Here is a 57,149-nt window from a genome sequence, read left to right as displayed (position 1 = left end):
GGTCTTCTTCCGCCTTTTCCATCTGCTGTAGGAGCCCGTTGCCCGCTGCGTGTGCCGATTTCGTGGCGCGCAGTTCGACGTGCGCGAGTGCATCGAGACATGGGGCGCCGAGGGCGCGCGCGTGTGACGCGAAGGACGATGCGTCCCCGCTGACCTCGCACACGAATCGGCCCGACCCTTGCGGGCTCGCGGGCAAGAGCGCGACGGCGGCTGCCGCGCACGCGTCCGCCGGGTCGATCAGACGCACGCCGGGGCCCAGCGCGGCGGCGAACCATTTGCGCAAATGCGGGAAGTGGGTGCAACCGAGGATCACCGCGTCGCAACGCGCTTCGATGAACGGCCGGCATGCCGCGTTCACCGCGGCTTGCGCCCGCTCGCTGCCTGATTCGCCGGCCTCGACGATCGGCACCAATGCCGGTGCGGCGACGTTGGTCACGCGAGCGTCGCGCTTGCGCTCCACGATTGCGCGTTCGAAGCAGCCGCTGTCGATCGTGCCGCGTGTCGCGATCACGCCGATCGCGCCGCTCGCGCTGGCGCTCACCGAATCGCGGGCACCGGCGTCGATGACGCCGGCGAACGGCGCGCGCGATCGCGGCCAGCCGCATATATCAAACGCGGCGCAGGTGGTTCCCGAGGCGACGACGATGACCGCCGGTTCGTGCGCGGCGAAGTGCTCGACGATGCGCGCACCCAATCGGGCGACATCGTCGAGCGTGCGGTCGCCATACGGCACGTTGGCGGTGTCGGCGAAGTACACGACGTCGACGTCAGGCGCGAGCGCGCGCAGTGCGCCGAGCACGGTGAGGCCGCCCAGTCCTGAGTCGAGGATCGCGGCGCGGCGCGCGGAGCCGCTCACAGCGGCGCCTGCGGTCCGCCGGTGAACTCCATGATGCCGTTGGCGATGCCTTGTGCGACCTTGTCGAGGAACGACGGCCGCGCGAGGAATTCGGAGTCGTGCGAGTTGCTCAAAAACGCGGTCTCGATCAAGACGGCGGGCATGTCGGTGTGTTTGATGACATAAAAATCGTTGCGTTTGATGCCGTCATCGGTGATGCCGTCGGCGGCCACAACCGAGTTCTGGATGGTCTGCGCGAACACTTTGTCGGCGGGACGCCAGTAATACGTCGTCGTGCCGTTGAGGCTATGCGCGACCGACGAGTTGATGTGCACGCTCACGAACACGCGCGCGCCCGCCGCGTTGGCCACGTCGCAACGCGCCTGCAGCTCCTGCGCATCGTCGCCTTTCGGATCGCCGACCTCGTAGTCGGCGTCGCGCGTCATGACGACGCGCCAGCCGAGACGCTGCAGATCCTCGCGCAAGCGCAGCGAGATCTGCAACGTGAGATGGCTTTCGACCAGGCCATAGCTGTTGTTCGCGGCGCCTGGATCGTTGCCGCCGTGGCCCGGATCGATGACCACCAGGTCGCGTTCGGTGGGCGTGCGCGTCGGCGGCGGTGTCCCCGTGACGATCCACGCGACCACGCCGACGCCGGCCTTGGGCGCATCCGCCGCCGGAGGATCGCGTTCGATCTCGACGCCCATCTGATCGCTCGACTGCGCCACCGGGCCGACGTTGACGTCGACCGGTTGCGTCGGCTCGATCGCGATGCGCACGATGGGCTCGGGATCGAGCGCGAACTGCGTGACGTGGATCTGTTTCACGAACGGCAGCGCCGACGTCAGCGTCTGCGACGGGCCTACAAGCGTCACGCCTTTGATGTCCAGCCAGTAGCGATTGTCGGGATCGGCCAAACGGTGCCACTCGAAGCTCACGGGCCCGCCGGTCAAGGTCAAGGTCACGCGCGTACCGCCGCCGGGAATGTCGATCGCGCTCACGGCGGTGATGCGCGTCTCGACCGCGGTCGGCGTCGGCGAGGGCGAGCCGTTGTCGGTCGGTTCGACCTGCGGCGACGCGCCCGGCGTCGGCGACCCCGACGCGATTGGGATCGGCGTGGGCGTCGGCGTGGCGGTCGGGGTCGGCTTCGGCGTCGCCGCCGCAACCGGCGTCGCTGGAGCGGTCGAATTCATGATTTGTGGAGCGGTCGAATTTATTCGACCGTGCGGTGTCGGCGTCGCCATCGCGACCGGCCTAGCCGTCGCGACGGAGTTCACGCGGGGCGTCGCGCTCGGCGCCGGCGTCGGGGATGCGGTCGCGCCGGCGATCGGCAAAGGCGTCGGAATTTGACTCGCCGAGACATGCCCCACCGCGCGCGTGCCGTCATCGAGATGCAGCGCCGCCTCGTTCTTGGCGAGCACGGCGTCGACGGCGGGCGCGCCGTTCACCCGGTGCGCGGCGAACTTCACGCCGCGCTTGACGTCGATCGCGACGGTGGTCGTGGGAAAGCCGGGCGGACCGTTTTCGGTGACGCGGATGTCGAGCCCGTCGCGGCCCGACAGCGGCTGCGTGCCTTGCGCGTCGGTGCCGAAGCCCGGAAAGATGATGCTGAGGACTTGGGCTTTCGCGTCGTACGAGGTCCGGTACGCGGCCGGCGCCGATGTCGTCATCTCGACGACGGTGCGCTGCGCATCGCTATGGGCTTTGATGGCGAGCACCTGCGGCACGAACACATAGCCGCCGCGAAAACCGCGCACGCCCAGCTGCAGCGCCTTGGCCAGCGGCAACAACGGAAGATACAGATCGCTGTCGCGATAGAACGGCGCGAACGGCATGGCGGTCGCCGTGCCGTCGATCGCGAGCGCCGCGCTGCCCACGGTGAGCGTGATAAGCACGCCGTCGGCCCGCGTGACGACGGCGAAGCGCGTGCCCGGTTGCCACGTGATCTGCGCCTGCACCAGATCGAGCATCGTGCGCACGCCACGATCGCCGGCCGGAGCGACCGGATCGTTATACGCGATGCCGAGATGATCGAACGCGACCTCATGGCCCGCGACGTACACCTTGGCGTTCGTCGGCGTCACCGGCACGCCGGCGGCGTCCGCGCGCGCCATCAGCAGCCCGCTCAGCGCCGTCGCGGCGCAGAGCACCCCGGTGATCAAGCGGATCACTGCGCGAACGACTCCCTTGTCAGCGGCTCGTCGAGCTCCATGTGACCGCCGGGCAACGCCGCGCGTTTCTTTCCGCCGACCAATACTTGGACGCGTGCGATGCCGGGGACGTTCGTGAGGGTGTAGACCAGCGACTTGAACATCGCCGATTCGTCGTCGGCGCCGCCGCTATAGGCTTTGGCGAGCGCGCCCTCGATGTCGACGACCGCCGTGTCATCCTGGACCGTCACGTTGAGCGTCGTGCCGGCGGGGAACAGCACGACCGCGTCGCGCCCGGTGGCCGGCCCGGCCAGCAACTGGGTCGCGGCGTAGTCGGCGAGGCCTTCGCCGTGCAGATTTGGATCGACCGTGTAGTCGACCGGGGCAAGCGCTTCGGTGCCGGCGTCGACGAAATCGACGGTGAAATGGCCTTGCGGCTGCACGATCGGCGGCGGTTTTTTGGTGCAACCGCCTGCCAACACGAGCATCGCCGCCACGACGGCAGCGATGAGAGAGTTCGCGCGAGGCTGGGGACAGCTCATGTCTAGTGCCTATCCTACCGTATCGACGCTGGCAACGCAAGAACGGCTGTTCGGTCCTCGCGTGCGCTTGGCCGCTCGCCTCAGCCGTGCGCCAACAGCACGACGCCGGCCAGCGCACAGGCGACGCCGGCCCATTGCACCGCGTGAAGCCGCTCGTGCAGCACGATGCGCGCGAGCATCACGGTGCTCGCCGGATACAGCGAGGCGAGGACGGCGGCGATCGCCACCAACGTGTGGCGCAGCGCGAGGAGGTACAGCATGTTCGCGCTCATGTCGAGCGCGCCGCTGAGCACGGTCCATAGGGCTGTGCCCGGCGCGAGCAGCACCGCAGGGCGCATGCGCCACACGATGAGCCCCGTGCACAAGACGAACATCGTACGCGAGGCGACGAGCGGCCAGACGCCGCGCGAGCTGGCGGCGAGCAGAACGTAGACGAAGCCAAAACCCAAGCCGCTGAGCAGTGCGAGGAGCAAGCCGGCGCGGCTGGGCTCCGGATCACCGGCAACGTCTTCGTCACTGGACCTCGACACCAGCGCGACGGCTCCCAGCGCAAGGACGATGCCGAGAATCGCCAGGCCCGATGGGCGCTCCCCGCGCAACACGCCGTATGCGATCGGCACGACGGCGGCCACCACCGCGGTGATCGGCGCGACGACGCTCATGCGGGCGATCGCAAGGCCTCGATACAACGCGGCGATGCCGACGATGCCGACGATGCCTATGAGCGCGCCCAGCCCCAAGTCGCGCGGCGATGGCGCGCCGCCGCGGAGCAGCATCACTGCGGCGAGCGCTGTCACGAGACCCACCGCGCCCGAAACGAAGACGACCGGCCACACGACGTTGCGCTTGGCCGCCAGTCCCCCAAAAAAGTCAGCGGCGCCGTAGACGAACGCCGCCGCCAATGCAAGAATAATTCCCATATATGTAGTCCCGGGCTCTCGAGCCCGGGAAGCTGGTGGAGGCGACCGGAGTTGAACCGGTGTCCGAGAAGACCCCCACGAAGGCATCTACAAGCTTAGCTCGGGTTTTGATCTCGCGACCGCGTACTCTCCGAGCTCGATTGCCGCGGCCGCCAGCCCCGATTCATTGTCCGATCCCGTCGAGACACCCGGAATCGTAAGCCGTCTTGTGTGACGTCCGCGGGCCCGTGCCGGCGCCGTTGCCCCGCGGCCGTAGCTAGCCTAGATTAGGCTGCTAGTGCGTATTCGCTATTCGCGTTTATACGTTGTCCGATCGTTTAAGGAGAGCTCGGAACTCCGCTTGCTTCCTTCGCCAGGGCACAACCCGTCGAGACCGTGACGCCCCCGCGACCGGTATATCTTACCCCGAAAGGCCCGCCTAACGCAATCGGGCTAGTTGGTCGTCTGGCGCTGCGGCCGCTGATCCTCAGGCTCGCGGATGATGAGCGAGAGCACCCACGAGATGACCGTTACGACGATCGCGCCCCAGAACGCCGCCCAGAACCCCGGAACGGTGAATCCCGGGATCCAGCGCAAGCCGTAATAGAAGATCAGCGCGTTGATGAACAACGTGCCGATGCCAAGCGTCAGGACGATCAGCGGGCAGGTGAGCAGCATCAGGATCGGGCGGATGATGGCGTTGGCGATGCCAAGCACGACCGCGGCCTCGACCGCCGGCAGCCACCCGTCGCTGTGTATGCCCATGACGTGCCAGGGCCAATACGAGATGGCCAGCACCGCCAAAGCGTTGATGATGAACCGTACGAGTAAGTGCATGGGCCGCGGGTTCCCTCGAGGCCTCGCCACGCCCTGCCGCTAGTAGCCGATCGCCAGCCCGACCGGGGTGCTCAGCCCCGTGGTGATGGTGAAGACCGGAGCGCTCGACGACGAGAACGGCGCCTGGTAGATGGCGATGTTCGCGGCGTTCGATACGTAGAGAAAGCCGTTCGGGTCGAACGCCAGGTAGGCCGGCGCGCTGATGCCGTTGGAGATGACGAACGCCGGGCTGCTCGCGCTCGTGATGGTTCCCGTGAATACGGCGATCTGGTTTTTGGCGTTGTCGGCGACGTAGAGTGCCCCCGACCCGTCAAACGTCAGCGCGACCGGCTTGGTCAGCCCATTGGCCAGCGTGACGTACGGGGTGCTCGCCGCGGAGACCGGCAGCTTGTACGCGGTCACCGTGCCGCCGATCGAGTTGGCGACCCACATGTCGCCGAGACCGTCGGGCGATATGCCCTCCGGACCGTTCAGGCCGTTGCAGAACGACGCGACTGGCACGCTGGTATTGGCGAACGGAGCTGCGTATACCGTGACCACGCCGTTCCCGCAGGTGCCGCCGGTGAGATTCGTGACGTAAAGATTGCCCGAGCCGTCAAAAGTGATATCTTGCGGCTGCTGGATCCCGTTGACGAGCGTGAGGGTGGGGGTGCTGCTGTCGCCGACGAGTGGCACGTAGCCATTGACCGTGTTGTTCGACGAGTTGGCGATGAACAGATCGTCGGCGAAGTCGAACGCGAGGCCGCGCGTGCCGTTCGGGCCGTGCGCCGAGGGCACGGTCGAGTTCGGCGCGCTCGTGCTGGCGAGCGGATAGACGTAGGCGACGACGCTCGATGTCGCGCCGCCGGCCGCGAAATCGCCGACGAAGAGCCGCTGGTGGTATTGCGCCGGCGTCGGAGATGAGCCGTTGTTCGCGCACGCGGCAAGGATGGTCGCGGCGAGCGCGGCGCCGGCCGTTTTCCAGATGGTCATAGAGTCGGTCTCGCTTTCTTGCCCTTACGTGCGCTGGTTGAGCGCGTCGAGGATCGATTCGGCCAAAGCCGGGCTGATGCCCGGCACCGCCGCGAGCTCGGCCGCCGACGCTCGCTTGACTGCTGCCGCAGAGCCGAACGCCCGCACCAGCGCCCGCTTGCGCGCGGGGCCCACCCCCGGCACGCCGTCGAGCCCTGACACGACTTGCGCTTTGCCGCGCAGCTTGCGATGATACGCCACCGCGAACCGGTGCGCCTCATCGCGGATGCGCTGGACCAAGTGCAGCGCCGGCGAATTGCGCGGCAGCAGCACGGGCTCGTCCTCGCCGGGAAGGTACAGCTCCTCGAACTGCTTGGCCAGCGCAGCGACCGGCACGGCCACTAAGTCGAGCTCGGCGAGGACCCTGAGCGCAGCGTCGAGCTGCGCGCGGCCGCCGTCGATGAGCAGCAAGTTCGGGCGCTTGGCGAATTTCTTGTCCTTGCCGCCGACCTCGACGTCGGGCGAGATGTAGCGCAGCCGCCGGCGCAACATCTGCGCCATGTTCGCAGGGTCGTCGTTGACTTCGACGCCCTGGATCTTGAAACGCCGGTAGTCGGACTTGGACGGCTTGCCTTCTTCGAACACGACCATCGAGCCGACGACGTTGGTGCCCGAGACGTGTGAGATGTCATAGCATTCGATGCGGGTCGGGACCGCCGGCAGGGCGAGCGCTGCGGCGAGCTCCTCGAGCGCGACGCTGGAGCGCTCGCGCGCCACCGCGCTCGTGGTGAGAAATTCTTTGAGATGCTGTTCGGCGTTGCGCCGCACCGTCTCCATGAAATCGGCGCGCTGACCGCGGCGCGGCACGAGCACGCGCACGCGGTTGCCGCGCCGCAGCGAGAGCGCGTCGCACAGCGCGCGTCGGTCCGGCACCGCGGCCTCGAGCATCAATTCCTTGGGCACGTTGGGCGCCGTCGCGTAATATTGCGCCACGAAGCTCGCGAGGATCTCGTCAGGCGAGCGCCCTTCCGTGCCCTCGACGATGAAGTGCTCTTGGCCGACGAGCTTGCCGGCGCGCACGAAGAACACTTCCATGCACGACACGCCTTGGCCGTGGGCGCCGGCCACCAGGTCCATGTCGATCTTGCTGCGCCAGACCACCTCTTGTCGCGCCATGACGCGCTTGATCTCGGCGATCCGGTCGCGCAAACGGGCCGCGAACTCATACGAAAAGTGCTCGGCGGCGTCGTGCATCTGCTGCTCGAGCCGCTCGACCAGCAGCGCCTGGCGGCCTTCCAGGAACAGCACCACGTCCGCCACGATCGCGGCGTACTCGTCGCGCGTCTGCAAACCGGCGCACGGCGCCATGCAGCGTTTGATGTGGTACTGCAGGCATGGGCGGTGCGGCTTGATGCCGATGTCGTCGAGCCGGCAGGTGCGCAACGGGAACACGCGGCGGATGAGATTGATCGAATCGCGCAGGACGGCGGCGTTGGTGTACGGCCCGTAGTAGCGGCTGCCGTCGTCGACGAGCTTGCGCGTGAAGATGACGCGCGGATACGACTCGCCCAGCGTCACTTTGAGATACGGATACTTCTTGTCGTCTTTGAGCCTGACGTTGAACGGCGGCTTGTACTGCTTGATGAGCGTCGCCTCGAGCAGCAGCGCCTCGGCCTCGCTCTTGACGATGATCGTGCGCACGCCGGCCACGCGCTCGACCATCGCATCGGTGCGCGCGTGGTGGGCGCGCCCGGGCTGGAAATACGAACGCACGCGCGTGCGCAGATCGATCGCCTTGCCGACGTAGAGCACCTCGCCGTCGGGGTCGAGCATTTGGTAGACGCCAGGCTCGGCGGGCAGCCGTTCGAGCTGCTCTTGCAATGAGATCACTGGGATGAGGTGGGTCTTACGCGGCGCTCGAGCCGCCGGCCTTTTCCATGCGCGCGCGCACGACGAGCCAGATGGCGATGCCGATGGCGAGCGCCGCCAGCAGCACGATGCTGATGGGCTTGATCTGCTCGATGATGAGGTCCCAATGCTTGCCCAGATGATAGCCCGCCTCGGCGAAGAGCGTGCAGAACGCCGCCGAGCCCATCGCGGTGTAGCCCAAGAACACGCCGAAATTCATGCGCGTCACGCCGGCAGGGTACGAGCCGAAGGCGCGGATGCCGGGCAGCAGCTTGCAGATCAGCACCGCGCGGCTGCCGAAGCGCGCGAACCACGCATCGGCCGCCGCCAACTCGCGCTGCGCGATGAAGAAGAAACGCCCGAAGCGCGTCAGCAGCGGCCGCCCGCCGTAGTAGCCGATCCAGTAGGCGACCACTGCGCCGAGCGTATCGCCGCCCGTGCCCACCAGCACGACCGCCAAGAAGTTGAACGTATGCGCGAAGGCGAGGTAGCCGCCGAAGCCCATCATGAGCTCGCTCGGCAACGGCACGCCGACCGCCTGGCCGAACATGCCCGCGAACAAGCCGGTGTAGCCGAGCCGGGTGATGAGGTCTAGGACGAACTGCGAAACTGCTTCGAGGACGTGCATGCCTGCCTAGTGTCGCGCCGGCGATGGCGACGTCCAGGCCGTCAGCACGCGCGCCGCCACGCCACCGCCGTCCGCGACGATGGCGCGCAGCACGTCCACTGGTTCGATGCGCGCGTCGGCGCCGAGCGCGCTTGTCAGGTCGTCGAACAACCGTCTGACCCGTGGCGTGATGATGATCCCTTCCCACGGGTGCTCGCACGGCGGATCCATCGCCGAGCGCAGCGCGCGTTTGATCTCCCATGGCTGCGCGCCGATCGATTCGAAATACGCGCTGACGTCGGCCGGCGGCGCGATCGCCATCGCGAGCAAGAGGTGTTCCGTGCCTAAGTAGTAGTGGCTCGCGTTGCGGCACTCTTGTTCTGCCAGGTGGACGACGCCCTGTGCCGCGGGGCTGAATCGGGTGAACACCGCGTTTGATGGATCTCCGGAATGCCAAAGCCTATCGGGGCGACAGGACTTGAACCTGCGAACCTCTCGGTCCCGAACCGAGCGCTCTACCAAGCTGAGCTACGCCCCGGACTGTGGCCGCTCTCCGTTCGTCCGGCCGCTCGGCCGCTCCTTGGAGGTTTTGACGCGTTCGCCGGAGGGCGCGCGCGAACGCGACCAGAAACGACCGCGCCTACATGAATTACTTGATCGTCGGGTGCGGCCGTGTCGGCTCTACCTTGGCGAAACGGCTCGCGCGCGCGGGTCATGATGTCACCGTCGTCGACGAGAACTCGGCCGCGTTCAAACGCCTGGGCCGCGACTTCCCCGGCAAGATGGTCTTGGGGACCGGCATCGATGTCGACGTGCTGTGCCGCGCCGGCATCGAGCGCGCGGACGGCATGGCGACGTGCACGCAGGGCGACAACCGCAACATCATGGCGGCGCTCATCGCCAAGCATCATTTCAAGGTCAAGACCGTGGTCGCGCGCATCTACGACCCGATGCGCGCGGCGATGTATCGCGATTTCGGCGTGCTCACCGTGTGTCCGACCACCGTCGGCGCGCACCAGATGGCCACCGCGCTGCTGCAAGAGACGTACCGCAAGCTCCCCTACGAACGCCACGACGTCGAAGTCGTCGAGTTCCTCGTCACCGACGAGCTGGCGGGACTCTCGGTCGACGACCTCACCCTGGCGGGCAAGACGCGCGCCTGCGTCGTGGTGCGCAACGGAGCGAGCCTCATCCCATCGGGCGATCTGCGCCTGCGCGGCGGCGATCGAGTGGTCGCCATCGTCGCGCCCGAAGCCGAGCCCGAGTTCCGCAAGCTGATCGCCCCCGCGCTGGCGGCGCGTTAGCCGATGTTCATCATCGTCGTCGGCGGCGGCAAACTCGGGACCTATCTCGCGCGTGCGCTGCTCGAGGCCAAGCACGAGGTCGTCGTGATCGAAAAAGTGGATCGCAAAGCGCAGGCGCTCGCGCAGACGATCAACGCGGAGATCGCCCAGATCGGCGACGGTTGCGACCCGCTCGTCCTCGAGGAGGCCGGCGCCGAGCGCGCCGACGTCGTCATCGCGGACACGGGAGACGACGAGGACAACCTGGTCATCTGCCTGATCACCAAGAAAAGGTTCACCAAGCCGCGCACGATCGCTCGCGTCAACAATCCGAAGAACAAGCAGATCTTCGAAGAGCTCGGCATCGATTCAGTCGTCAGCGGCACCGAGATCGTCATGAAGATGGTAGCGCAAGAGGTCGACCGGGCTAGCCGAAGCCCCGCGTGAAGTTTCCCAGACCCACCGCCGGGAACGTCGCGCGCATCCATGCGAACCATCCGCGCATGCCGATCGGCGTGCGCGTCGGCCGGCCCAGCGCTTCGAAGTAGACGGCTGGATCCACGTTGAGGGTGCGCGTCTGCACCATCTCGACCGGATGCGCGCGCAGCAGCGCGCCGAACGCGTCGATCTCGTCCGGGTCGTCCGTCACGCCCGGGTGGGTGAGCAGGTTCAGCGAAAGGCCGAGACCGCGCCGGCTCGCCAGCTCGATGCTCTCGATCACCTCGTCGAAGCCGTAGCCGCGCGGGCGATAATATGCGGCGTACGCGCTCGGGCGAGCGGCGTTGAGGCTGATGCGCACGGATTGCAGGCCCGCGTCGATGAGCGTCTCGAGCGCGCGCGGCAGGCTCGCGTTCGTATTCATATGGATGGTGCCCGCCTTGGTGCGCGCGCGGATGTTGCGTATGGCCGCCGCGATGCGCGGCGCGGCCAGCAGCGGCTCGCCTTCGCAGCCTTGACCGAACGAGACGATCCTCGCGCTGCCGGCGTCGAGATGCGCGACGGCGAGCTCCGTCATATCGCGCAGCGCCGGCAATGCGCGCACGCGTTCTTGCGCGCTCGCGATCCCGGCGTCTGGCTCTTGCTCGGAGATGCAGCCGATGCAGCGCGCGTTGCACGCCGGGGACACCGGAATGGCGGCTTCGCCGAGCCGCAGGAAGGCGTTCTGCGCCGTGTAGCAGCCGTATTCGAGCGCGCATCGTTCGAGCTGGCGCAGCAACGGGCTGTCGGGCATCTCCTCGCGGCGCGCGGCGATCGCGCGGGCAAGCTTGTCGCGCGCATGCGCTGCGGGCGACCAGCTCTGCAGGTGGTCCGTGCGCATCGCGCCCGCATGGAGTGCGCCGCCGTGCCACGCGACCGCCGCGTAGCCGTAGAGCGGCAGCGGCGGAGCTTGCGCGCGGGGCACGTAGGCGGGAAGCAGCGTGCGCGTGTAGCCGAGCGGCAGCGCCGCTGCCACCGCGCAGACGCTCTCGCCCTCGAACGCATCGAACTCGACGGGCCGGCCGTCGCGATAGCCGACCACGTTGCGTGCAGGCAACGTCAGCAGCAGCGAGCCCTCGGGCAGCGGGATGAAGTCGCCGGCGCCCGCGGGCTGCACGCGCCCGTCGTCCGCGGCCGCCTGCACTCCGGGCAGATCGAGCACGCTGCCGTCTGCGCGCGCGAACACGGCGGTCGGCGAACTCACCGCTTTGCTGTCAGATTCTTTCGTCCGATGGCGCGCACGCGGCCGTCATCGGTGACCTCGACCGTGGTGTCGAAGACGAGCTCCGCCGGCCCCGACAGGTAGGCGGGCGAGCCGGCTCCATCCCAAGCCACGGTGACATCGCCGCCTTTGCTGCGCACGCTGACCGGCGAACGCGCGCGCTGCGAAGCGATCGCGACGGCGGCGACGGCGCAGGCGCCGGTGCCGCACGCGTGCGTCTCGCCGACGCCTCGTTCGTACACGCGCATGTGGATACGCCCGCCGGCGATCAGCGCGACCTCGACGTTGATCTCGCCCGCTATCGCATCGAGGCTGGCGATCGCGGTCGCCAGATCGTCCAGCGCGATGCCGGCAAGCGGCTCGTCGACGAAGATCACGGCATGCGGATTGCCCATCGAGACGGGCGCGTAGCGCAGCGTGCGGCCGGCGACGTCGATGCCGATCTCCAGCGGCTCGTGCAATCTGGGCACGCCCATCTCCACGCGGATGGTGCCGCCGGCGTCCGGCTCGATGCGCACGATGCCGGTCGCGGTTTGGACCTCCAGCGCGCGGTGGGCGCTGGTCTCGCGCTCGAGGTAACGCCACACGCAGCGGATGCCGTTGCCGCACATCTCGGCTTCGCTGCCGTCAGCGTTGAAGATCCGCATGGAAAGGTCCGCGCCCGTCACCGTGGGCGGTTGCAGCACGAGCAGCCCGTCGGCGCCGAGGCCGAAACGCCGGTCGCACAGCGCGCGCGCGAGCTCGGGATAGTGCGGCGAGCGGCTTTCGCGCGCGTCGAACAAGAGGAAATCATTGCCAGTCCCCTGGCACTTCGTGAGGGCGATGATCGGCATGAGCGAGCGGCTAGTGCTTAGCTGCTGATGGGATGCGCGGCGCCGTCCGAGTTGTGCGCGGGAGCATCCGGGCCTGGTTGCGGCCGTTGCGCATTCGAATTGCCGATGGCATGCGCCGCAAGATCCGAGCCGGAGAACTGCACGGGCGCCTGCGGCGAGACCGTCGACACCGCGTGTTTGTACACCAAGTGCGGCTTGTTATCGTACTCGAGGATGATCGTGAAGTTGTCGAAGCCGCGCACGTGGCCGCGCAGCTGAAAGCCGTTGCGCAGGTAGATGGTGACCGGAGCGTTCTCGCGCTTGACTGCCAGCAAGTATGCATCTTGCAGGGGCACGTTGGTCTTCACCGTGCGTTTGTTCAGTCCGCCGCCGCCAAACCCCTTGCCAGCTCCGCCAGCTCATACGCGGTGCGCGAGTCGAGCGCGTCGAGCCGGCGCGCGTCGGCGATGCGGCGGAACCAGGTCTGCTGGCGTTTCGCGTAGGAGCGCGTGCGCACGATCGCGGCGGCGAGCGCTTCGGCGCGCGTCGCGGCGCCGTCCGCATAGGCCAGCGCCTCGGCGTAGCCGATGCCGCTGAGCGCCGGCGCGTCGCCGTACGCGCGGCGGACGGCCAGCGCCTCTTCGACGAGGCCGTGCGCGAACATCGCGCGCACGCGCTCCGCGATGCGAGCCTCCAGCTCGCGGCGCGGCATCTCGAGGACCGCGATCGTCAGCGCAACCGCGGTGTCCGGGCCGCTCGCGAGCGGCGACTCGGAGGGCGCATTGCGGTCGAGCCGGCGCTGCGGCGACTCGCGCGCGGCGAGAGCGCCTTCGAGCGCGCGCAAGGTGCGATAGCGATCGCCCGGCGCGATGCGCGCCGCGGCCGCCGGCGCGATCGCTTCGAGCCAGTCGCGCAAGGCGGGCGCGGGATGTACGGCTGCCTCGCGGCGCAGCCGCTCGCGCAGTTCGTCGTTCGCGAATGGCCGGTCGAGGGGCATGCTGCCGGCGAGCGCCTCGACGTACAGACCGGTGCCGCCGACGACGATCGGCAGTTTGCCGCGCTCCGCGATCTGTGCGATGATCGCTCGTGCGTCTGCGACGAAGCGCGCGGCGCTGTAGCGCTCGTCGGGTGCGGCCGTGCCATAGCCGTGGTGCGGCGCGCGCGCCAGTTGCTCGTCGCTCGGCCAGCCGGTGCCGGTGCGCATGCCCGCGTACACTTGGCGCGAGTCGGCGTTGACGACCTCGCCGCCCACGAGCTCGGCAAGACGAGCGGCGAACTCGGACTTCCCCGATGCGGTCGGTCCGCATATCGCCAGCGCTCGCACGCGGCCCGCGCGCATCAGGTCCGGCCGAACGCCTTTGCAAGCGATGCTGCGTCGATGCGCAGCATCGTCGGCCGGCCGTGTGGGCATGTATGTGGGTCGTCGCAGCGCCGCAGGCGCTCGTAGAGCGCGGCCTGCTCCTGCAGCGACAGCGGTTCGTGAGCCCGCACGACCGAATGGCAGGCGATGGTGGCGAGCACGCGATTGCGGTGCGCGGCGCCTTCGCGCGCGGCATCGTCGGCGCTCAAGTCCTCGAGCATGCCCGCGAGATCGAAGCGCCGCTTTTCGTAACCGGCCGGCAGGGCGCAGATCCGGAACGCGCCTTCGCCGAACGGCTCGACCACGACGCCCGCCTGCGCCAGCGCGTCGATGTTCTCGTACAGCACCGCCGCTTGGCCCGCGGTCAATTCGACGACGCTTGGGAAGAGCAACGGCGCTGCGGCTTCGTCGTCCCCCTGGCGCGCGAGAATGGCTTCGTAGGCGACGCGTTCGTGAGCGGCGTGCTGATCCATGAAGAGCAGGCCGTCGCCATCGCCCACGACGATGAAGGTCTGGTCGATCTGGCCGTAGACGCGCACGCCGTTCGATGCCGGCGCTTCCTCCGCTGTCGCAGCGCGTTCTTTGAACGCGCTTTCTCTCAACGCGCTTTCTGTGAGCGCGCTCTCGCTGAAGAGGTGCGACGCGTGCACGGCTTCTTGCGCCTGCACGCTGGGTGACGTAGGCGCGAAGGCCACCGCGGGCGCGCTGCGCACCGGGTCGCTGCGCCGAAGCGTCCGAGCGACCGCCGTGCGCACGGCGTCGAACGCTTCGTTGCCGCGCGCGAACCGGACCTCGATCTTGGTCGGATGGACGTTGACGTCGACGTCTTCGGGCGGCAGCTCGAGCGCGAGCATGCCGAACGGGTAGCGTCCGGTCATGCCGAACGAGCCCGATCCCGCGAGCCACGCCGCGCCCAGTTGCGGTGCGCGCACGAGGCGGCCGTTCACGAAGAACACCTGCCCGTCGCGATTGGGCCGGTCGTGTCCGGACCGGCTGATGTACCCGCTCACGACGATGCGCGCGGGCGCGCCGTCGTCCGCGAGCGGCTCGAGCGCTCCGCGCGCGTGCGAGCCGAACACCATCTCGAGCCGCGCGACGCCGTCGCGCACCGATGGCAACGTCCACACGTCTTTGCCGTCGTGGCGCAGCGCGAACGCGACCTCCGGCCAGCCCAGCGCGATGCGGCTGAGGAACGTGCTGATGCGCGCGAATTCGGCACGCGGGCTTTTCACGAATTCCCGCCGCACGGGCGTCAGGGCGAACAGGTCGTGCACCACCACTTTGGTGCCGGGCGGCGCGGCGCACACCGACGGCTCGCCTACGCTGACCCCGCGCGCCTCGATGCGCGCGCCCATCTCCGCGCCGGGCTGGCGCGAGGTCAGCTCGACCGCTCCGGCGGCGGCGATGCTCGCCAGACCTTCGCCGCGAAAGCCGAGCGTGTTGATGGCGAACAAGTCGCGCGCGCTTGCCAGTTTGCTGGTGGCGTGGCGCGCGAACGCGAGGGCGAGCTCGTCGCGAGCGATGCCGGAGCCGTTGTCGGTCACCGAGATCGAGGTGCGCCCGCCGTCCGTCACCTCGACCACGACCGAAGACGCGCCCGCGTCGAGGCTGTTCTCGACGAGCTCTTTCACCACGGAGACGGGGCGCTCGATCACCTCGCCGGCGGCGATCTGAGCGATCGTCGCTGGGTCGAGCTGGCGGATGGATCCGGGCATGTGCGCGAGCGCTTCGCCCGCGCGCCGGTGATTACATCCGGACGGGGAGCGTCTCGCGGGTCGCGAGTTTGACGTTGTTGCGGCCGGACTGTTTTGCCGCGTACAACGCGGAGTCAGCGGATTTGACCAATTGCTGCTTGGTCGAAACGTCCTGCGGATAGCCGGCGACGCCGATCGACACGGTGATCTTGGCGGTCGTCGTCTCGAGCGAGAATTCGTTCATCTCGATCGCCTGGCGCAGCCGGCCCGCGACCATCGCGGCTTCGGCCTTGATCGTCTCGGGCATGAGCACGACGAACTCGTCGCCGCCGTAACGGCAGCAGATGTCGATCTTGCGCGCGTGCATCCGGATGACTTCGCCGAGCTGGCGCAACAGCTCGTCGCCTTGCGGATGGCCATACGTGTCGTTGACGTGCTTGAAGAAATCGACGTCGAGGATCAGCAGCGCGAGCGATTGCTTGGTCAGCTGCGCCTTGCGGAATTCATTCTCGAGGCGCTCTTGATATGCGCGGTTGGTGAGCAAGCCCGTCATCGAGTCGGTCTCGGCCAGCTCGAGCGTCTTGCTGTGCAGCCGTGCGTTTTGGATGCCGACCGACGCCAAGCGGACGAGTCTGTCGACAAGGCGCTGCTGTTCGAACGTGAACGCGCTCGGTTTGGCGGCGACCAGCATCACCGCGCCGATGGTGACGCGGTCGGTGACGATCGGCACGACCAGGCAGCCGTGCGCGGCTTTGGGGCGCGGCAGCGACGACTCGCGATAGTCTTTTTGGATATCGGCGACGATGAGCGGGCGCTGCTCGGCGGCCGCAAAGCCGACCACGCCTTCGCCGAAGCGCAGCTTGCTGCCGCGGTAGAAATCGGCGTATGCGCCTTCGACCGCTTCTTCCACCAGCACTTCGTCTTGCGCTTCTTCATCCGTGCGCGTGATGTAGATGACGACGTTGCTCCACGGCACCGACTCGCGGAATTCGCGCAGCATGATGACGAGCTGCGTCAAAGCCTCGTTCAAGGTGACCTTCGTGCCGAGGTCCGATCCGGCGTCGAGCACGCGCATGATCGCGCGCGTCTGCTGCTCTGCGCGCCGCCGGCCGAGCAGTCCGTGCGCAGCGGCGATGAACGCGATCAGCGGCAGCACGACCGCGTAGCCGATGATGAGCAGCATGTCCGCCGGGCGGCCGGCCGCGTCGACCGGGTGGCCGAAATAGATCGCGAAGGTCAGGCAGCCCGCCGACAGCAGGATGAACGAGATCGCCGCGACGTCGGAAAGGGTCGCCGCGTCAAGACCGATGATGAGCGCGAGCGAGCTGACGCCCGAGAACCAGCCGACGGCCGCAGTGGCGGTGACGTCGAGCAAGATGATGAGCGCCGACGCGATCTCGGGCAGTTCGTCTTTCTTGTCTTGCGGCTTCTTCGAAAGGCGCGGCATGGCGGCCAGCGCGGTGGCGACGAGCGCGTAGCCGAACAAGGCCGCGATCAGCCACAGCGGCGCGGGCGCGCTGATCGGCGCGAGCAGCACCTGTGCGACCGCCAGCCACCGGGCTGCGGCCACGATCATCGGGAACGAGACGGTTCGAAGAATCTCTACCTCTCAAATGTAGCGGTCGAATTCATTCGACCGAACCGTCGAATTTATTCGACGGGATCGACGTCGAGCGCAAGCTGGGCGTCGGGCTGCCCGGGGTCGCCTCGCCGCCGTAGCGGCGCCGGTGCCGGTCCGGGCCTCCGTTCAATATCATCGGCAATTTCGCGGGCGCGTTGCACCACTTCAGGCGGCAAACCGGCCATTTTCGCCACCGCGATGCCGTACGAACGGCTGCTCGACCCGTGCAGCAGGCGATGCGAGAAGACCGGGCCGCCCGGCTCCTCGGCCACCGCGACGTGCATATTCTCGACCGCGGGAAAGCGGCCCGAGAGGCGGACCAGCTCGTGGAAGTGGGTCGCGAACAGCACCATCGGCATCGCGCGGTCGAGGCTGAGCAGATACTCGCTGACCGCCTGCGCGATCGCCAAACCGTCGGTGGTGCCAGTGCCGCGCCCGACTTCGTCGATGAGCAGCAGGCTCGCAGGCGTGCAGCCGCGCAGCACGAGCGCCATCTCCGCCATCTCGACGTAGAAGGTCGACCGCCCGGCGGCGATGTCGTCGCCGGCGCCGATGCGCGTGAAGAGCCGCTCGATGATGCCCATGCGCGCGGACGCGGCGGGCACGAACGATCCCATCTGCGCCATGATCGCGAGCAGCGCGGTCTGCCGCAGATAGGTGGACTTGCCGCCCATGTTCGGCCCGGTGATGAGCAAGAAGCGCCGCTGCGCGTCAAGCCGCGCGTCGTTTGGCACGAAGTCGACGCCGCCATATGCTTCGACGATGGGATGGCGCGCTGACTCGACGTCAAGCTCGCTGCCGGCGAGCATCTGCGGGCGCACGTAGCGGCGCTCGCCCGCCACTTGCGCGAGCGACGCCAGCACGTCGATCTGCGCCACCGTCTCGGCCGTCGCGAGCAGCGTTTCGCGCGCGACGTCGACGGCGGCCAAGAGCTCTTCGAAGAGCTCCTTTTCGAGCGCGATCTGGCGCGAGCGCGCGGAGAGGATCTCCGCTTCAAGCGTGCGCAGGTCGGCGTCGGTGAAACGCTCCGCGTTGACCAGGGTCTGACGGCGCACGAAATCCGCGGGCACCGCGGCGGCGTTGGCGCGCGTGACCTCGTAGTAGTAGCCGAACGCCTGCGTGTACTTGATCTTGAGCGACTTGATCGCGGTGCGCGCGCGCGTGCGTTCTTCGAGCGCCAGCAGATGGTCGCGGCTGCGGGTGCGCAGCTCGACGAGGTCGTGCAGCTCGGGGCGGTACTCCGGCCGCAGCGCGCCGCCATCCGCGATCAGCGCGGGAAGATCGTCGACGAGCGCCTCATCGAGCAGGCGGGCGATCTCATCGCCGGCGCCCGCGAGCGCGGCGTGCATCGCTTGCAGCTGCGCATCCTTGGCCTGGACGAGGACGTCGTGCAGCGCCCGGATGGCATGCAGCGAGGCGCGCAACGCGCCAAGATCGCGCGGACCGGCGCGGCGCGAGCGGACCTTCTGCACGATGCGCTCGACGTCGCCGATGCGTGCCAGGCATTCTTGCAGCGACTCGCGCCACGAGGGCGCGTCCACCAGCGCTTCGACGCGCTCGTGCCGCCAAGCGATCCGCGCGACGTCGAGCAGCGGAGCGCACAGCCATTGCGCCAGCATGCGGCTGCCCATCGGCGTCTTGGTCCGCGCGAGCACGTTCAGCAGCGAGGCGCGCGAATTCTCGCCTGCCCCGCTCAACAGGTCCAGGTGCCTGCGCGTCGCAGGATCGATGAGCATCGAACTGCGCGCAAGGCGCGCCCGCGCGCGCGCCACGACGGCGGCGCCGTCGAGGCGCACATGATCGAGGTAGGAGCGCAGCAGCTCGAGGGCGGCGCGCGCCGCGGGGCGCTCGTCGCGCGCGAACGATGCGAGCGTCTCCGTTGGGGCTTCCTTTTGCTCTATCCCGTCAGCGATCGAGTCCGATGCAGAGCCGGATGGATCAACGGCGATGCGGCAGCCGTCGCCGACGAACGCGCGCACGCGCGCGGCGTCCTCGTCGCTCTCGACGATGATCTCGGCAGGCGTCGCGCGGTCGAGCTCGGCCGCGAGATCGTCGTCGCCGTCGGCGACGGCGACGGTCGCCGCGCCGGTCGAAACGTCTGCGCTGGCGACGGCGGTGTGGCCGGCAGCGGTCGCGACCGCTGCGAGATAGTTGTTGCGCTCGGAGGCGAGCAGATGGTCTTCCAGCACGGTACCCGGGGTGATGACGCGGATGATCTCCCGGCGGACAAGCCTGTTCGGCGCAGGCGGCTCCATCTGCTCGGCGATGGCGACCACGCGCTGTTGGCGGATGAGGCGCGCGAGGTAATGATCGAGGTTGTGGTGCGGCACGCCGGCCATCGCCACGCGTTTTCCCTTGCCCGCTTCTTTGGAGGTGAGCACGATGCGAACCGATGCCGCCAAGTCCTCCGCGTCATCGCCGTAGGCCTCGTAGAAATCGCCGACGCGCGAAAGCAACAGCGCCTCGGGATACTGCGCCTTGAGCTCGAGATACTGGGCGATGAGCGGCGAGGTGATCGTGCCGTCGGCCGGCACGACCGGCGCACGGCCGGCGTCACGCTCGTTGCGATCCTCGTGCGGCGCTTTCCGGGATATGGAGCGGTCGAGTTTACTCGACCGCACTGAGAGTTGCGGCCGGCGCGGCCACGCTGCCCGCTAGGCCCCACGAGAAGGCCTGTTCGATGACGACGTCGGTGACCGGAGCGAACGCCGTGCGCTCGTCGCGCGGATAGATCACGGTCGTGTTATGCCCGGTCTTGCCCGCCATCTTGGACGCGTCTTTCTTCGACGGTCCCTGCGCGAGCACGCTCACCGTTTCGCCCAGGAACGATTCGTTGAAGCGCCGCGTGACGTCGTTCTGCGCCGCGTTGACCGCCTGCAGACGCCGGATCTTCTCCTCCGGCGGGACCTGCGGCTCCATCGTCGCCGCCGGCGTGCCGGTGCGCGGCGAGAACGCGAAGATGAACGCGTATTCGAAGGTCCCGCGCTGCACCAGATCGAGCGTCGCGAGGAAATCTTCTTCGCTCTCGGTCGGATAGCCGACGATGAGGTCGGTGGTCAAAGCCCAGCGCGACAGGCGCTCGCGGAAATAGGCGATCTTGTCGAGGTACTCCTCGATCGTGTACAGCCGCGCCATCGCCTTGAGCACGCCATTGCTGCCGCTCTGCACCGGCAGATGCAAACGCGGCTGCACGTGGGGCAGCTGGGCGAGCGCGTCGACGACGCGCGGGCCGAAATCTCTCGGATGCGAGGTCAGGAACGTCAGGCGCTCGAGCCCTTCGATGGCGCCGATGCGCAGCAGCAGCTCGGCGAAATCGAGTTTCTCCGGCTCCCAATAGTATGAATTGACGTTTTGCCCGAGCAGCGTGATCTCTTCGGCGCCGCAGCGGATCTCGCGGCGCACCTGCGATTCGATCTCGGCCGGATCGATGCTCTCGAGCGGCCCGCGCGTGTACGGCACGATGCAGTACGTGCAGAACTTCTCGCAGCCGCGCGTGATGTTGACGAGCGCGCGCAGATGCGAGAACCCAGGTCTGTCGTCTTGACCCGGATCGTCTTCTGCCGAGGGCATCGCGAAGTCGGTCTGCGGCGGCGGCGCGTCGGTAGGCACGCCCCACGAGCCGAGCAGCGCCTTGAACTTCTTATAGTCGCGCGGGCCGAGCAGCGCGTCGACGTGCGGCGCCTTCTTACGCATGATCTCGCGGTCTTTTTCGGCCAGGCAGCCGGCCACCAGCAGCTTCATCGCCGGGCGGCGTTCCTTGATCGGTTTGAGCGCACCGAGGCGGCCGTACACGCGGGTCTCCGCCTTCTCGCGGATGGCGCACGTGTTGACGATGACGATGTCCGCCTCGTCCGGCTGGTCGGTGAACGTGCATCCCATGGACCACGCCTGATGCGCGAGGCCGTTGGAATCGGCGATGTTCATCTGACAGCCGAACGTCTGGAGATAGACCGAAGGCATGGGCGACGGTTCGCGCCCGCGCTGGACCTCGCCTGTGATGGACGCGTGCTAGCCCTTGGCGCGCTGCATCATGCTCTTTGGTCGGTCGAACGCCGAACAGTCTCCACGATACACGCCGGGGAGGCTTTGCGCGAACGCGCCGCTCGCGACGAGACCGTTATCGCGATCGACGAACACGAGTCCATGATTGTCGTAGCGGCAAGTGTCTGAGAGGTCGATCACCGCGAGCCCGCCGTGCGGTCCTGCCAGCACCTGTGTCACGATTCCGGACGGCGTATCGCCTCGGCTCGATATTTGAGCCGCAACTTGGGCATACGGAAGGGCCATCGCGATCGCCGCTTGCTCCGGCCGCTGTTCGCCGTCGATCTGGAAGGTGAATCGGTCGCCAGACCGGCTGATCGCCAGCGAATGCGGGCCCTCGCCGATCGCGAAATCGCGGTAGTCGAGCGAGCGGCCTGGCCCCTTATAGCCGATGTACGCGCGGAGCCGCCGGTCGACCTCGGGCCGGCGCATGAGGCCGATCTCCACGTACTTTTGGGTATCCTTTTCATCGACGATGTAGACGGAGTCGGCGAACCAGTGACGATTTTTGGGAACATCTGGCAGCGTGAGCCGAGCCACGACCACGTCGCCGCTCGTTCCTGAAAGAGGCACGGCGATATCCGGACCAAGCGCGTACCGCCCGCTCTCGGCCACCGACGCTGACTGCCGTATCGCGCTTGCGAATCGCGTGCTAAGCACGTAAAAACCGAAGACGATGAGGCCCACCAGGGCGACGAGCGCCAGCAGCAGCACAACGACGAGGATGCGATCCTTCCTTTGGTCCGCCTCGTCCACCGCGTGCTATTTCCCGCTCATGTGCTGCAGCAGCGATTGCGGCAGATATAACTTGCCCGAGATCATCGCCGGCGCGATCGACAGCAGTCCCTCTTTGCCGTTCAGCGTGTAGGTGCGCGACCCCAGCGCGCAGCGCAGGTCCGCGCCGCCGTACTTGATCTCCACCTGGCTGCCGTTGACGGCGACGTCTTGCGCAGGGATATAAGAAGAAACCGGCTCGAGGATGTCGCCTGCGGGCCCGCCGGGCTCGCCCGCGGTGATGGACACCGTCGTCGTGGTGTCCGGGTAGATATTGACGTCGCGCGTCGAGCGCTCGTCCGGCTTGCCGATGATGGTGACGATGTGGTAGCCAGCCGTAAGCTTCGCGCCGGTCATCGGGATCACGCCGATCCTCTTGCCGTCCACGAGCACGGTGGCGCCGGCCGGTGAGCCGCGCACGTCGAGCGCGCCGTAATCGCGCGACGCGCTCGCCGCGCTGGTGTGCGCCAGCGTGAGGCTGACCTGCACCACTTGGCCTACGCTCACCTCGACGGTCGCGCTTTGCGCTTCCCAGCCCGTACGCGTGGCGACGATCGTGTGCTTGCCGGTGGAGAGCAGGTCGACGAACGCGGGCGTCCGGCCGACGTACGCGCCGTCCACCCAGATGTCCGCGCCGAGCGGCAGCGTAGTCACGAATGCACCGCCGTGCGGCGGTAGTTGCGTGGCGGCGACCGCGACCGCGAGTACGAGTGCGAGCATCAGCGCTGCGTGGTCTCCTTGTGCCGGGAGATGCGACCTTCGCGGCGAATGCCCCTATGCCGTGTCATCCGCTCCGCTCGTCGCTCTCGTCGGACGTCCGAACGTGGGCAAGTCTTCGCTGTTCAACCGACTCGCCGGCACGCGCCAAGCGATCGTCGATCCAACCCCCGGCGTGACGCGCGACCGCTTGTATGCTCCTGTCGAATGGGCCGGGCGCACGCTCACCGTCGTCGACACCGGCGGCATCGAAACCGGCGCGCTCAAGGACGTCGCCGCGCAGACGCGCGCGCAGGCGGAGCTGGCGATCCGCGAAGCCGACGTGGTGGTGTTCGTCGTGGATTCGCAGACCGGCGTGATGCCGGGCGACATCGACGTCGCCGAGCTGCTGCGACCGCAGCGCGCCAAGGTGCTGCTCGTCGCCAACAAAGTGGAATCGCCTACCACTGCGGCCTCGATCTACGAGTTCACTTCGCTGGGCTTTGACGTGCCGATGGCCGTCTCGGCGATCCACGGTCTGCAAAGCGGCGACCTGCTCGACGCGATCGTCGCCAAGCTGCCGCCCGAAGCCGAGCCGGCAGGCGACGAGGACGAGAACACGATCCGCCTCGCCATCGTCGGCCAGCCGAACGTCGGCAAGTCGTCTTTGGTCAACGCCCTGCTGGGCAAAGAGCGCGCGATCGTCTCGCCCGAGCCCGGCACGACGCGCGACGCGACCGACACGGCGATCGAATCCGGCGGACGGTCGTACGTCATCATCGACACCGCCGGCGTGCGCAAGACGGTCAAGACCGGGCCGGCCATCGACTATTATTCAAGCCTGCGCGCGGTCGCCGCGATCGGCAAGAGCGACGTCGCCTTGCTGGTGATCGACGCGACCGTGGGCGTCACCTCGCAGGATCGGCGCATCGCCGGACTGGCGATCGAGGAAGGCAAAGCGTTCGTCCTGTTGGTCAACAAGTGGGACCTCGTCGATCCGGCGACCATCGACCGCAAAGAGACGGAGGCCGCGTTGCGCGCCGAATTCTCGTTTGCGCAGTACGCGCCGATCCTCTACGCATCGGCCCTGACCAAGAAGAACGTCCACAAGATCTGGGCGACCGTGGCGGCGGCGTTCGACGAGCGCCGCAAGCGCGTGCCGACCGCCAAGCTCAACCAAGTCGTGCGCGACGTGTTCCGCGTCCATCCGCCGCCGGGCTTCCGCGGGCGCGTGCTCAAGTGCCACTACGTCACCCAGGCAGGCACCTCGCCGCCGGAATTCGTCTTCTTCGTCAACGACCCGGAGCTGGTGCACTTCTCGTACGAGCGCCATCTCGAGAACTCGTTGCGCGCCGCGTTCGGCTTCGTCGGCACGCCGATGCGCCTGGTCTTCCGGCCGCGCGTCAAGCAAGACATGAAGAAGAGCGATGAGATCATCATCGCAGGAGCCGCCGAGGGCGAACGGCCGTGAACGTCTCGCTGCCCGAAGCGCTGCTGATCGTCGCGGCGTACCTCATCGGATCGATTCCGTTCGGCGTGCTCGTCGGCAGAGGGCTCTACGGCGTCGACCTGCGCACCGTGGGCAGCGGCAACATCGGCGCGGCCAATGCGCTGCGCGCGATGGGTTTTTGGGGCGGCGTGCTGACGCTGGGCGGCGACGTCCTCAAAGGCATCGTGCCGAGCGCGATCGCGGTCTACGTGCTGCACTCCTCACCGTTGGTCATCGCCACGGTCGGGCTTGCGACTATCGTCGGACACAACTGGTCGGTCTTCTTGCACTTCGAAGGCGGAAAAGGCGTGGCCACCGGATTAGGGGTGCTGATCGTGCTGTCGTTCTACGCCGCGCTCGTGTGGGCGGTGGTGTTCCTCGCGACCGCGATCATCAGCCGGTACGCGTCGCTGTCTTCGATGCTGGCGACCGCCTCCGCGCCGATCGCGCTCTACGCACTGCACGCGCCCTGGCCATATATCGCGTACGCGGTCATCGTGCTCGTGCTCGTGCTGTGGCGGCACCGGACCAACATCGAGCGTCTGCGGGCCGGCACCGAACCGCGCATCGGGCAGAAGACAAGTCAAGGAGCCACATGATCTCGACCAATGATTTTCGGACCGGCGTCTCCGTCATCGTCGACGGACAGATCTGGACCGTCGTCGATTTCCAGCACGTCAAACCCGGCAAGGGCTCGGCGTTCGTGCGCACGCGCTTGAAGAATCTGCTGCGCGGCAACGTCTTGGAGAAGACGTTTCGCGCCGGCGAGATGCTGCAGCGTGCCATCATCGACACGCGCGAGATGCAGTACCTGTATAACAGCGGCGACGAATACCATTTCATGGATCAGACCAACTACGAGCAGATCCACCTCGGCCGCGACATCCTGGGCGACGGCACCGAATTCCTCAAAGAGGGCATGACCATCGAAGTGCAGTTCCACGACGGCAAAGTGATCAGCGCGTCGCTGCCCAACCACGTTGAGCTCAAGGTCGTCCAAACCGATCCAGGTTTCCGCGGTGACACGGCGACCAATCTCACCAAGCCGGCGACGCTCGAGACCGGCGCGGTCGTGCAGGTGCCGATCTTCATCAATCCCGACGACACGATCCGCATCGACACGCGCGACCGCAAGTACATCAGCCGCGTCTGACCCGCCACCGGCGGCACAGCGCCCCTTTCTCGGCATGCGAACGGCGCTTGAGCGCGAGCTCGTAGCGCAGCGCGGCGCCTTTGTCCGAAAAGCGTTTGGTGAACGCGAGCGTCACGGGTCGGCGCCCGCGCAGCGCCTTCGATCCTTTGCCGGCGTTATGCGCGCCGATGCGCGCGACCGGATCGAGCGCGTAGCCGCAGTAGAACGAACCGTCGCGCGTGCGCGCGAGATAGACGTAGTGCCAGCGGCGCCTTATCGCGCGCAGGACGCATCACCCCGGGCCTGCAAGGGTCGGCCGATGAGCACGCTCGTGCGTTTTGCATGCCGGACGGGTTTTCATGCCCTGGTTTGAAGCGGCCGGCTTCATCGTCTTCGGCTTTTTCGTCGGCACCTATGGCAGCATGGTCGGCGTCGGAGGCGGCTTTCTGATCGTTCCGCTGCTGCTGTTCCTGGGCGCGCCTGCGCGCGTCGCAGCAGGCACGTCGCTGGCCGTCGTGCTTGCCAATTCCACGTCGTCAACGCTGTCGTATCTGCGCCAGAAACGCGTCGACGTCAAGAGCGGACTGATCTTTTCCGCTGCCGGCGTCCCGGGCGCGCTCTTGGGCGCGTATGCCGACCAGCATGTGCCGCATCGCGTGTTCACGCTGCTCTTCGGCCTGCTGCTCGTCGCGGTCGCCGTGCGCGCCTTCCTCGCGCGCGACCCGCCGCCGCCCATGCAGTCTCAGTCCGAAACGGCGCCGGCCGAGGGGCAGCTCAGCCGCGATTTCGTCGACGCGCAAGGCGTTCGCCACAGCTATCGTTTCAATGTCTGGGGCGCGATCGGCGTGTCTGCAGCCACGGGTTTCCTGGCGAGCATGTTCGGCATCGGCGGAGGCGTTGTCCAGGTCCCCGCGATGGTGTACCTGTTCGGCTTTCCCACGCACATCGCAGTGGCGACCTCCCAACTCGTCATCGCTATCACCTCAGCGGTGGGCACCGCATCGCACGCGTATTACGGCGACATCATGCTTGCGCCGGCGGTATTCTTGGCGATCGGCGCGATCGCAGGCGCGCAGGTCGGTGCGCACTTGGCATCGCGCTTACAGCCCGGCCCCCTTATGCGCTGGTTCTCGCTCGCGGTCGCCGCGGCGGCGCTCTATCTGATCTACAGCTCCGCGTTCAAGCACTAACCGGCGCCCGTCCAACGCTTGAACAGCTCGTTCGGCACGCCCAAGGCGTCGAGCGCCTTGCCGACCGCGTGGTTGATGATGTCGTCCACCGACTTCGGCTTCTGATAGAAGCCCGTGATGGGCGGTGTCAGCACCGCGCCCAACTCGGCCAAGCGCGTCATGATCCGCAGATGTCCCAGATGCAGCGGCGTTTCACGCACCGACAGGACGAGCCGGCGCCGCTCCTTCAAGCAGACATCAGCGGCGCGCACGAGCAGGTTGTCGTTCATCGAGTACGCGATCGCCGCGGCGCTTTTCATCGAGCATGGGATCACGAGCATGCCGTCGGTCCGAAACGAGCCGCTCGAGACCGCTGCGGCCAAGTTGGTCTCGTCGTGCACGTGATCGGCGAAGCGCTCGACGTCGGCCGGCGCGAAATCCGTCTCCAACGCCAAGGTGCGCTTGGCCTGTGCGGTCATGATGAGATGGGTCGTTGTGCCGGGGATCGCGTGCAGCGCTTCGAGCGCGCGCACGCCGAGGATGCTGCCGCTCGCGCCGGTGATGCCGACGATGTAGGTGGGCATCGGCTACGTGAGGACGATCTCGCGCACGCGCATCTCGACGCGCGAGTCGAAGCGCCGCGGCGAGCACCGCGCGCACGACACGCGCACGCCGGGGCGGCGCTTGCGGGTGAGCGCGAGCCGGCAGCGCGGGCATTCCAAGACGTAGCGCCGGCGGCTGCTCCGGCGCGCGACCGGCAGATTGTGATAGATGCTGTCGAGGCCGACCTCGCTCATCTTGGCCTTGAACTCGCGCCCGTGGCCGCTGGGGAGTCCCGTGTGGAACAGCCACGCGTGCACCATCTCATGAAGCAGCGTGTCGCGCACGTGGGCGGGATGGCGCGACAGCAGCGGAATCGACAGCTCGATCAAAGCCGGGCGATAGCTGATGCGGCCGGTGACCGTGGTCAGACGCGCGTTGTATTTGATGCGGTGCGCGCGGAGCACGCCGTTGAAATGCTCGAGGTTGAGCCGCGCGAAGAGCAACTGCAGGTCTGCGATCGACGGCAGGCTGACCGGCGCGATGCGCTCGGCAGAAGCAAATGACACTACGGGGGATGCACCTTCGCGCTCGCGCGGGGGCTCCCTTCGGCGCGCGTGCGGCGGTCGAATGAATTCGACCGCTACATGCGAACCGGTGGGGCATGAAGCTGTACGTCTCGGCAGACATGGAAGGCATCGCGGGTATCACGTCGGTCGAGCAGACCAATCCGGTCGGCCAGCCCGAATACGCGCGCTCGTGCGAGCTGATGACCGGCGAGGTCAACGCGGCGTGCGAAGCGGCGCTGGCCTCGGGCGTCAAAGAGATCCTCGTCAACGACTCTCATTGGAACATGCGCAACATCATCCACGAGCAGCTGCCGCCATCGGTGCGCTTGATCCGCGGGAGCCCCAAGCCGCTGTCGATGAACGAAGGGCTCGATCCGTCATTCGGCGCCGCGGCGTTCATCGGCTATCACGCGGGTGCAGGCACGCACGATGCGGTGCTCGACCACACCTACACCGGGGAAACGGTCTACGAAGTGCACATCAACGGCCAGGCCTGCAGCGAAGCGCGCATCAATGCCGCGGTCGCGGGCTCCTTCGGCGTGCCCGTCATCTTGCTGTCAGGCGATCAGTCGGCGTGCGAGGATGCGCGCAGCTTCTTGCCCTGGGTACAGACCGTCGAGGTCAAGCGCGCGATCGGGCGGTACGCGGCCGATTCGCTCTCCCCGCACGAAGCCCGCGCCGCCATTGCAGCCGGCATGAAGCGCGCGCTCGCCGAGGCCCCGAAACGGGGCGCCCAACCGTACCGCTTCGACAGCCCAGTGACGCTGGATATACGCTTCACGTCGACCGCCAAGGCCGATATGGCGGCGCTGCTGCCCGGATCTGAGCGCATCGGCGGGCGGTATATCCGCTATGCGCACGACGATTTTCTCACGGTTTTCCGGGCTTTTCGGGTGCTCATGACCCTGGGTGGGTCCGTGGATTAGAGGGGCTGCAAAAAACTTCTCGAGCGGGCTGTAACAAAACGGGGGGCCACCCGGTCTTGTGAATAGCCGGGTGACGCTCGTGCGGTCCCCCAAGGATAAGGCGCACCCGGCACCATGAACCGATAGAGGCGCGGACCACAGTTTGGATCCGCGCCTATTTGCGTCACGAAGTCGGGGCGCCGACCTCTTCGCCCGGCTTGTCGGGCGCGGCGGATTCGGGGCGCTCCTCACCCGTCGTCGGCGCCTCCTCGGCTACGACCTCCGGGGCCGCAGCTGCCGCGGGCTCGACGGCTTCAGACGCGGCCACGGGCGCGGGTGCGGTTGCGGGCGCGGATGCGGCCTCTGATGCCGGCTCCCAATCGTAGTCAGATGGATTGAGGCCCTCAGGGCGCAGGCTGTTGGCGTGCAGCCAGTCGAGCGCGAGGTGATAGTGCCGCTTGGTGCGATAGCCTAGCCAGCGCCGGCGCAACGTGTCGTCTTCGTCGACCGCCTCGCGGAAGCGCCGAAACGCGCCCTTGCCCGAGATCGCGGTGCGCAGCCGCCCGGCGACGGCGATGTCCTCCACCAGGCTGATGAAGTCGGACATGATGCCGTAGCGCACCTCGGTCGTCACCGGCGAGATCTTCTTCATCTCCGGATCGGCGTCGGCTTGCGCGATACGCACATTTTCTTGATCGCCGAGATTGTGCATGAAGTGCTCGACCGCGTGCGTGTTGAGCTTGTAGTACGCCACGCTGTCGACGTCGCCGCCGGTCAGCGCCGTTCCCAGCTCGTCGAGCAGCTGACTGCGCTTGATCGGTCCGGGCCGCACGACTCGTGCCGGCGCCCGCGCAGCGACGCTGACCGCCGCTTCGATGCCCAGCGCCTTGCGGATGTCCGCCGGATCGACCGACGGAAGGCCGAGATGGCCGAGGCGGACGTGGTGGCCGGCGAGCTCGATCAGCAGGTCATCGAGTTTGCGCCGCGTTTGCGGGTCGCCGATCGCATCGACCGGGGAGACGCCGTCGAGGTCCGGCAGGGGGCGCCGGATCCATTCGGCCGTGATGTGCGTGTTGTCCGTCGTGTCCTTCATAGCTGTCCTGTCTTTCCCGCCCTTGGGAAGTCATGTCTTGGCGCTGACCGGGCGTCCGAGACTTTCGGCGATGGTCAGCACGTCGTCCTCGGTCAGGCCTAGGCCGTTGATGCCCGCATAGTATTGATTGATGATGTCGTGCGTGCGCCCAGTCAGTGCGCGTTCCTCACGCACGCGTTTGACCTCTTCGAGCACCCGTTTGGCCAGCGCCGCGTCCACGGTGACTCCCGCCTTGGCGAGCTTGGCCTCGTTCTTCTTGAGCGCAGCCTCGATGACCGACATCCCGCTGTGCTTGCCGTAGATGAAATGCATGTGGCCGCCCACCAGCTCCGCCGGCACCGCTTCGTACATGCGCCGGTCGATCAGCATGGCGTGCGTGTGGATGCCCGATTCGTGCGCGAACACGTTGGCGCCGATGATCGGCTCGTGCGCCTGGATAGGATACCCGGAGACCGATTCCATGAAACGCGCCAGCTCCCACAGCTTGTTGTACTTGAAACCGGGGATGTCGACGCCGTAGAGGACCTTGAGCGCGGTGACGACTTGGTGCAGCGGCACGTTGCCCGCGCGCTCGCCGTAGCCGTTGGCCGTGACCGTGAAGGCCTTGAAGCCGCACGCCAGCGAGGTGATGCAATTGATGGTGGCCAGACCGTAGTCGTTGTGGAAGTGGTTGAGCAGCGTGACGTCTTTGGGCATGGCTTCGACGATGCGCGTGCTGTGCCAGCGCGTCGCCTCGGGCGTCAGGCAGCCGACCGTGTCGGGCCATGACGGCCGCGTGGCGCCCGCGGCCAAGCCAGCTTTGAACAGCTCGATGAAGTAGTCGACGTCGCCGCGGCTGCCGTCTTCGCCGCCGAACTCCACGCGTTCGACGCCGTGGTCGCGCGCGTAGCGGATCGCATCGCACTGCATGCGGATGTTCGCCTGCCGGAAGAACGACAGCGGTAAGTCGAGCCACTCCGATTCGGACTTGCCTTCGCGCGCGAGCAGCGCTTTGCCGATCTTGTATTTCATGTGCAGATCGCTGCCCGAGGTGAAGACGAAGAACGTGACCGCGCTGGGCGCGACCTGGATCTCGTGCAGCGCGGTCAGCGTCGCGTCGATGTCCTTGCTCGTCGAGCGGCACATGACGACGACGTCGAGATCCTCGCGGATCTCGCCTTTGCGCTTGCCGTTCATGATCAGCTGCAGCGAGCGGCGCTCATCATCGGAGACGGCGGGGAAACCGACGTCCATGATGTGCACGCCGATGTCGGACAGGCGCCGGCAGATCTCATACTTGGTCTCCGGCGTATAGGCGATGCCGCACATCTGCTCGCCGTCGCGCAACGACGTGTCGTAGATGCGCAAGTCCGATGCCGGCGGAAATGTGATGTTCTTGGTATACTCGCGCGGGTCGCGGATGAGCTGCTCGATCGGCTCGCGGAATTCCATGGGACCCTAGGGTTCGACGATAATCTCGCCACGCATTCCGGCTGAATAATGAAAGAAACAGCCGTAGAGGAAGGTGCCGGGCGACGCGGCGACGAGCGGCGCCGAGCTGGCGCCGGGCGCGATGACGCCGCTGCTCCACGGCTCTGCGCCGATCGTGCCGAAGGGTTTGAGCACGGCCTCGGTCCAGCGCGGTTCGCCGAAACGCGCCGCACCGGGCAGGCCGGTCGCGGTGTGCTGCGCCTGCTGATCGGCGTTGACGAAGACGATCGCATCGCCGACGTGCACGTGAACGATTGCCGGCGCGACACCCACGGAATCACCGGCGGCCAGATGCGTGATCTTGGCGTTGCGCTCGAGGCCCAACGTCACCGTGATCGGAGCGTTTGTCGCCTGCGCGTTGCGCGGCTCGACGCCTAACGCAAGCGTCGCCGCAAACGCGGCGGCCAAGCAACCCAGCCCGATTCGTCCCACGATACTAGACAGTTGTGTCCTCCCTAACCGGGCACGTATCGCCCCTATCACAGTTTTCGGCTTTCCCAAGAGAGAACGTAGCCCTTTGGCGCATGGTTCCGGGTAACAGGTGGCATGCCCGAAAGGTCCTACTGGATGTGAGCAAAGTGCGCCGCTCTTCATTGTCTTTGGTGCGCGGGCCGTTCGCGCGGTCCCGGGCGACTTTCTGGTCGCTCGAGACGGCGCCCGATGCCGCACCTCGCGCAGTCGCGGCCCTTGCGACCACAGCCCTCATCTGGGCGACGCTTTCCGCGTGGCATGCGCCGGCGACGCTCGCCGTGTTGGTCGTGTGCGCGGTCTTCATGGAGCTGTTCACCGGCGACATCATGCGCGCCGGCGGGCGCGTCATCGGCCCGTCGTTGGCGATCGTCGTCGCCGCGTTCGCGCTCTATGGCACGCCGGCCGCCGTGCTGGTCGGATTCGCGCGCGGCGGCGCGCGCTTGCTTTCCTCGCGCGCGCTGACCGGGTCTGACAGCGCCTTTATCCTCGCTGGATCGGTGTTCGGACCGCTTGTCGGCGGCGTGTTCGCCACTACGGCGGCCGCGTTCGGCATGCCGCTGCTCGGCGTCGGCGCGCTCTACGCGTTGTCCGCATACGCCGCGGAGGTGCTCGCGCCGGCAGCGCTGATGCGCAGCTCGGGGCCACCCTCGCTCGCGCTTGCGGGCGACGGCATCGCCGGTTGGGCGCTGACGGCGTTTTGCGCGTTGACCGGGCTCGGATACTTGTTGGCCGGCGACATCGCGGCGCGGCATTGGAGCGCGCTCGTCTATTTCATCGTGCCGCTGGTCGTCATCCGCCTCTCGTACTCGGCGCTGCGCGCCCGCTCCGAGCGTTACCTCGCGGCGCTCGAGCACGAGAACATCGAGTTCTTCGACAAGATCGGCAAGCTCGATCGCATCAACGGCGATCTCATCGAAGCGCTGGCGTTCGCGGTCGACTACCGCGACGGCGTCGACAGCGGCCGTTCGCGCCGCGCCGCGCAGATGGCGGCCGCGATGGGTCAAGCGCTTGGACTGCCGCCGGTCGAGCTCGAGATGCTGCGCCGCGGCGCGCTGCTGCATGACGTCGGCATGCTCGCCATGCCCGGCCAGCGCACGCCGCGCCACATCGAGGTCGGTGCGCGGCTGGTCGCGCGCTGGCGCGACTATCGCCAGATCGCCGAGATCGTCGAGCAGCACTGCGAATTGTTGGACGGCAGCGGCTATCCGCGCGGCTTGCACGGCAACGACATCTGCATCCCTGCGCGCATCGTCGGGGTCGCGACCAAGTACGTCGAGCTGACGACGCAGCGCCCGCAGGGAGCCGGCATGTCGCATGAGGAGGCGGTCGCCGAGATCCTCTCCCTGACGCCGCACAAGTACGATCCGATGGCGGTCGAGGCGCTTGAAGCGGCCATTGCGCCGGCGACGGCCGACGTGCTGCCGCTAATCCGCCGCTAGGCCTTGTCGCGCCAGCGGTAGGCTCAAGGTCACGGTCGTGCCCTTGCCGGACTCGCTCCACAATTCGGCGCTGCCGCCCATGCGTTCCATCGCCGTCTTGACGATCGCCAGGCCCAGACCCGACCCGGTGACGTCGCCGCGCATCTCGCCGCGGAAAAAGCGCTCGAACGCGTGGGCCTGCTCGTCCGCCGGCATGCCGGGACCGTCGTCGCTCACTTCGATGACCGCGCGCCCGTCGTCACGCCGGGCACTGACCTCGACGTGGGCGCCGGGGGCATGTTTGGCAGCGTTCTCGATCAGATTGCGCACCGCGTCGCGCAGCTCTGCCGGATGGGCGCGCACCTGCAACGGACCGGGAGCGTCGAGGGAGAGCGCGCCTGCGGGCACGAGCGGACGCGAGCTCTCGGCGGCGTCGCGCGCGACGCGCGCCGCATCCACCAGTTCGAGCTCGGCATGCGGTTGATTGTCAAGGCGCGCGAGCGCGAGCAGTTTGTCGATGAGATGACGCATGCGTTCGGTCTCGACGGCGATCGTTTCTAAGATGTCGTTGGCGACGCGCGGCTCGGTCACCGCGCCGCGCCGCAGCACGGAGACGTAGCCGGAGATCACCGTCAGCGGCGTGCGCAGCTCGTGCCCTGCGTCGGCGGAGAACTGGCGCATGCTTTCCTCGGTCTTGCGGCGCTGCTCGAACGCCGCGCCGACCCGTTCGGCGGCCGAGTTGTACGCGTTGGCGAGCGCGGTGACTTCGCCGGGCGCGCCGCGCACCAGCGTACGGCGCGAGAAATCGCCGCGCGCGAGACTGTCCAGCGCGTTGGTGACGTCGACGATGGGCGCGAGCGCCTGGCTCGCGAGCACGCGGCCGGCCACCCAGCCGATGATGAGCGCGATGGCGAGCACGATGGCCAAGGTGAGCCAGTATGGGCCGAGGTTGAACAGCAGAAAATCGAAGGCAGGTTGGATCGTGATGTAGCCGCCCGGATAGGGCACGAAGCGCAGCGGTCCGCGGTCGGCCGGCATGACGCCGCGCTTGACGCCGACGTATTCCGACCCGATGGTGGACTGCTGGATATCGCCGGCCAAGAAGCGCCCTTCGTTGTCGAACACCGCGCCGTGCAGGCCGAGGCTCTCCAGATCGTTGGCGACGGCGGGCGCCAGCAGACGCAGCGCGCTCTCGTTCGAGCCGAGCGCGGTGCCAAGCACGCGCACGTTGGCGGCGGGCGCCATGAGCATGGCATGGGTCTCTTGATCGAGCATGCGAACGAGGATCAGGGACGACGCCACCACGACAAACGCGAGCAGCGCGACCAGGACGATCGCGTACCAGGCGGTGAGGCGGTTGGCGAGGGAGTTCACGGGAGGTCGTCTTCGCGCAATGCGTAGCCGACTCCGCGAACCGTATGGATGATGCGCTTGCTCTCGCCGCCGTCGACCTTGGCGCGCAGGTATGAGATGTACGTCTCGACGATGCCGACCTCGCCTTCGAAGTCGTGGCCCCACACCTGCTCGAGCAGCTGTTCTTTGGTGAGCACGCGCCGCGGCACGCGGATCAAGGCGACGAGCAAGTCGAACTCGCGCGGCGTCAGCCCGATGCGCCGTCCACCGCGCAGCACTTCGCGCGTCTCGACGTTGACCGTCAGATCGTCGTAGCGCAGTTCGGCGCCGGCGGCCAGCTTGGGCCGGCGCAGCGCCGCGCCCAGGCGTGCGAGCAGCTCTTCGAACGCGAACGGCTTGGCGAGGTAGTCGTCTGCTCCTCGGTCGAGCGCGACGACCTTGTCCGGGATATCGCCCTTGGCGGTCAGCATGATGATCGGCGCTTCCGTCTTCTTGCGCAGCATCGGCAGCAGCGTGAAGCCGTCGATCTTGGGCAGCATGACGTCGAGGATGATGATGTCAGGCTCCCACTGGCCGACGAGATCGAGCGCCTGCGCGCCGTCGGCGGCCGAGCGCACGGTGTACCCCTCGCGGGCAAGCCCAAGCTCGAGCATCTCGCGCACGTGGCGTTCGTCGTCGACGATGGCGACCTTCGGAGTTGTTTTCATGGCCTTTGTAGACTATCGGTTCTGGCTGGGAAAGTGCTGTGCGCTGCGGCATGGCGCCCCTTTCACCCGCCCAGGTAGGCCGCCGCCACCGCCGCATCGCCCGCGATGTCTGGCGAGGCTCCTTGCTTGACGACGTTGCCGCGTTCCAGGACATAGGCGTAGTCGCTGATCGCCAGCGCCTGGCGCGCGTTCTGCTCGACCAGCAAGATCGACAGGCCCTCTGCGCGCAGCTGCTTGATGATCGCGAAGATCTGCGCGACGAGCAACGGCGCGAGTCCCATCGACGGCTCGTCGAGCAGCAACAGCTTCGGGCGTGCCATCAGCCCGCGCGCGATCGCGAGCATCTGCTGTTCGCCGCCCGACAGCGATCCTGCGGCCACATCCGCGCGTTCGCGCAGGACGGGGAAGCGTTGGAACATCGACTCGACATCAGCCGCGATCTGGGCACGGTCACGCCGCGTGAACGCGCCGACCTGAAGATTCTCGCGCACGCTCATCTGCGCGAGGATGAGACGGCCTTCCGGAACCTGCACGAGCCCGGCGGCGACGATGTCGTGGGGCTCAAGCCCGCTGATGCGCCGGCCGGAAAGTTCGATCGTGCCGGCGCTCGCGCGCACGATACCCGAAATGGCCAACAGCGTCGTCGTCTTGCCCGCGCCGTTCGCGCCGATGATCGTGGCGACGCGTCCCTGTTCCAGTCGCAGGCTGATGCCGTGCACCGCCTCGACGCCGCCGTATCCTGCGCGCAGGTCGCGCACGTCCAGCAGCGCTGCTCCGTTCGTGCCGCTTGCCGCGCCTCCCGCGCCGCTCATGCGCCGCTCTCCACGCCCAAGTATGCCTCGACGACGCGCGGGTCGTTGCGCACCTGCGCCGGCGTGCCTTCTGCGATCTTCTCGCCGAAGTCGAGGACCGCGATGCGATCGCATGCCGACATGACGAGCGCCATGTCGTGCTCGACGAGCAGCACGCTCATGCCCCGCTGGCGCACGAGGCGGAGGATCTCTTCCCGCAAGCGCTCCGTTTCCACCGGATTGAGTCCGGCCGCCGGCTCGTCCAGCAGCAGCACGCTCGGCTGCGCCGCGATCGCGCGCGCCAACTCGACGCGGCGCTGCTCGCCGTGCGCGAGGTTGCGCGCCTCGACATCTGCGCGATCGCCCAGTCCAAGCTCCTCAAGCAATTCGCGCGCGCGTCGCCGCAGCGCGCGCGCACGCGCGAGCGTGGGCGGCCATCCGAGCAGTTGGCCGAACAGCGAATCGTCCGCTTTGAGATGCATGCCGGCGACGACGTTGTCGAGCGCGGTCATGTGCGCGAACAAGCGCGATGTCTGATATGTGCGCGCGATCCCAAGCGCAGCGATCTCGTATGGCTTGGCGCGATCGATGCGGCGCTCCCCAAACGTGATCGTGCCGCTCGTCGGCGCGGTCAGGCCCGTCATGAGGTTCAGCACGGTCGTCTTGCCTGCGCCATTGGGACCGATGAGGCCGAACAGCGCACGCTCGGGCAGCTGCAGCGTCAGGTCCTTGACCGCGCGCACGCCGCCGTATGCCTTGGTCACGCCGTGCAGCGCGATCATCGGCGCGCCCGCCCGCGGAACACCGACCATAACCCTTGCGGCAAGAAGATGATGACGAGCAGCAGGATCACCCCATTGACGACGTCGCGATAGTTCCCCAAGAAGCGCAGCGCCTCGGGCAGGATCGTGAGCAGGCCCGCGCCGAGAATGGGGCCGCCGACCGAGCCCATGCCGCCGACGACCGCATAGGCGAGCATGTCGACTGCTTTGGAAAAACCGTAGTCGCTTGGGCTGATGAAAAAGGATGAGAAAGCTGCGAGCGCGCCTGCGTAGCCGGCGATGAAGGCGCCGATCGCGAACGCGAGCAGTTTGTAGGCAGACGGGTTGATGCCAAGCCCGGACGCCGCCACCTCGTCCTGCGCGATCGCGGCGAAGGCGCGGCCCGCGCGCGAGCGCGTGAGGCGCCAGAGCGCGAACGTGATCAGCGCGAGCGAGCCGTAGATGATCGGCGTGTTCGCCAAGGGCGGGATGCCGGCGATGCCCTCAGCGCCGCCCGTGATGCTCAGGTTGACCGCGAAGATGCGCACGATCTCGCCGAAGCCGATGGTCGCGATCGCCAAGAAGACGCCGCGCAGCCGCAAGACCGGCCAGCCCAAGATCAGTCCGGCGATCGCGGCCAGACACGACCCGGCGAGCACAGCTCCGAAGAACGGCCAGTGGCCGCGCATGACCAGCAGCACCGACGTGTACGCGGCGATCGCCATGAACCCCATGTTGCCGAGCGAAAGCTGGCCGCAGGCCAGCGTGACCCAGACCGAGAGCGCCAGCAGCGAATTGATGCCGATCTGATTGATGAGAGCCGAGTGCGCGGCGTAGAACGCCGGTAGCGCGTGCACGTGGCTAGGCCGCGCGCAGGCTGCGCTTGCCGAGCAGGCCGGTCGGACGGATGATCAGGACCAGGAACAGTATCGCGAAGACGATCGCGTCGCGATAGCCCGAGCTCAAGTACGCGACCGACAGATCTTCCGATAGTCCGATGAGCAGCCCGCCGAGCATCGAACCCGGGATCGAGCCCATGCCGCCGAGGATGATCACCGCGAGTCCCTTGAGCTCGACCGTCGAGCCCATCACCGAACTCACCGTGTTGAAGTTGAGCGCGAACAGGATGCCGGCCACTGCGCCGAGCGCGGACGCGATGAAAAACGTCTGTGCGTAGACCGCTTCGAGGTCGATGCCGACCAGCTGCGCCGCGCGCGGGTTCTCCGCGACCGCGCGGATCGCGCTGCCCAGACGCGTGTAACGCAGCAGCGCCTGCAGCCCGATCATCAGCGCGAGGCTGGCGACGAAGATCGTGAGCTGCATGATCGTGAAGGTCGCCGGTCCGAGCGTGACCGTCGGCGTGCGCACGACGTCGAATGGGAAGTGTCGCACGTCCGGTCCGAAATAACCGTTCGCCATGGCGACGTAGATCATGCCGACCGCGATGCTTGAGATGAGCGGCGCGAGCGGGCCGGCCTGGCGGCGGCGCAGCGGCCAGAACGCGACGCGGTCGAGCACCACGCCGGCCACGCCGCCGGCGAGCGCACCGCCGAGCACAGCGGCGAGCACGGGCACGCCCTTGAGCACGAGCACCAGCGCAGTGAACGCGCCGATCATGAAGATCGACGCATGCGCGAGATTGAGGATGTCGAGCACGCCGAAGATCAGCGTGTAGCCGAGCGCGAAGAGCGCGTAGACCGCGCCGATGAACAATCCGTTGACGAGCTGCTGGACTAACATGGGGATGAGGCGGGCGGACGGCGTGAGAGGGGTTCTGAGAAGACGAGGCCTCTGAGGCGGCGAGAGCCGCCGAAGGAGCCGCGGAGATTCAAATCTTCCGAATCCGCGAGCGCGCCGAGGCGCCAGAACCCCTTCACGCCGTCCAGCCGGTTAGAAGCCCACGAAGCGGCCGTTATGCACCATCAGCACGACGCCATCACCTGACGCGTCACGGTTGCCCGTGAACGAAAACGCGCCGAGCACGGTGTTGACCGGCTTCATCGACTTCATCGCGTCGCATACGTCTTTGGGTGAGAACGACTTGGCGGCCGTCAGCACGTTCTCCATGATCTGCGCGGCCGCGAACGCCTGGGCGGCGAACTGATCGGGATCCTTGAGGAAGCGCACGCGATATGCTTGGACGAAATCGAGGTTGCCGGGCGTCTGCGCGCCGATCGCCCATGCGGCTCCCACCACGACTCCTTCAGCGGCGCCGCCCGACAAGCTGTAGACTTGCGGCGAGTTCAAACCGTTGCCGCCGACGATGTGCGCCTTGATGCCCAGTGTGTGCGCATCGGAGACGATATGACCCGCTTCGACCGCCAGCGCGCCGACGAACAAAAGATCCGGATTCGCGCCTTTGATATTGGTGAGCTGCGCCTGAAAATCGACGTCGCCTTTGGAGAACGTCTGCGTCGAGACGATCTGGACGTGCTGCGCGTCCAGCGCGGCTTTGGCGACCTCGTAATCGGTCTTGGTGAACGCGTCGTCGTTGCCGTAGATGATGGCAGCCGTCTTGACGTGGTAGCGCTCGATGACGGCCTTGAGCGCGTGCGGCACGACCGCCGCTTCGGTCAGGGAGTCGCGAAAGACGCAAGGTCCCATCGCGGTGACGCCATTGGCGGTGTTGGAGATGCCGAGCACCGGCATGCCGGCGGCGACGGCGATCGGGTCGGCCGCAAACGCTTCGCTCGACAAGGTGGGGCCGATGATCGCGGCCACCTTGCCACCCGTCGTGAACGATTGGAACAGATTGACGGCTTGGCCCTTTTGCGAGGCCGCGTCTTCGATGTCGAACGTCAGGTGCACGCGGCCGTTCTTGTTGACGTAGTCCTGGCCGAGCATCAGCCCGTTCTTCTGCCCGTCTCCGTACGAGCCGGCTGAGCCGCTGATGTCGAAGACGGCACCGACGCCGGCATCGCCGCTTGCCGCCCGCGCGGGGCATGCGCTGAGCACGAGCAGCGCCGCGGCGGAAAATGCGAAAAACGCCCGAGTAGAGCTATGCATCGTCAGTCAGCCTTTCGTGCGACGCGCAAAGGGTTGGCGGATAGTACGCGCCGGCGGAGGAAGCGACCTCCCGGGGTAGCCCGCCCACCCACCGAGCTAGGAGGCGTAGATGGCCGGCGTCGCAGACGTGCCTGAGTTTTTCAACGCGGCGCTGCATTTCGTCGATCGCAACGTCGAGCTTGGTCGCGCCGGCAAGATCGCGGTCGAGTGCGGCGATCGCGCATTGACATACGGCGACGTGCTCGCGGGCGTCAACCGGACCGCGAATCTGTTCATCTCGCTCGGCGTGCAGGTCGAGCAGCGGGTCGCGATGCTGCTCCCCGACTGCCCGGAATTCGTCGACTGTTTCTTCGGCGCGATGAAGATCGGCGCGGTCGCCGTTCCGACCAACACGCTGCTCAAGCCGCACGACTATCGCTACATGCTCGAGGACAGCCGTGCGCGCGCGCTCGTCGTCTCCACATCGCTGTGGGGTTCGGTCGAGCCGATCATCGACGAGCTGCATCATCTCGCCGTCATCGCGGTTGTGGACGACGCGGGCACCGGCATGCCGCCGGATCCGGGCGTGCCGGTCGTCGATTTCCGCCACGCGTGTGCGGCGGCCGCGTCGACGTTTGACGCCTATCGGACGAGCAAAGACGACGCGGCCTTTTGGCTGTACAGCTCGGGCACGACCGGTTTCCCGAAAGGCACGATCCATCTGCACCATGACATGGTGTTCTGCTGCGACACGTTCGGCAAGCATGTGCTGGGGATCAGCGAGCACGATCGCACCTTTTCAGTCGCCAAACTCTTCTTCGCCTACGGCCTCGGCAACGCGCTCTACTTCCCCTTCGGCGTCGGCGCCACAACGATTCTCAATCCGGCGCGTCCGTTGCCCGAAGCGGTGCTCGAGATCGCGGCACGCAGCAAGCCGACGATATTCTACGCCGTGCCGACCGCATACGCGGCCATGCTCGAAGTGCCGGATGGACCCAAACGCTTCGATCTGTCGTCCGTGCGATTCGGAGTGTCCGCCGGCGAGGCGTTGCCGGCGGAGATCTACCGGCGTTGGAAAGAAGCGTTCGGCTTCGACATCATCGACGGCATCGGCTCGACCGAAGCAGCGCACATGTTCATCTCCAATCGCCCTGACATGATCCGGCCCGGGTCGTCAGGCCGCATCGTGCCCGGCTACGATGCGCGCATCGTCGACGCCGAAGGCGAACCGGTGCCGGTCGGACAGACCGGCCGTCTGCAGATCGCCGGCGACAGCATCGCCGCCGGCTATTGGAATCGCCACGAGAAGAACAAGGCGACGTTCCTGGGAGAGTGGTTGGACACCGGCGACACGTATCGCCAGGACGAAGACGGTTTTTATTGGTACGCCGGACGCAGCGACGACATGCTCAAAGTCGGCGGCCAATGGGTGTCGCCGGTCGAGGTCGAGAGCACGCTCGTCGAGCATGCCGCGGTGCTCGAGGCCGGAGTGGTCGGCGTGGCCGACGAAGTCGAGCTCGTCAAACCGGTCGCCTACGTCGTATTGCGGCGCGGACACGCGCCGTCCGACGAGCTAGCCGCCGAACTGCAGGCGTTCGTCAAGGCGCGCCTCGCCCATTTCAAGTACCCGCGCGCGCTGCACTTCGTGGACGAACTGCCCAAGACCGCGACCGGCAAGATCCAGCGCTTCAAACTGCGCGAGCGATCGAAGACGTAGGGGGCGCCATGGAAGACATCGATCGGATCACTATCGGCACGCTATTGGACCGGCAAGCCGAACGCTTCGGCGATCGCGAGGCGCTGGTCTACACCGATCGACCGGTGCGCCTCACCTACGCGCAGTTCCGCGACAAAGTCGACGCGATCGCGCGCGGGCTCATGGCGCTGGACATCAAGAAAGGCGAACACGTCTCCGTTTGGGCCTCCAACGTGCCCGAATGGTTGTATCTCCAGTACGCGACCGCGAAGATCGGCGCGGTCCTGGTCACCGTCAACACCGCGTACCGCGCGCACGAGCTGGAGTATCTGCTCAAGCAGAGCGACACGACGACGTTTTTCCTGATCCGCAGCTTCAAAGGCGTCGACTACGTCAAGACGCTGCGCGAAGTGCTGCCCGATCTCGATCGGGCGAAGGTCGGCCACGCCAGTTTCGAGACGCTGCCTAGGCTCAAGCGGCTGCTCTTCATCGGCGACGAGCGCCTGCCGGGCATGCTCAAGTTCTCCGACCTCTACGAGCTGGCGTCGCAGATCAGCCCCGAACAGCTCGCGCAGCGCTCGGCCTCGCTCAACGCGAGCGACGTCATCAACATGCAGTACACCAGCGGCACCACGGGCTTCCCCAAAGGCGTGATGCTGACGCATCGCAACATCGTGCTCAACGCCTATCACGTGAGCGGCTGTCAGAATCTGACCGAGCGCGACCGGTTGTGCTTCCCCGTTCCGCTCTTCCACTGCTTCGGCTGCGTCATGGCGAGCTTGGGCTGCATGACGCGCGGCGCCACCATGGTGCCGATCGAGGTGTTCGAACCGCGCGCCGTGCTCAACGCGATCCACACCGAACGCTGCACGGCCGTCTACGGCGTGCCGACGATGTTCATCGCGGAGCTCGAGCACCCGGAGTTCGCCAGCTTCGATCTGAGCAGCCTGCGCACCGGCATCATGGCCGGGTCGCCTTGCCCGATCGAGGTCATGCGCGCCGTCACCGAGACGATGGGCGCGCGCGAACTGACGATCGCCTACGGGCTCACCGAATCGTCGCCGGTGATCACGCAAACGCGCACCGACGATTCGATCGAGCGCCGCGTGACGACGGTCGGGCGCGCATTGCCGGGCGTCGAGGTCAAAGTGGCCGATCCGGAAAGCGGCGCTGCGCAGCCGCCGGGCACGCCGGGCGAGTTATGCTCGCGCGGGCACGGCACGATGAAGGGCTACTACAAAGACCCGCAGGCGACGGCCAAGGCGATCGACGACGACCGCTGGCTACACTCGGGCGATCTGGCGGTGCTGGACGAGCAGGGCTACGTCAAGATCGTCGGGCGCATCAAGGACCTGATCATCCGCGGCGGCGAGAACGTGTACCCGCGCGAGATCGAAGAGTTCTTGTACGGCCACCCAAAGATCTCGGACGTGCAGGTGATCGGCGTGCCCAGCAAACGCTGGGGCGAAGAAGTGTGCGCGGTCGTGAAGGTCAAGCCGGGCGAAAGTTTGAGCGCGGAGGAAGTCATAGCGTTTTGCGACGGCAAGATCCAACGCCAAAAAGTTCCGGCGCTGGTGATGTTCGTCGAAGGCTATCCGATGACGGCCAGCGGGAAGATCCAAAAGTACAAGCTGCGCGAAGCGGCGGTCGACCAATTCAGCCGGCAGGAGGACGCCGCCGTCCAAACCGCTTAGCGGCGCAGCGTCTCGCGCATCGCGGCGATCGTCCGGTCGATGTCTTGCTCCGTATGCGCGGCGGTCAGGAACATCAGCTCCATCTTCGAGGGCGGCAAGAACACGCCGCGTTCCAGCATCTTCCAATAGTAGCGCGCGTACGCGTCACTATCGGCCTCGGCGGCCTGTTCGTGGTCGCGCGGCGGCGGGCCGGGGCGGAACGCGAAGTCGACCATCGACGCGAGTCGCACGACAGGATAGTCCAGCCCGGCATCGCTCAGCGCCGCCCTCGTACCGTCGGCGAGCCGGCGTGCCAGTTGGTCCAGCCGCGAGTGCAGCGTCGAATCGCCCTCGAGCACGTCCAGAAACGCGTGCGCGGCGGCGACGCAGATCGGATTACCCGCGAACGTGCCTCCTTGGAAGACGTTGCCTTCGGGCGCCAGTGACGCCATGATGTCCTCGCGTCCGCCAAACGCGGCGATCGGTAGGCCCCCGCCCAGCGTCTTGCCGATGCACGTCAGATCTGGAAACACGCCGTAGAGCTGCTGCGCGCCGCCCAGACCGACGCGAAAGCCGGTGATGACCTCATCGAAGATCAGCACGGTCCCGGTGCGCGTGCATGCCTCGCGTACCCGCGCGAGATAGCCCTCCTGCGGCAGCACCAACCCCATGTTCCCCGCGATCGGCTCCAGGATCAGCGCGGCGCTGGTTTCGGGCTCGAGCGTGCGCTCGATCGCCGCCGCGTCATTGAACGACAACACGGCGACGTCGTCCATCGCGGCGCGGGTCACGCCGCACGCAAGCGTCGGCGCCGAGTTCGAGGACGCGCCGGCGGAAAAGATCATCTCGTCACTGTGGCCGTGATAGTGGCCGCGCAAGCGAACGATGCGCTCGCGGCGCGTGAACGCGCGCGCCACCCGCACCGCGCTCATGCACGCCTCGGTGCCGGTGTTGACGAAACGCATGCGCTCCAACGAGGGCATGTGCACGGCGAGACGCTCGGCGAGCCTGATCTCCTCCGGATGGGTCGCCCCGAACACGGCGCCGCGCTCTAGTGCAGCGCTTACCGCCGCGGTCACGGCCGGGTGCGCGTGACCTAACAACACCGGACCGTAGGCGCACAGGTAGTCGATGTACTCGCGCCCGTCCACGTCGTAGACGTGGCTGCCGCGCGCGCGCGCCAACGGCGGCGGCGGCGCGCCCACAGCCCGGCCCGCGCGCACCGGAGAATCAACGCCACCGGCGATGAAGCGCGTGGCGCGTTCGAAGAGCTCCTCGGAGTGCCGCAGGCGCCGGACTATTTCAATCGCCCGACTAACGCGCTGGAGATCGAAGTGACGCGTCAGCCGCGGCGCGCACGCCGCCGAGCCGGCGCAGCGAGCGCGAGCTCAGCGCGCTCGAATTGCCCAGCGCCTCGATCATCTCGACGTAGCGCGTGAGATCCTCGTGGCGCACCAGCCCGAGATAGTCGCCGCGTTCGTCGACGACGATGATGCAGCGCAGCGGACTCGCCGGCATGGCGCTGATGAGCACCAGCGCATCGCAATCGGCGTCGAGCGTCGGCTGGCCGCCGGTGCGCGACATGACGTTGGAGATGGAAGTCGCTTCGGCGTCGGCGGTCGGCACGCGAGCGACGTCGACGTCCGACACCAGGCCCGCGAGCCGTTCGCCGAACATCACCGCGATGATGCGCGACGAGGCGCCGGCGCGCAGCAGACCGGCGGCGGTGGCGACCGAATCCGAGGTCTGCAGCACGGGGACGTCGCGCGCGCACAGGTCCTTGACCGTCAGGCCCTCCAACGCGGTGCGCATGATGATCGCGCGATATGCGCCCTCGGCGAGGCCAGCGAGCAGCCACCCGATGAGCACGACCCACATGCCATCGATGACGTCGCCGCGCAGCAGCAGCCACACGCCGCCTGCGGCGATCAGATACGCGAAGGCCTTGCCCGCGGTCGTCGCGCGCCGCGTGGCCGCGACGACGTTGCCCGACAACTTCCACAGCAATCCGCGCAGCACCATGCCGCCGTCCATCGGATAGCCGGGAAGCGCGTTGACCAAGAACAGCAGCGCGTTCGCCGCGCCGAGGTTGATGAGCAACAACGCAGCCTGTGGATTGGCGCGCATCACGGCGGCGCCACCGGCCAGGAACGCGCTGGCGAGCACGGCGCTGACCGCGGGACCGCCGAGACCGATCGCGATATCGTCGCTGGGATCGTTGGGCGCGCCGCCGACGTGCGCGAGCCCCCCGAACAAGTACAGCGTGACCCCGGTGACCGTCAGCCCTCGGCTGCGAGCGACCAGCGCATGGCCGAGCTCGTGCGCGAGAATCGATACTCCGGCCAGTCCCGATACGATGATTGCCACCGCCAGACGCTCCAAAGGACCGGCCGCGGGCGTGACGACGGGCAAATATCCGTACGCGAGAATGCTGGTCAGGGCGCCGAAGACGATCAGCGTGGAGTAGTGGGCGCGTATTTCGATGCCGGCAAGGCGGCCTAACGTCATCATAGGGGCTGTCCTACGCGATTCGGCGGGCGTGTAACGAAACCCGTGGCTTCATAGTCGTAGGGGCAGGAGGAAGTTGCTCACGCTTCCTCCATGTCTTTTCGCGGGACAAGCAGCTCGGCGCATGGAAGCGCGGCGGCGTGCCCGAGCCTGCAGCGGTCGGATTGATTCGACCGTTCGTCGTCGTCGCAAACCGCTGGGCCGGTGGCGGCAAAGCCCACGGCCTGATCGGCGAGGTCGAGCGCGCGCTGCGCGCGCCGGCGATCGCGATCGTCGAACCCGATTTCACGCCCGCGTTTCCGGCGCGTCTCAACGAGGCGCTCGCGTCGGCATCCGCTGCGTTGATGGAGCGGTCGAATTCATTCGACCGCCCGCTGCTCGTCTGCATCGGCGGCGACGGCACGCTGTCGCTCGCCTTCGATGCGCTCGCGTCACCCGATAATGCGACGCTCGCGATTATCCCGTGCGGTTCCGGCAACGATCTTGCATTGATGCTCGGCATCCGAAAAGGCCGCGCAGCCTTCGACGTCTTGCGCGATGGCGCCGAGCGCCGGATCGACTACGGCACCGTCAATGGGCGGCGCTTCATCAACTGCGTCGGCATGGGGTTAGACGCCGAGGTGGCGGCGATGGCAGCACAGATCCGCAAGAGCGGTCTGGCGAAGGGGCTTTCGTACTACATGGCAGCGGTGCGCGGCCTGCTGATGGTCAAGCCCGTGGCCGCGATGGTGGTCACGCACGACGTCGAATTGCGCTTTGCAGATCTCGTGATGCTGACGGTCGGCAACGGCGCTTGGTATGGCGGCGGATTTCACGGCGCCCCCGACGCGAGTCTCGAGGACGGCGCGTTCGACTGCTACGCGTTTCGCGACGTCGTTGGGCTGCCGGCGCGCTTCGGCCTGATGCAGCGCATCCGCACCGGCGCGCACGCGGACGAGCCCAACGTCACGTCACTTCGCGCGAGCCACCTCGAGGTAGCTTTCGAAAGACCGGTCGCGATGCACGTGGACGGCGAGCTCGCACTGGTGCAAAGCGCGAAGATCGAGTTGGTGCCGCGCGGCGCGCGGGTCATAGCGCCGGTCGAATAAATTCGACCGCTCCATAGGCCTCGAAGCGCTATTGCATCGACCAGTCGTAGGTGTTCCAATACGCCGAGGTGGCCGGCGACGGTTTGAAGCCATGGAACTTGTCGCTGATGACGTCGATGCGACGGTCGTGGAACACGAAGATCGTCGGCGCTTGCTCGATGAGCTCGTGCTCGATGATCGAGTAGTCCTTGATGCGGCGCGCTTGATCGAAGGTGCCGAGCGTGTCCTTCTCCGCGTCGTCAAGCTTCCTATCGCACCAGAACAGATCGTTCTGGCCGGCGGGCGGGAATTGATCGCAGTCGTAGAGCGATGAGTTGTCCGGGTCGACGCCGCTCGACCAGGCGAAAAAGGCCATCTGGAATTTGCCGCTGTTGATGATGCCGCCCGTCTGCGCCGGCCCGAAATACAGCGATGCAGGGTAGGTCTTCTGAGACACGGCGACGCCGACATCGTGCAGTCGCTGCTGGACCAACGTAGCGACCTGGGTACCGAGGACGTCGCCGCTCACATAGGAGAACTGCAGCTCGAGCCGCTTGCCGTTCTTCTGGCGGATCCCATCGGGTCCGACCGTCCAGCCGGCCTCGTCGAGCAGCGCACGCGCGGCGGCCGGATTGTTGTCGTAAAACGGCAAGTCGTGCGGATAGGCCCAGCTGTACGGTGCGATATCGGATGTCGCGGGCTGGTAGACGTCGTGCGTGACGGTGTGCGCCATGCTCTTGCGATCCATCGCGTATTCGACGGCCTTGCGCACGCGCGGGTCGGCCAGCATCGGATCCTTCACGTTGAAGTCGATGTGCGCGAACAAGTTCTGCTCCGAGACCAAGACTTGGTAGCCTGGAATCGTCTTCAGCTGATCGTACAGGTTCGCCGACGCGCGAAACCACGCATCGATCTCGTGCGTCTGCAGCAGCACCTTGATGGTGTTCGTGCTCGCGACGAACTTGAAGATGATCTTCGAGAGCTTGGGCGGCCCACGCCAATAATCGGGATTGGCGACCAGCGCGATGTGGTCGCCGTGCTGCCACTCGGTGATCTTGAACGGCCCCGAACCGATGGGCAGCGAGTTGTACGGCAGCTGGTTGACGTTGGGATACTGCGCGAGCAGATGCGCCGGCATGACGGGGAATCCGCCCTGCTGGCACATGAAGTACGCGATGATCGGCGAGAATACGCGCTTCATGTGGACGACGACCGTGAAGTCGTCGGGCGTGTCGATCGTCTTGATCTGATCGTAGCCGGTGCGCACCTGCACGTTGTTGGCGGGATTCATGATGGCGTGAAACGTGAACGCCACGTCCTTGGCGGTGAGCGGCACGCCGTCTTGCCACTTGACCCCGTGGCGCATGTGATAGATGATCGTCAAACCGTCGCGCGAGATCCCGCCGTTGGCAAGCGTCGGAACTTCCAGCGCCAGCTCTGGCGCAAAGTTCAGTTTGTCGTCGTAATTGAAGAAGAACGAGAACGCCATGTACTCGAGGTCGGCCACGGTCGCTTGCGTGGTAATCAAAGGGTTGAGCGAATCCGGCTCCTGGATATCGGCGTAGCGCAGCACGCCGGGGATCGAGCCGCCGCCGCCCTCGGGCGCGGTGGTGCTTTGCGATACTTTGCTGCACGATACCAGCGCCAGCGCGGCGAGCATGACGACTGCAAGCGCAACCGCGAAGCGCAACGCGATCTGTTTCATTTCATCTCCCATTCCCAGGAATTCCAGTTGCTCGTGGTCGCCGGCGCCGGCTTGAAATTCTCAAAGCCGTCGGCAGTCACGAAGATCTGGCGCTGGAAGTACACGATGATGGTGGCCGATTGCGCGGCGATCTCCTTTTGGATGATCGAATAGTACTTCTTGCGCACCCTTTGGTCGTAGCTGGAAAGCGCGCCCTTCTCTGCGGCGTCAAGCGCCGGGTCCGACCAATACAGCGAGTTCTGGCCCGCGGGCGGAATGTTGTAGGTTGTGTAGATCGACTCGTCGTCGCCCGGATCCACGCCCGCGACCCACGAGTACCACGCCGCGTCGTACTTGCCCGCGAGCAGGATGCCGCCGCGCTGATAGTTGTCGAAATACAGCGCGGTCGGGTAGTTCTTGATGGACGCCTCGGCACCGATGCGCCGGAAATCCTCTTGTAATATCTGTTCGACGGCCTCACCGGTCTTGTTGCCGGTCGCCGCCGCGAGGTCGAACGCGAGGCGCTGGCCGTTCTTCACGCGCACGCCGTCTGGCCCGAGCTTCCAGCCCGCCGCGTCGAGCAGCGCGGCCGACTGCGCGGGATCGTAGTCGTAGTGCGCGACGTCCGGCTCGTACGCCCACGAGAACGCCGGCAAGTCCGAATACGCCGCGATGTGCACGTCGTACGTGACGTCGTGGATGATCTTCTGACGGTCGATCGCGTGCGCGAGCGCTTGGCGCACGCGCAGGTCTTGGAACAGCGGGTTCTTCTGGTTCAGGTCGAGGTGCGAATACACCAGTGCGGGCTCGAGCTGGACGCGGAAACCGTCCGCCGGCAGATCGCGGATCTGCGGATACAGGCCGGAGGGCGCTCGGAACCACGCGTCGATCTCGTGCGTGCGCAGCTGCGTGAGGATGGTCGTCTCCGCCGGGATCACCTTGTAGATGATGCGCTTGAGCTTGGGCGGTCCGCGCCAGTAATCGGCATTGGCCTCAAGCTCGACGCGATCGCCGTGGATCCACTTCACGAACTTGAACGGGCCGGTGCCGATCGGATCGGTGTTGAACGGCACGCGGTTGATGTCGGCGTATTTCTCGAGGATGTGCGCCGGCAGCACCGGGTACAGTCCGCTCTCGCAGAAGTAGGTCGCGACCGCCGGCGCGTAGATATCTTTCAGATGGAAGCGCACGGTATGGTCGTCGACCGCCTCAACGCTCGCGACGCGATCCCAGCCGCGGCGCGTCTGCACGTTGTTCGCCGGATTGAGGATCGCATGAACGGTGAACACGACGTCGTGCGCGGTGAATGGCGCGCCGTCGTGCCACTTGACGCCCTGGCGCAGATGGTAGGTGAGGGTGAGGCCGTCCTTGCTGATGCCGCCGTTCGCATACGTCGGCACCTCCGTCGCGAGCTCGGGGACGAAGCGCATCTTGTCGTCGAGGTTGAAGAAGAATCCGAAGATGAACATGTCCATGTCGGTGCCCACGGCCACCAGCCGCAGCAGCGGATTCATGGAGATAGGTTCTTCGATGTCGGCGTAGCGCAACGTGCCCGGAATCGTCTGCGAGCGCGCCGGAGCGTTCGTGCTCTGCGAGACTTTGCTGCAGCCGTTGACGAGCAGCGCCGCGAGCGCGGCGCACGCGATCGCCTGCGTCCGCCTGACTACTTCATCTCCCATTCCCACGTGTTCCAGTTGCTGGTCGTCGCGGGCGCGGGTTTGAAGTTCAGGAAATTCGTCGACGTCACGAAGATCTGGCGCGAATAATACTCGACGATCGTGTACGCCTGGGCCGCGAGCTCCTTTTGGATCACCGAGTAGTATTTCTTGCGCGTGTTCTGGTCGTAGGTCGACAAGGCGGCTTTTTCCGCCTGATCGATGAGCGGGTCGACCAAGTACAGATCGTTCTGGCCGACAGGCGGGATCTCGTAGCTCGCATACAGCGACTCGTTGTCCGGATCGGCGCCCGCGACCCATGCGTAAAACGCCGCGTCGTAGTTGCCGCGCGTCAGGATGCCGTTCTGCTGATATGGGGCGAAGAAGAGCGCCGCCGGATAATTCTTGATCGAAGCGTCGATGCCGATGGCGCGCAGATCTTGCTGCACCAGCGCTTCAGTCGCCTCGCCGTTCTTGCCGCCGGCGACCGTGTTCAGCGTGAACGCGAGTCGCTGGCCGTTCTTCACCCGCACGCCGTCGGCACCGGGCGTCCACCCCGCCTCGTCAAGCAGCTGCCGCGCCTTCGCCAGATCGTAGTCATAGTGCGCGACGTCCGGATCGTATGCCCACGAAAGTTTGGGCGTGACGCTGTAGCCGATCTCGTGGACATCGTGCGTGATGTCGTGGACGATCTTCCTGCGGTTGATGGCATAGGCGATCGCCTGGCGCACTTTGAGATCGTCGAAGAGCGCGTTCTTCTGGTTGAGGTCGAGATGCGCGTACAGCAGCGACGGCTCGAGCTCGATCCGGTAGCCGAGCGCGGGCAGCTCTTGGATCTCGGGATAGAGGTTCGATCCCGCGCGGAACCACGCGTCGAGCTCGTGCGTGCGCATCTGCGTGAGAATTGTGTTCTCGGTGGGGATGAAACGCTCGATGATACGTTTGAGTTTGGGCGCGCCGCGCCAGTAATCAGGATTGGCCTCGAGCTCGACGTGGTCGCCGTGCACCCACTTGACGAACTTGAACGGCCCGGTGCCGATCGGCTGCGTGTTGAACGGCACCTGATTGAGGTTGGGGTACTTCTCGAGAAGGTGCGCCGGCAGGACCGGGAAGTTGCCGCTCTCGGCGAAGTACGTCGCGACCGCGGACGCATAGATCTTCTTGAGATGGAATTTGACGGTGTAGTCGTCGGGCGCTTCGACGCTGGCGATGCGATCCCAACCGACACGCGTCTCGACGTTGTTCGCCGGATTGAGGATGGCGTGCGTCGTGAAGACGACGTCGTGCGAGGTGAACGGCACGCCGTCGTGCCACTTCACGCCTTTGCGCAGATGATAGGTCAGCGTCAGCCCGTCCTTGCTGATGCCGCCGTTCTCGTAGCTCGGCACGTCCGTGGCCAGCTCCGGCACCCAGTGCATCTTGTCGTCGAGATTGAAGAAAAAACCGTACATGAACATGTAGAGATCGATGCTCGTCGCGGTGAGCGTGAGCAGCGGATTCATGGTCGTCGGCTCTTCGATCTCCGCGTAGCGCAGCGTGCCCGGGATCGTCGTGCTGGCCGGCGGCGTGTTGGTGCTCTGCTGAACTTTGCTGCAGCCGGAGGCGACGACAAGCGCGCCCGCCGTGAAAGCGAGCGCAAGCGTACCGAAGAGACGCGTTATTGGCCGGCGCCGCCCGAGGGCGGGGGCACCACCACCGTGATGCTGCCCTTCATCGATTGATCGGTCATGCTCGAATAGGCGAACGTGCCCGCCATCGCGGCGACCCACGTCCAGCGTCCCCCGTTGGGCGCGATCATGCCCGAGTCGAAGGCGCCCGGCGACGTGACCGAGTGCGGCTGCGAGTCCTCGTTTGTCCATGTGACGACCGTCCCCAAGTTGACCGAGATGTTGCCGGGCTTGAACGAGTTCTCGCCGCGGCTGCCGACGATGGCGATATTGACGACAGGCGAATTGCTGTGCTGTTGGCAGGCGGCCAGTCCGGCGACGGAAACGAGCACGCACGCAGCGAGCAGACAAGCGCGGCGGAGGGACGGCTGCATGTGTGCTCGGTTCTTATCTATTCGCGATGATGCCTTCCGCGAAGTAGAGGTTCTGCTGCGCGGTGTACAAGGCGAACAGCGCGTTCACGTAGTCGCCGCGCGCTTTGGTGAGTCCGGTCTCCGCGTTGAGCAGCAGCGGCAAGGTCGTCACGCCGGCTTTGTATTGCGCGTTGGTGACGTCGAGCACGGTCTGCGCCTGCGAGAGCTCGACTTGTGCCGACGTGACTCCGGCGAGCGCCGTCTGCGCCGACAGATATGCTTGTCTGACGGTCAGCGACACGGCCAGCTGCGTCGAGAGGAGATCTGCCTGCGCCGTTTCGCTGTTCGCTTCGGCCGCCGCGATCTGACCGTTGGTGAGCCCGCTGTCGTACAGCGGCATGGTGGCGCTCAACCCGAACGAATAGCTGCTCGTCCAGCTGCCGCCGTTGGTCACGAGATTGCCGGCGCTGTCGATGCCCGACGTGGCCGAGCCGACGCTGCCATTCGCGGTGATGATCGGATAGCGGCCCGCACGCGCCGCCCGGACGCCGCGCTCCGCCGCCGTCAGCGCGGCATTTGCCGACTGCAGATCTGTGCGCCGCGCGAGCGCAGTCGCTTCGACCGTCGCGTAGGCGGGCAATAGCGGAGCGGTCTGCTCGAACGACTCCGACAGCGTGACCGGCGTGTCGGATGAGAGTCCCATCGCGTTGAGCAGCGATGCGATCTGCGATTGCTCGCCGTTGGCCGCCTGCGCCTCAGCGAGCTCCGCCTGCGCGACCGGGAGCTGCGCGGTGAGCACATCGGCCCGCGAGGCCACGCCCGCCCGGAACTGCGCTTCAACCAATTGCTCTTGCACCTGGGCGAGCTTGGTGTTCGCGACCGCGACTTGATACGTATAGCGCGCTTGCAGCGCAGCGTAATAGAACGATGCGACGTTGAACAACACCGTGTCCACTTGGCGCAGCTCGCTCAACTGCGCCGCATCGCGGCTGAACTTGGCTTGGCTGATGCGCGCGTAGGTCGCGCCGCCATCGAAGATCAGCTGCTTGATCGTGATCGCCGCGTTGTTCGAAGTGAAGATGCTCGGGATCACGCCGCCGACGGTGGTGCCGGAGCGCAACTGACCCTTGTTGCGGCCGAAGTTGGCGTCCGCGGACAGATTCGGGAAGGCCGCGCTGTTCGCCGTCTCGAGCTGCGCGCCGGCGAGATCGGCTGTCGCGCGCGCGAGCGCCAGTTGCGGCGACTGCTTGACGGCGATCATCTTCGCGTCGTGCAGCGACAGCGGCACGGGCGAGCTGGCGTTCGGAATACCGTACTTCCCGGACGTGTCGGGCGGATACGTCTCGAGATTCGCAGGGATGCCCAGGGGTACGGGCGTGGCGGCCATCGCGGGCGCCGGCGTCGGCGTCGGCGTCGGCGTCGGCGTCGGATGCGCCGAGCTCCCTGCGAGTGACGGCGACGCCGCCGCAAGCGCGACGGCGCAGGTCACAGTCGCAAAAAATCGGATCATACGGTTTCCTTTGTCGTCACTGAGAGGTTCGTGAAGATGATGGCGCTGGGCCCTCGGGGGAACCTACCACGCTGACGACCGAGCCGTCCTGCAATGCGTCCGGACGCTGCGTGATGACCTGGGTGCCGGGCTCGATGCCCGTGACCTCGACCCGGTCCGCCGTCTGCAGGCCGGTCGTCACCGGCACCGACTTGGCCTTGCCATCCACCACGACGTAGACCGCGTTGCCGGTCTCGGTCTGATAGAGCGCGATGCGCGGCAGGATCACGACATTGCGATGCGTGGCTTGTTGGAAATTGCCGTTGGCGACCATGCCGGCGCGCAGCGTGTAGTCGTCGTTGGGCACGACGATGTGCGTCAGATAGCTCAGCGTGCCAGACGACGCTGCGGCGTTGACGACGTCGACTTTCGCGTGCCAGGCGCGGCCCGGCAGCGTGTCGATGGTGACCGTGACCGGCGTGCCCGCCCGCACGTACGCCAGATCGTCGTCCGGAATCCCGACGTTGATCCAAGCCGGATTGAGCTGCGACACGGTCACGAGCGGCGTGCCGGGGCTTGCAAGCGCGCCTCTGTCAACGCTGCGCGCGGTGACGATGCCGTCGAAGGGCGCGGTGACGTTGGTCTGTGCGATCTGCGTGTTGATCGCGTCGAGCGCGGCCTGAGCCGTGCCGATGTCCGCCATCGCAGAGCTGTTGCCGGACTGCAGGTTCGCGTTCTGCGCGGTCACTTCGGCGGCTCGCAGCGCGGCGTCGGCCGATGCCGCCTGGCTCTGCGCTTGGTCGAGCGAGGTCTTCGAGACATAGCCTTGCTTGTACAGCGTCTGATTGCGGGCCAGGTTCGCGTCGGCGTTCTGCGCGGCGACGCGGGCCGAGGTCAGATTCGCATTCGCGGTCGCAGACCCGCCGACGTCGCTCGCGCGCACGCTTTGCAGTTTGGCGGCGGCCTGCGCGGCTTGCGCTTGCAGGGTGCTGTCGTCGATCTTCACGAGCAGTTGGCCGGCGCGCACGCGCTCGCCGAGCGCGACGTAGACCTCTTTGACGTTCCCCGACGCGACCGAGGACAAGACCGCTTGCTGGCGCGGCGCGACGACGCCGGTCAACGTGAACGTCGCGGTGATGTCGCCGCGCGAAGCCACCTGCACCGAGACGGGCAAGCCTTGTACCTTCTTCGGAGCGGGCTTGGCGCACGCGCCGAGGCTCAGCGCGACGGCCGCGGCCAGCATGCCGGCTGCCGCGATGCGTGCCATTGAACCATTGATCAAACGACCGGGTCTCGTACTCATTCCTCCACCATTTCCGAGCCTGCAGCTCTTTCTACCGCTACTGCGCCGGACGGGTCAGTGTTTCGCATCGTGCGGCGCGTGCGAGCGGCTGGCGTCGACCACCCTCGTCAAGACATCGCGCAGACCGCGCTGCAGGTCTTCGGGCAGATGCGCGATCGCGGGCGGCGGCTGCGCGACCAGCACGCTGTAGCGCTGCTGCAGCCGGGCTCCGGCGGCGGTGACCGCCAGCATGCGCATGCGCCGGTCGTTGGGCACGCTGTGACGGCTCACCAGGCCCCGCGCTTCGAGCCGGTCGACCAGCCCGGTGACGCTTGAGGCGTCGCACGCCAGCGTCTCGGCCAGCTCGCTCATCGAACGCGGTCCCTCACAGCTGAGCACGTACAAGGCATGCGCCTGCTGCTTGGTCAGGTCGAACTCGGCGGCGGCGCGTTCGAAATGGTGGCGCTGGGATTGGAAGATCTCGATCATGAGCTGCCACGCCTGCGCGCCCGAGGATCGTACGCCGTTGCCGCGCGCGCCGTTGCTGCGTTTGGATGTGTCCATCGAAGAGGCGCGGCTTCCGGCGGCGGCGATGCGAGTCCTTTATATCTGCAACAATCGAGAATCCAAACAGTTCCGTCGGCGCGCGGGGCGGAGACGAATGGGAAGAGCATACACCACGTTGAATGTGAATGTCATGAGCCCCGAGCTTCGCCTTCGTCTCGGCTGGGCGGCGGTTTTCGTACTGTTCGTCGGCGCGGCCGTGCTGTTCGCCATCGACGTCGCGCGTTGGAACGGCGGCGCGGGCGTCAGGTACGGCAGCGCGACGATCGGCGCGCCCGCGCCGGACACGCGCTTCGTCACGCTTGACGGCGCGAACGCGTCGCTGCGCGACTATGCGGGCAAACCGCTGTTGGTCAACTTCTTCGCCACCTGGTGCACGCCGTGCAAGGCGGAGCTGCCGCTGATCCAGTCGCGCTACGTGCAATTGCGCGCACGCGACCTCGAGGTGCTCGGCGCCGACCAGCAAGAGAGCGCGTCACAAGTGCGCGCGTTCGTCGCCGCGCAGGGCGTCACGTATCCGACGGTGATCGATCAGGGCGCCGCCATCGACGCCTACGGCGGCGAGGCGATCCCCATGTCGCTGTTCATCGACCGGCGAGGGGTGCTGCGCGCTGTGCACGTCGGCGAGATGAACGCCGCGATGCTCGACGCCGACCTCCAGAAGATCCTGTAATCTACGCGGCGCCGTTCTTCTTCGCTTTTGATGCGAGCCACTCGCCGGCCGCACGCGCATCTTTGATCTGCGCTTTGGCCACTGCGATGTAGCGGGGACAGTCGGGCCCATCGGGTTCGTGACAATAGCCGCGCACGCACGTCGCGCCCGCATCTTTGAAGAGCTCGGGATCTTCGCGTTTGAGGATGCGCAAGACTTGGAACGACATCTCGCGGATCTCCCACTGCGCCATGTTGCACGTGCGCAGGGTCAAGAATTCATACCACGCGCGCGCATTGCCGGACACGACGAGCTGGCTGGCCGTCGCGTTGGGCAAGATGAAGCGCGCATCCTCACCCGGTATGCCGGCGTCCAGCATCGACTGATACATGGCGCCGATCTCGCCCATGAGCTCGTCGAACTTGGTCGAGACATCCGGCAGCGACGCGATCTTCTTCGGCTTCACGAAGGGAAACTCGGCGTTCTTGAACGCGAGATAGCGCTGGCTTTGCTGGTCGAATTGGAGATGGCGGTGGCGCACGAGCTGATGCGTCGCGGCACGCGACAGTCCGGTCACTCCGAACACGTAGATATTATGTTCCAGCGTCGAGTGATGGCCCGCAGAACGCACGCGGTCCACGGTCTTAAGCATATCTTGAGGTTTGCTGCGCCAGCGTTCGACGATCGCCTCCGGCGCGTTTGCTGAGTAGCAGGTACGAGCTGCGGTGGCCGTCATCGCGGTCGGCGACGGGGACTTCTCCAGCAGGGTCACGCGCACGGTCACTTCGGGCATAGCGGGACGCGTTTCGCCTTGCGGAGCGGGCTGTCCGCCTGTGCGCGAAACGTCTTACAGAAGCACCCGGATGCGTGCATGTCTAACAGGGGCGGCGGGAAAGAACGCGCGGGTTGGGTAAACGCTTGATGGTATGGGGGGTCCGGCCCCGCATGCTCGCTTTTCAGTAACTCGGCGAGCCGGGACAGTCCCCGACCATTAGAGGACACCACTTTAGGAGGACATGACTTGAAGAGAGTTCACACCAGTTTCGCGGTGGCAGCGCTGGCGGTAGCCGGCATGCTCTTCGCGACGGCGCCGACCCTGGCGCAGGGCAGCGATCAGCTTGTTGCCCCGCAAGTGGTGGCCGATTCGATGGGATCCATGAATTTCGGCTCGCCGCCGTCCGGCGAGATTCCCATCCTTTATAACGACCACCACGTCTATGCCAACCCCAGCGAGCTCAAGCAGAACCGCACCCTCGCCGCCCTCGTCAAGAACGGCGTGATCCTCGTGCCCCTGCGC

Annotated in this window: 55 protein-coding genes, 1 tRNA gene, 1 other RNA gene and 1 pseudogene (2 of these 58 only partly in view); 14 read left to right on the top strand and 44 right to left on the bottom strand. The window is 66.7% G+C overall.

Annotated features, from left to right (window positions below; all coding sequences use genetic code 11):
• Positions 1-31 carry the 3' portion of a hypothetical protein gene (locus tag VKF82_04860; GenBank protein HME81384.1) on the top strand. The gene continues 629 nt to the left of window position 1, outside the view, so only the last 31 of its 660 coding nucleotides appear in the window; its start codon lies beyond the left edge, outside the window; the stop codon is at positions 29-31.
• On the opposite strand, the gene murI is transcribed toward VKF82_04860, so the two are convergent.
• The 11 genes from murI to VKF82_04805 form a co-directional block, all read right to left on the bottom strand.
• Positions 1-856: the 5' portion of a glutamate racemase gene (gene murI / locus VKF82_04855; protein HME81383.1), read on the bottom strand. The gene continues 20 nt to the left of window position 1, outside the view; only the first 856 of its 876 coding nucleotides appear in the window; the start codon lies at positions 854-856; the stop codon falls past the left edge of the window. The two genes, VKF82_04860 and murI, sit on opposite strands and share 51 nt — an antisense overlap.
• Entirely contained in the window at positions 853-3,006 is a 2,154-nt protein-coding gene (locus VKF82_04850; protein HME81382.1) for an N-acetylmuramoyl-L-alanine amidase, read from the bottom strand. The genes murI and VKF82_04850 overlap by 4 nt, the downstream gene beginning before the upstream one ends.
• Complete coding sequence (locus tag VKF82_04845) at positions 3,003-3,527, bottom strand: GerMN domain-containing protein (protein ID HME81381.1); 525 nt, start codon at positions 3,525-3,527, stop codon at positions 3,003-3,005. Before VKF82_04845 ends, VKF82_04850 begins: the two co-directional genes overlap by 4 nt.
• A gap of 80 nt (positions 3,528-3,607) precedes the next feature.
• Positions 3,608-4,447, bottom strand: coding sequence for a DMT family transporter (locus tag VKF82_04840; protein ID HME81380.1), 840 nt, complete (start codon positions 4,445-4,447; stop codon positions 3,608-3,610).
• A 33-nt stretch (positions 4,448-4,480) separates the two neighbouring features.
• Positions 4,481-4,833: a transfer-messenger RNA gene (gene ssrA / locus VKF82_04835) on the bottom strand.
• Positions 4,834-4,879: 46 nt separating this feature from the next.
• Positions 4,880-5,263 carry a phage holin family protein gene (locus tag VKF82_04830; GenBank protein ID HME81379.1) on the bottom strand — a complete coding sequence of 128 codons (384 nt, stop codon included), beginning with the start codon at positions 5,261-5,263 and terminating at the stop codon, positions 4,880-4,882.
• 39 nt (positions 5,264-5,302) lie between these two features.
• Complete coding sequence (locus VKF82_04825; GenBank protein HME81378.1) at positions 5,303-6,235, bottom strand: hypothetical protein; 933 nt, start codon at positions 6,233-6,235, stop codon at positions 5,303-5,305.
• A 24-nt stretch (positions 6,236-6,259) separates the two neighbouring features.
• Complete coding sequence (gene uvrC, locus VKF82_04820; protein ID HME81377.1) at positions 6,260-8,104, bottom strand: excinuclease ABC subunit UvrC; 1,845 nt, start codon at positions 8,102-8,104, stop codon at positions 6,260-6,262.
• A gap of 16 nt (positions 8,105-8,120) precedes the next feature.
• Positions 8,121-8,750: a DedA family protein gene (locus VKF82_04815; GenBank protein ID HME81376.1), complete on the bottom strand. Its 630-nt coding sequence runs from the start codon at positions 8,748-8,750 to the stop codon at positions 8,121-8,123.
• Between the two features lie 6 nt (positions 8,751-8,756).
• Complete coding sequence (locus tag VKF82_04810) at positions 8,757-9,158, bottom strand: Clp protease N-terminal domain-containing protein (GenBank protein ID HME81375.1); 402 nt, start codon at positions 9,156-9,158, stop codon at positions 8,757-8,759.
• Positions 9,159-9,192: 34 nt separating this feature from the next.
• Positions 9,193-9,267, bottom strand: a tRNA-Pro gene (locus VKF82_04805).
• A gap of 106 nt (positions 9,268-9,373) precedes the next feature.
• Between VKF82_04805 and VKF82_04800 the strand changes: the two genes are divergently transcribed.
• Entirely contained in the window at positions 9,374-10,033 is a 660-nt protein-coding gene (locus tag VKF82_04800; GenBank protein ID HME81374.1) for a TrkA family potassium uptake protein, read from the top strand.
• Between the two features lie 3 nt (positions 10,034-10,036).
• Positions 10,037-10,459: a TrkA family potassium uptake protein gene (locus VKF82_04795; protein ID HME81373.1), complete on the top strand. Its 423-nt coding sequence runs from the start codon at positions 10,037-10,039 to the stop codon at positions 10,457-10,459.
• Here VKF82_04795 and VKF82_04790 read toward each other — a convergent pair.
• The 10 genes and pseudogenes from VKF82_04790 to VKF82_04745 form a co-directional block, all read right to left on the bottom strand.
• The gene (locus VKF82_04790) at positions 10,440-11,693 is read right to left on the bottom strand and encodes a radical SAM protein (GenBank protein HME81372.1); all 1,254 of its coding nucleotides are present in this window, start codon (positions 11,691-11,693) and stop codon (positions 10,440-10,442) included. The two genes, VKF82_04795 and VKF82_04790, sit on opposite strands and share 20 nt — an antisense overlap.
• Positions 11,690-12,544: a diaminopimelate epimerase gene (gene dapF, locus VKF82_04785; GenBank protein ID HME81371.1), complete on the bottom strand. Its 855-nt coding sequence runs from the start codon at positions 12,542-12,544 to the stop codon at positions 11,690-11,692. The genes VKF82_04790 and dapF overlap by 4 nt, the downstream gene beginning before the upstream one ends.
• 149 nt (positions 12,545-12,693) lie before the next feature.
• Positions 12,694-12,891 (bottom strand): annotated as a pseudogene (hfq, locus tag VKF82_04780) (RNA chaperone Hfq).
• An 11-nt stretch (positions 12,892-12,902) separates the two neighbouring features.
• On the bottom strand, positions 12,903-13,862 hold the full coding sequence (gene miaA, locus VKF82_04775) for a tRNA (adenosine(37)-N6)-dimethylallyltransferase MiaA (protein ID HME81370.1): 960 nt from the start codon (positions 13,860-13,862) through the stop codon (positions 12,903-12,905).
• A complete protein-coding gene (gene mutL, locus VKF82_04770; protein ID HME81369.1) occupies positions 13,862-15,598 on the bottom strand; it encodes a DNA mismatch repair endonuclease MutL in 1,737 nt (578 codons plus the stop codon). Before mutL ends, miaA begins: the two co-directional genes overlap by 1 nt.
• A gap of 31 nt (positions 15,599-15,629) precedes the next feature.
• Complete coding sequence (locus VKF82_04765) at positions 15,630-17,153, bottom strand: sensor domain-containing diguanylate cyclase (protein HME81368.1); 1,524 nt, start codon at positions 17,151-17,153, stop codon at positions 15,630-15,632.
• A gap of 74 nt (positions 17,154-17,227) precedes the next feature.
• A complete protein-coding gene (mutS, locus tag VKF82_04760; GenBank protein HME81367.1) occupies positions 17,228-19,819 on the bottom strand; it encodes a DNA mismatch repair protein MutS in 2,592 nt (863 codons plus the stop codon).
• Complete coding sequence (miaB, locus tag VKF82_04755; GenBank protein HME81366.1) at positions 19,806-21,158, bottom strand: tRNA (N6-isopentenyl adenosine(37)-C2)-methylthiotransferase MiaB; 1,353 nt, start codon at positions 21,156-21,158, stop codon at positions 19,806-19,808. The genes mutS and miaB overlap by 14 nt, the downstream gene beginning before the upstream one ends.
• Before the next feature lie 48 nt (positions 21,159-21,206).
• Entirely contained in the window at positions 21,207-21,995 is a 789-nt protein-coding gene (locus tag VKF82_04750; protein ID HME81365.1) for a hypothetical protein, read from the bottom strand.
• A 6-nt stretch (positions 21,996-22,001) separates the two neighbouring features.
• Positions 22,002-22,733: a PEGA domain-containing protein gene (locus VKF82_04745; GenBank protein ID HME81364.1), complete on the bottom strand. Its 732-nt coding sequence runs from the start codon at positions 22,731-22,733 to the stop codon at positions 22,002-22,004.
• A 61-nt stretch (positions 22,734-22,794) separates the two neighbouring features.
• Between VKF82_04745 and der the strand changes: the two genes are divergently transcribed.
• The 3 genes from der to efp are packed head-to-tail and all read left to right on the top strand — an operon-like array spanning position 22,795 to position 25,351.
• Positions 22,795-24,180 (top strand): ribosome biogenesis GTPase Der, encoded by a 1,386-nt coding sequence (gene der / locus VKF82_04740; GenBank protein ID HME81363.1) that lies wholly within the window; start codon positions 22,795-22,797, stop codon positions 24,178-24,180.
• Positions 24,177-24,797 carry a glycerol-3-phosphate 1-O-acyltransferase PlsY gene (plsY, locus tag VKF82_04735; protein HME81362.1) on the top strand — a complete coding sequence of 207 codons (621 nt, stop codon included), beginning with the start codon at positions 24,177-24,179 and terminating at the stop codon, positions 24,795-24,797. Before der ends, plsY begins: the two co-directional genes overlap by 4 nt.
• Entirely contained in the window at positions 24,794-25,351 is a 558-nt protein-coding gene (gene efp, locus VKF82_04730; protein ID HME81361.1) for an elongation factor P, read from the top strand. Before plsY ends, efp begins: the two co-directional genes overlap by 4 nt.
• Here efp and VKF82_04725 read toward each other — a convergent pair.
• Positions 25,338-25,607 carry a GIY-YIG nuclease family protein gene (locus VKF82_04725; protein ID HME81360.1) on the bottom strand — a complete coding sequence of 90 codons (270 nt, stop codon included), beginning with the start codon at positions 25,605-25,607 and terminating at the stop codon, positions 25,338-25,340. The two genes, efp and VKF82_04725, sit on opposite strands and share 14 nt — an antisense overlap.
• 82 nt (positions 25,608-25,689) lie before the next feature.
• Here VKF82_04725 and VKF82_04720 point away from each other — a divergent pair, with 82 nt between their 5' ends.
• Complete coding sequence (locus tag VKF82_04720) at positions 25,690-26,520, top strand: sulfite exporter TauE/SafE family protein (protein ID HME81359.1); 831 nt, start codon at positions 25,690-25,692, stop codon at positions 26,518-26,520.
• Here the strand turns inward: VKF82_04720 and VKF82_04715 are convergent.
• Positions 26,517-27,083 carry a UbiX family flavin prenyltransferase gene (locus VKF82_04715; GenBank protein HME81358.1) on the bottom strand — a complete coding sequence of 189 codons (567 nt, stop codon included), beginning with the start codon at positions 27,081-27,083 and terminating at the stop codon, positions 26,517-26,519. The two genes, VKF82_04720 and VKF82_04715, sit on opposite strands and share 4 nt — an antisense overlap.
• Positions 27,084-27,086: 3 nt before the next feature.
• On the bottom strand, positions 27,087-27,608 hold the full coding sequence (locus VKF82_04710) for a SprT-like domain-containing protein (GenBank protein HME81357.1): 522 nt from the start codon (positions 27,606-27,608) through the stop codon (positions 27,087-27,089).
• A gap of 95 nt (positions 27,609-27,703) precedes the next feature.
• On the opposite strand from VKF82_04710, the gene VKF82_04705 reads away from it, so the two are divergent.
• A complete protein-coding gene (locus tag VKF82_04705; protein HME81356.1) occupies positions 27,704-28,534 on the top strand; it encodes a M55 family metallopeptidase in 831 nt (276 codons plus the stop codon).
• Positions 28,535-28,697: 163 nt separating this feature from the next.
• Here the strand turns inward: VKF82_04705 and VKF82_04700 are convergent, their stop codons facing one another.
• From VKF82_04700 to VKF82_04690, 3 genes are read right to left on the bottom strand one after another with little or no spacing between them, the layout of a single operon-like run.
• Positions 28,698-29,606 carry a UPF0158 family protein gene (locus VKF82_04700; protein ID HME81355.1) on the bottom strand — a complete coding sequence of 303 codons (909 nt, stop codon included), beginning with the start codon at positions 29,604-29,606 and terminating at the stop codon, positions 28,698-28,700.
• 30 nt (positions 29,607-29,636) lie between these two features.
• Positions 29,637-31,037, bottom strand: a complete 1,401-nt coding sequence (locus VKF82_04695) for a hypothetical protein (protein HME81354.1) — start codon at positions 31,035-31,037, stop codon at positions 29,637-29,639.
• Between the two features lie 6 nt (positions 31,038-31,043).
• Positions 31,044-31,484 (bottom strand): hypothetical protein, encoded by a 441-nt coding sequence (locus VKF82_04690; GenBank protein ID HME81353.1) that lies wholly within the window; start codon positions 31,482-31,484, stop codon positions 31,044-31,046.
• Between the two features lie 161 nt (positions 31,485-31,645).
• Here VKF82_04690 and VKF82_04685 point away from each other — a divergent pair, with 161 nt between their 5' ends.
• Positions 31,646-32,986, top strand: coding sequence for an HD domain-containing phosphohydrolase (locus tag VKF82_04685; GenBank protein ID HME81352.1), 1,341 nt, complete (start codon positions 31,646-31,648; stop codon positions 32,984-32,986).
• Here the strand turns inward: VKF82_04685 and VKF82_04680 are convergent.
• From VKF82_04680 to VKF82_04650, 7 genes are all read right to left on the bottom strand, one after another.
• A complete protein-coding gene (locus tag VKF82_04680) occupies positions 32,972-34,339 on the bottom strand; it encodes a HAMP domain-containing sensor histidine kinase (GenBank protein ID HME81351.1) in 1,368 nt (455 codons plus the stop codon). The genes VKF82_04685 and VKF82_04680 overlap by 15 nt on opposite strands.
• On the bottom strand, positions 34,336-35,025 hold the full coding sequence (locus tag VKF82_04675; GenBank protein HME81350.1) for a response regulator transcription factor: 690 nt from the start codon (positions 35,023-35,025) through the stop codon (positions 34,336-34,338). The genes VKF82_04680 and VKF82_04675 overlap by 4 nt, the downstream gene beginning before the upstream one ends.
• Before the next feature lie 62 nt (positions 35,026-35,087).
• Complete coding sequence (locus tag VKF82_04670) at positions 35,088-35,837, bottom strand: ABC transporter ATP-binding protein (protein ID HME81349.1); 750 nt, start codon at positions 35,835-35,837, stop codon at positions 35,088-35,090.
• The gene (locus VKF82_04665) at positions 35,834-36,598 is read right to left on the bottom strand and encodes an ABC transporter ATP-binding protein (protein ID HME81348.1); all 765 of its coding nucleotides are present in this window, start codon (positions 36,596-36,598) and stop codon (positions 35,834-35,836) included. Before VKF82_04665 ends, VKF82_04670 begins: the two co-directional genes overlap by 4 nt.
• Positions 36,595-37,434 carry a branched-chain amino acid ABC transporter permease gene (locus tag VKF82_04660; protein ID HME81347.1) on the bottom strand — a complete coding sequence of 280 codons (840 nt, stop codon included), beginning with the start codon at positions 37,432-37,434 and terminating at the stop codon, positions 36,595-36,597. The genes VKF82_04665 and VKF82_04660 overlap by 4 nt, the downstream gene beginning before the upstream one ends.
• Positions 37,435-37,438: 4 nt before the next feature.
• Positions 37,439-38,317 carry a branched-chain amino acid ABC transporter permease gene (locus tag VKF82_04655; protein ID HME81346.1) on the bottom strand — a complete coding sequence of 293 codons (879 nt, stop codon included), beginning with the start codon at positions 38,315-38,317 and terminating at the stop codon, positions 37,439-37,441.
• A gap of 150 nt (positions 38,318-38,467) precedes the next feature.
• A complete protein-coding gene (locus VKF82_04650) occupies positions 38,468-39,583 on the bottom strand; it encodes an ABC transporter substrate-binding protein (protein ID HME81345.1) in 1,116 nt (371 codons plus the stop codon).
• A gap of 109 nt (positions 39,584-39,692) precedes the next feature.
• Here VKF82_04650 and VKF82_04645 point away from each other — a divergent pair, with 109 nt between their 5' ends.
• Together VKF82_04645 and VKF82_04640 are read left to right on the top strand one after the other, a co-directional pair.
• A complete protein-coding gene (locus VKF82_04645; protein HME81344.1) occupies positions 39,693-41,279 on the top strand; it encodes a benzoate-CoA ligase family protein in 1,587 nt (528 codons plus the stop codon).
• Positions 41,280-41,287: 8 nt separating this feature from the next.
• Entirely contained in the window at positions 41,288-42,952 is a 1,665-nt protein-coding gene (locus VKF82_04640) for an AMP-binding protein (protein ID HME81343.1), read from the top strand.
• Here VKF82_04640 and VKF82_04635 read toward each other — a convergent pair.
• Both VKF82_04635 and VKF82_04630 read right to left on the bottom strand, forming a co-directional pair.
• Complete coding sequence (locus tag VKF82_04635) at positions 42,949-44,220, bottom strand: glutamate-1-semialdehyde 2,1-aminomutase (protein ID HME81342.1); 1,272 nt, start codon at positions 44,218-44,220, stop codon at positions 42,949-42,951. The two genes, VKF82_04640 and VKF82_04635, sit on opposite strands and share 4 nt — an antisense overlap.
• 25 nt (positions 44,221-44,245) lie before the next feature.
• Positions 44,246-45,442, bottom strand: coding sequence for a site-2 protease family protein (locus tag VKF82_04630; GenBank protein ID HME81341.1), 1,197 nt, complete (start codon positions 45,440-45,442; stop codon positions 44,246-44,248).
• Between the two features lie 137 nt (positions 45,443-45,579).
• Between VKF82_04630 and VKF82_04625 the strand changes: the two genes are divergently transcribed.
• On the top strand, positions 45,580-46,527 hold the full coding sequence (locus VKF82_04625; protein HME81340.1) for a YegS/Rv2252/BmrU family lipid kinase: 948 nt from the start codon (positions 45,580-45,582) through the stop codon (positions 46,525-46,527).
• A gap of 28 nt (positions 46,528-46,555) precedes the next feature.
• Here the strand turns inward: VKF82_04625 and VKF82_04620 are convergent, their stop codons facing one another.
• The 7 genes from VKF82_04620 to VKF82_04590 form a co-directional block, all read right to left on the bottom strand.
• Positions 46,556-48,211, bottom strand: coding sequence for a peptide ABC transporter substrate-binding protein (locus VKF82_04620; protein ID HME81339.1), 1,656 nt, complete (start codon positions 48,209-48,211; stop codon positions 46,556-46,558).
• The gene (locus VKF82_04615) at positions 48,208-49,869 is read right to left on the bottom strand and encodes a peptide ABC transporter substrate-binding protein (GenBank protein HME81338.1); all 1,662 of its coding nucleotides are present in this window, start codon (positions 49,867-49,869) and stop codon (positions 48,208-48,210) included. Before VKF82_04615 ends, VKF82_04620 begins: the two co-directional genes overlap by 4 nt.
• Positions 49,854-51,347: a peptide ABC transporter substrate-binding protein gene (locus VKF82_04610; GenBank protein ID HME81337.1), complete on the bottom strand. Its 1,494-nt coding sequence runs from the start codon at positions 51,345-51,347 to the stop codon at positions 49,854-49,856. Before VKF82_04610 ends, VKF82_04615 begins: the two co-directional genes overlap by 16 nt.
• A 155-nt stretch (positions 51,348-51,502) precedes the next feature.
• Positions 51,503-51,886, bottom strand: coding sequence for a hypothetical protein (locus VKF82_04605; protein HME81336.1), 384 nt, complete (start codon positions 51,884-51,886; stop codon positions 51,503-51,505).
• A gap of 13 nt (positions 51,887-51,899) precedes the next feature.
• Positions 51,900-53,375, bottom strand: coding sequence for a TolC family protein (locus tag VKF82_04600; protein HME81335.1), 1,476 nt, complete (start codon positions 53,373-53,375; stop codon positions 51,900-51,902).
• A 16-nt stretch (positions 53,376-53,391) separates the two neighbouring features.
• Positions 53,392-54,621 (bottom strand): efflux RND transporter periplasmic adaptor subunit, encoded by a 1,230-nt coding sequence (locus tag VKF82_04595; protein HME81334.1) that lies wholly within the window; start codon positions 54,619-54,621, stop codon positions 53,392-53,394.
• Positions 54,622-54,711: 90 nt separating this feature from the next.
• Positions 54,712-55,200, bottom strand: coding sequence for a MarR family transcriptional regulator (locus tag VKF82_04590; GenBank protein ID HME81333.1), 489 nt, complete (start codon positions 55,198-55,200; stop codon positions 54,712-54,714).
• A gap of 133 nt (positions 55,201-55,333) precedes the next feature.
• Between VKF82_04590 and VKF82_04585 the strand changes: the two genes are divergently transcribed.
• Positions 55,334-55,873: a TlpA disulfide reductase family protein gene (locus VKF82_04585; protein HME81332.1), complete on the top strand. Its 540-nt coding sequence runs from the start codon at positions 55,334-55,336 to the stop codon at positions 55,871-55,873.
• Between the two features lies 1 nt (position 55,874).
• On the opposite strand, the gene thyX is transcribed toward VKF82_04585, so the two are convergent.
• On the bottom strand, positions 55,875-56,645 hold the full coding sequence (gene thyX, locus VKF82_04580; protein HME81331.1) for an FAD-dependent thymidylate synthase: 771 nt from the start codon (positions 56,643-56,645) through the stop codon (positions 55,875-55,877).
• A 228-nt stretch (positions 56,646-56,873) separates the two neighbouring features.
• Between thyX and VKF82_04575 the strand changes: the two genes are divergently transcribed.
• A partial coding sequence (locus VKF82_04575) for a hypothetical protein (protein HME81330.1) occupies positions 56,874-57,149 on the top strand: 276 nt, incomplete at its 3' end.

This window comes from Candidatus Eremiobacteraceae bacterium, assembly GCA_035314825.1.
In the GTDB taxonomy this organism is placed as follows: Bacteria; Vulcanimicrobiota; Vulcanimicrobiia; order Eremiobacterales; family Eremiobacteraceae; genus JAFAHD01.
The sequence above is the reverse complement of the archived record's forward strand: the minus strand, read 5'-3'. Positions and strand labels throughout refer to the sequence as shown.

Excerpts from the sequence above, each read along its gene's own strand:
- VKF82_04845 (HME81381.1), bottom strand. The coding sequence starts at position 3,527 with ATGAGCTGTCCCCAGCCTCGCGCGAACTCTCTCATCGCTGCCGTCGTG.
- VKF82_04840 (HME81380.1), bottom strand. The coding sequence starts at position 4,447 with ATGGGAATTATTCTTGCATTGGCGGCGGCGTTCGTCTACGGCGCCGCT.
- VKF82_04830 (HME81379.1), bottom strand. The coding sequence starts at position 5,263 with ATGCACTTACTCGTACGGTTCATCATCAACGCTTTGGCGGTGCTGGCC.
- VKF82_04825 (HME81378.1), bottom strand. The coding sequence starts at position 6,235 with ATGACCATCTGGAAAACGGCCGGCGCCGCGCTCGCCGCGACCATCCTT.
- VKF82_04815 (HME81376.1), bottom strand. The coding sequence starts at position 8,750 with ATGCACGTCCTCGAAGCAGTTTCGCAGTTCGTCCTAGACCTCATCACC.
- VKF82_04800 (HME81374.1), top strand. The coding sequence starts at position 9,374 with ATGAATTACTTGATCGTCGGGTGCGGCCGTGTCGGCTCTACCTTGGCG.
- VKF82_04795 (HME81373.1), top strand. The coding sequence starts at position 10,037 with ATGTTCATCATCGTCGTCGGCGGCGGCAAACTCGGGACCTATCTCGCG.
- dapF (HME81371.1), bottom strand. The coding sequence starts at position 12,544 with ATGCCGATCATCGCCCTCACGAAGTGCCAGGGGACTGGCAATGATTTC.
- miaA (HME81370.1), bottom strand. The coding sequence starts at position 13,862 with ATGCGCGCGGGCCGCGTGCGAGCGCTGGCGATATGCGGACCGACCGCA.
- mutL (HME81369.1), bottom strand. The coding sequence starts at position 15,598 with ATGCCCGGATCCATCCGCCAGCTCGACCCAGCGACGATCGCTCAGATC.
- VKF82_04765 (HME81368.1), bottom strand. The coding sequence starts at position 17,153 with ATGATCGTGGCCGCAGCCCGGTGGCTGGCGGTCGCACAGGTGCTGCTC.
- miaB (HME81366.1), bottom strand. The coding sequence starts at position 21,158 with ATGCCTTCGGTCTATCTCCAGACGTTCGGCTGTCAGATGAACATCGCC.
- VKF82_04745 (HME81364.1), bottom strand. The coding sequence starts at position 22,733 with ATGCTCGCACTCGTACTCGCGGTCGCGGTCGCCGCCACGCAACTACCG.
- efp (HME81361.1), top strand. The coding sequence starts at position 24,794 with ATGATCTCGACCAATGATTTTCGGACCGGCGTCTCCGTCATCGTCGAC.
- VKF82_04720 (HME81359.1), top strand. The coding sequence starts at position 25,690 with ATGCCCTGGTTTGAAGCGGCCGGCTTCATCGTCTTCGGCTTTTTCGTC.
- VKF82_04715 (HME81358.1), bottom strand. The coding sequence starts at position 27,083 with ATGCCCACCTACATCGTCGGCATCACCGGCGCGAGCGGCAGCATCCTC.
- VKF82_04705 (HME81356.1), top strand. The coding sequence starts at position 27,704 with ATGAAGCTGTACGTCTCGGCAGACATGGAAGGCATCGCGGGTATCACG.
- VKF82_04700 (HME81355.1), bottom strand. The coding sequence starts at position 29,606 with ATGAAGGACACGACGGACAACACGCACATCACGGCCGAATGGATCCGG.
- VKF82_04695 (HME81354.1), bottom strand. The coding sequence starts at position 31,037 with ATGGAATTCCGCGAGCCGATCGAGCAGCTCATCCGCGACCCGCGCGAG.
- VKF82_04675 (HME81350.1), bottom strand. The coding sequence starts at position 35,025 with ATGAAAACAACTCCGAAGGTCGCCATCGTCGACGACGAACGCCACGTG.
- VKF82_04670 (HME81349.1), bottom strand. The coding sequence starts at position 35,837 with ATGAGCGGCGCGGGAGGCGCGGCAAGCGGCACGAACGGAGCAGCGCTG.
- VKF82_04665 (HME81348.1), bottom strand. The coding sequence starts at position 36,598 with ATGATCGCGCTGCACGGCGTGACCAAGGCATACGGCGGCGTGCGCGCG.
- VKF82_04655 (HME81346.1), bottom strand. The coding sequence starts at position 38,317 with ATGTTAGTCCAGCAGCTCGTCAACGGATTGTTCATCGGCGCGGTCTAC.
- VKF82_04650 (HME81345.1), bottom strand. The coding sequence starts at position 39,583 with ATGCATAGCTCTACTCGGGCGTTTTTCGCATTTTCCGCCGCGGCGCTG.
- VKF82_04645 (HME81344.1), top strand. The coding sequence starts at position 39,693 with ATGGCCGGCGTCGCAGACGTGCCTGAGTTTTTCAACGCGGCGCTGCAT.
- VKF82_04640 (HME81343.1), top strand. The coding sequence starts at position 41,288 with ATGGAAGACATCGATCGGATCACTATCGGCACGCTATTGGACCGGCAA.
- VKF82_04630 (HME81341.1), bottom strand. The coding sequence starts at position 45,442 with ATGATGACGTTAGGCCGCCTTGCCGGCATCGAAATACGCGCCCACTAC.
- VKF82_04620 (HME81339.1), bottom strand. The coding sequence starts at position 48,211 with ATGAAACAGATCGCGTTGCGCTTCGCGGTTGCGCTTGCAGTCGTCATG.
- VKF82_04615 (HME81338.1), bottom strand. The coding sequence starts at position 49,869 with ATGGGAGATGAAGTAGTCAGGCGGACGCAGGCGATCGCGTGCGCCGCG.
- VKF82_04610 (HME81337.1), bottom strand. The coding sequence starts at position 51,347 with ATGAATCCGCTGCTCACGCTCACCGCGACGAGCATCGATCTCTACATG.
- VKF82_04605 (HME81336.1), bottom strand. The coding sequence starts at position 51,886 with ATGCAGCCGTCCCTCCGCCGCGCTTGTCTGCTCGCTGCGTGCGTGCTC.
- VKF82_04600 (HME81335.1), bottom strand. The coding sequence starts at position 53,375 with ATGATCCGATTTTTTGCGACTGTGACCTGCGCCGTCGCGCTTGCGGCG.
- VKF82_04595 (HME81334.1), bottom strand. The coding sequence starts at position 54,621 with ATGGCACGCATCGCGGCAGCCGGCATGCTGGCCGCGGCCGTCGCGCTG.
- VKF82_04590 (HME81333.1), bottom strand. The coding sequence starts at position 55,200 with ATGGACACATCCAAACGCAGCAACGGCGCGCGCGGCAACGGCGTACGA.
- VKF82_04585 (HME81332.1), top strand. The coding sequence starts at position 55,334 with ATGAGCCCCGAGCTTCGCCTTCGTCTCGGCTGGGCGGCGGTTTTCGTA.
- thyX (HME81331.1), bottom strand. The coding sequence starts at position 56,645 with ATGCCCGAAGTGACCGTGCGCGTGACCCTGCTGGAGAAGTCCCCGTCG.